Annotated in this window: 54 protein-coding genes (1 of these 54 running past the window's edge); 26 read left to right on the forward strand and 28 right to left on the reverse strand. The window is 40.6% G+C overall.

All coding sequences use genetic code 11. From position 1 onward, the window contains the following. The first annotated feature begins 163 nt into the window (after window positions 1–163). A complete protein-coding gene (locus KO530_RS11595; protein WP_216048603.1) occupies window positions 164–940 on the forward strand; it encodes a BPSS1780 family membrane protein in 777 nt (258 codons plus the stop codon). Between the two features lie 45 nt (window positions 941–985). Here the strand turns inward: KO530_RS11595 and KO530_RS11600 are convergent, their stop codons facing one another. From KO530_RS11600 to KO530_RS11620, 5 genes are all read right to left on the reverse strand, one after another. Next, window positions 986–1405, reverse strand: coding sequence for a hypothetical protein (locus tag KO530_RS11600; RefSeq protein ID WP_216048604.1), 420 nt, complete (start codon window positions 1403–1405; stop codon window positions 986–988). Between the two features lie 150 nt (window positions 1406–1555). Then, window positions 1556–1951, reverse strand: coding sequence for a DUF3718 domain-containing protein (locus KO530_RS11605; RefSeq protein ID WP_216048605.1), 396 nt, complete (start codon window positions 1949–1951; stop codon window positions 1556–1558). Between the two features lie 296 nt (window positions 1952–2247). Beyond that, a complete protein-coding gene (locus KO530_RS11610; protein ID WP_216048606.1) occupies window positions 2248–2802 on the reverse strand; it encodes a hypothetical protein in 555 nt (184 codons plus the stop codon). 10 nt (window positions 2803–2812) lie between these two features. Next, window positions 2813–3292, reverse strand: a complete 480-nt coding sequence (locus KO530_RS11615) for an RNA polymerase sigma factor (RefSeq protein ID WP_216048607.1) — start codon at window positions 3290–3292, stop codon at window positions 2813–2815. 8 nt (window positions 3293–3300) lie between these two features. Continuing rightward, window positions 3301–3999 (reverse strand): hypothetical protein, encoded by a 699-nt coding sequence (locus KO530_RS11620; RefSeq protein ID WP_216048608.1) that lies wholly within the window; start codon window positions 3997–3999, stop codon window positions 3301–3303. A 171-nt stretch (window positions 4000–4170) separates the two neighbouring features. Here KO530_RS11620 and KO530_RS11625 point away from each other — a divergent pair, with 171 nt between their 5' ends. Both KO530_RS11625 and KO530_RS11630 read left to right on the forward strand, forming a co-directional pair. Continuing rightward, window positions 4171–4656, forward strand: coding sequence for a DUF3224 domain-containing protein (locus KO530_RS11625; protein WP_216048609.1), 486 nt, complete (start codon window positions 4171–4173; stop codon window positions 4654–4656). Between the two features lie 159 nt (window positions 4657–4815). Further along, the gene (locus KO530_RS11630; protein ID WP_216048610.1) at window positions 4816–5823 is read left to right on the forward strand and encodes a bifunctional helix-turn-helix transcriptional regulator/GNAT family N-acetyltransferase; all 1008 of its coding nucleotides are present in this window, start codon (window positions 4816–4818) and stop codon (window positions 5821–5823) included. Window positions 5824–5844: 21 nt separating this feature from the next. On the opposite strand, the gene KO530_RS11635 is transcribed toward KO530_RS11630, so the two are convergent. Further along, window positions 5845–6597, reverse strand: coding sequence for a phosphatase (locus KO530_RS11635; RefSeq protein ID WP_216048611.1), 753 nt, complete (start codon window positions 6595–6597; stop codon window positions 5845–5847). Between the two features lie 312 nt (window positions 6598–6909). Here KO530_RS11635 and KO530_RS11640 point away from each other — a divergent pair, with 312 nt between their 5' ends. The 4 genes from KO530_RS11640 (at window position 6910) to speA (ending at window position 10209) form a co-directional block, all read left to right on the forward strand. Further along, the gene (locus KO530_RS11640; RefSeq protein ID WP_216048612.1) at window positions 6910–7350 is read left to right on the forward strand and encodes a nucleoside deaminase; all 441 of its coding nucleotides are present in this window, start codon (window positions 6910–6912) and stop codon (window positions 7348–7350) included. Window positions 7351–7458: 108 nt separating this feature from the next. Then, the gene (locus KO530_RS11645) at window positions 7459–7929 is read left to right on the forward strand and encodes a hypothetical protein (protein WP_216048613.1); all 471 of its coding nucleotides are present in this window, start codon (window positions 7459–7461) and stop codon (window positions 7927–7929) included. A gap of 1 nt (window position 7930) precedes the next feature. Next, complete coding sequence (locus KO530_RS22115) at window positions 7931–8146, forward strand: helix-turn-helix transcriptional regulator (RefSeq protein WP_216048614.1); 216 nt, start codon at window positions 7931–7933, stop codon at window positions 8144–8146. Window positions 8147–8286: 140 nt separating this feature from the next. After that, window positions 8287–10209, forward strand: a complete 1923-nt coding sequence (gene speA, locus KO530_RS11655; protein ID WP_216048615.1) for a biosynthetic arginine decarboxylase — start codon at window positions 8287–8289, stop codon at window positions 10207–10209. Between the two features lie 141 nt (window positions 10210–10350). On the opposite strand, the gene KO530_RS11660 is transcribed toward speA, so the two are convergent. After that, window positions 10351–11514 carry a serine hydrolase domain-containing protein gene (locus tag KO530_RS11660; protein ID WP_216048616.1) on the reverse strand — a complete coding sequence of 388 codons (1164 nt, stop codon included), beginning with the start codon at window positions 11512–11514 and terminating at the stop codon, window positions 10351–10353. 147 nt (window positions 11515–11661) lie between these two features. Here KO530_RS11660 and KO530_RS11665 point away from each other — a divergent pair, with 147 nt between their 5' ends. From KO530_RS11665 to KO530_RS11675, 3 genes are read left to right on the forward strand one after another with little or no spacing between them, the layout of a single operon-like run. Then, window positions 11662–13041, forward strand: a complete 1380-nt coding sequence (locus tag KO530_RS11665) for an AlkA N-terminal domain-containing protein (RefSeq protein ID WP_216048617.1) — start codon at window positions 11662–11664, stop codon at window positions 13039–13041. Next, window positions 13038–13511 (forward strand): methylated-DNA--[protein]-cysteine S-methyltransferase, encoded by a 474-nt coding sequence (locus KO530_RS11670; RefSeq protein ID WP_216048618.1) that lies wholly within the window; start codon window positions 13038–13040, stop codon window positions 13509–13511. The genes KO530_RS11665 and KO530_RS11670 overlap by 4 nt, the downstream gene beginning before the upstream one ends. Before the next feature lie 45 nt (window positions 13512–13556). Further along, window positions 13557–14435 (forward strand): DMT family transporter, encoded by an 879-nt coding sequence (locus KO530_RS11675; protein WP_216048619.1) that lies wholly within the window; start codon window positions 13557–13559, stop codon window positions 14433–14435. A gap of 34 nt (window positions 14436–14469) precedes the next feature. On the opposite strand, the gene KO530_RS11680 is transcribed toward KO530_RS11675, so the two are convergent. Next, a complete protein-coding gene (locus KO530_RS11680) occupies window positions 14470–15897 on the reverse strand; it encodes a sensor domain-containing diguanylate cyclase (RefSeq protein WP_216048732.1) in 1428 nt (475 codons plus the stop codon). 182 nt (window positions 15898–16079) lie between these two features. On the opposite strand from KO530_RS11680, the gene glmU reads away from it, so the two are divergent. The 4 genes from glmU (at window position 16080) to glmS (ending at window position 21465) form a co-directional block, all read left to right on the forward strand. Then, entirely contained in the window at window positions 16080–17441 is a 1362-nt protein-coding gene (gene glmU, locus KO530_RS11685) for a bifunctional UDP-N-acetylglucosamine diphosphorylase/glucosamine-1-phosphate N-acetyltransferase GlmU (RefSeq protein ID WP_216048620.1), read from the forward strand. Between the two features lie 137 nt (window positions 17442–17578). Next, entirely contained in the window at window positions 17579–18697 is a 1119-nt protein-coding gene (locus KO530_RS11690; RefSeq protein WP_216048621.1) for an HDOD domain-containing protein, read from the forward strand. Between the two features lie 149 nt (window positions 18698–18846). Then, complete coding sequence (locus KO530_RS11695) at window positions 18847–19623, forward strand: DeoR/GlpR family DNA-binding transcription regulator (protein ID WP_216048622.1); 777 nt, start codon at window positions 18847–18849, stop codon at window positions 19621–19623. A 9-nt stretch (window positions 19624–19632) separates the two neighbouring features. Further along, window positions 19633–21465: a glutamine--fructose-6-phosphate transaminase (isomerizing) gene (glmS, locus tag KO530_RS11700; protein ID WP_216048623.1), complete on the forward strand. Its 1833-nt coding sequence runs from the start codon at window positions 19633–19635 to the stop codon at window positions 21463–21465. 343 nt (window positions 21466–21808) lie between these two features. Here the strand turns inward: glmS and KO530_RS11705 are convergent, their stop codons facing one another. The 8 genes from KO530_RS11705 to KO530_RS11740 all read right to left on the reverse strand — a co-directional run bounded on the left by KO530_RS11705 (window position 21809) and on the right by KO530_RS11740 (window position 31758). Then, on the reverse strand, window positions 21809–23047 hold the full coding sequence (locus tag KO530_RS11705; protein ID WP_216048624.1) for an ATP-binding protein: 1239 nt from the start codon (window positions 23045–23047) through the stop codon (window positions 21809–21811). Between the two features lie 511 nt (window positions 23048–23558). Continuing rightward, window positions 23559–25379: a hypothetical protein gene (locus KO530_RS11710; RefSeq protein WP_216048625.1), complete on the reverse strand. Its 1821-nt coding sequence runs from the start codon at window positions 25377–25379 to the stop codon at window positions 23559–23561. After that, entirely contained in the window at window positions 25376–25831 is a 456-nt protein-coding gene (locus KO530_RS11715; protein ID WP_216048626.1) for an ABC-three component system middle component 2, read from the reverse strand. Before KO530_RS11715 ends, KO530_RS11710 begins: the two co-directional genes overlap by 4 nt. Then, complete coding sequence (locus tag KO530_RS11720) at window positions 25819–26892, reverse strand: ABC-three component system protein (protein ID WP_216048627.1); 1074 nt, start codon at window positions 26890–26892, stop codon at window positions 25819–25821. Before KO530_RS11720 ends, KO530_RS11715 begins: the two co-directional genes overlap by 13 nt. Before the next feature lie 54 nt (window positions 26893–26946). Next, a complete protein-coding gene (locus tag KO530_RS11725; RefSeq protein ID WP_216048628.1) occupies window positions 26947–27912 on the reverse strand; it encodes a nucleotidyl transferase AbiEii/AbiGii toxin family protein in 966 nt (321 codons plus the stop codon). Beyond that, window positions 27893–28297, reverse strand: a complete 405-nt coding sequence (locus tag KO530_RS11730) for a DUF6088 family protein (RefSeq protein ID WP_216048629.1) — start codon at window positions 28295–28297, stop codon at window positions 27893–27895. The genes KO530_RS11725 and KO530_RS11730 overlap by 20 nt, the downstream gene beginning before the upstream one ends. 745 nt (window positions 28298–29042) lie before the next feature. After that, the gene (gene rnr / locus KO530_RS11735; protein WP_216048630.1) at window positions 29043–31304 is read right to left on the reverse strand and encodes a ribonuclease R; all 2262 of its coding nucleotides are present in this window, start codon (window positions 31302–31304) and stop codon (window positions 29043–29045) included. A gap of 244 nt (window positions 31305–31548) precedes the next feature. Then, window positions 31549–31758, reverse strand: coding sequence for a cold-shock protein (locus tag KO530_RS11740; RefSeq protein WP_216048631.1), 210 nt, complete (start codon window positions 31756–31758; stop codon window positions 31549–31551). A 421-nt stretch (window positions 31759–32179) separates the two neighbouring features. Between KO530_RS11740 and KO530_RS11745 the strand changes: the two genes are divergently transcribed. Then, entirely contained in the window at window positions 32180–32362 is a 183-nt protein-coding gene (locus KO530_RS11745) for a hypothetical protein (protein ID WP_216048632.1), read from the forward strand. 91 nt (window positions 32363–32453) lie between these two features. Beyond that, on the forward strand, window positions 32454–34049 hold the full coding sequence (locus tag KO530_RS11750; protein WP_216048633.1) for a hypothetical protein: 1596 nt from the start codon (window positions 32454–32456) through the stop codon (window positions 34047–34049). Between the two features lie 86 nt (window positions 34050–34135). Here the strand turns inward: KO530_RS11750 and KO530_RS11755 are convergent, their stop codons facing one another. Next, window positions 34136–34327 carry a hypothetical protein gene (locus tag KO530_RS11755; RefSeq protein ID WP_216048634.1) on the reverse strand — a complete coding sequence of 64 codons (192 nt, stop codon included), beginning with the start codon at window positions 34325–34327 and terminating at the stop codon, window positions 34136–34138. A gap of 175 nt (window positions 34328–34502) precedes the next feature. Between KO530_RS11755 and KO530_RS11760 the strand changes: the two genes are divergently transcribed. The 4 genes from KO530_RS11760 (at window position 34503) to KO530_RS11775 (ending at window position 38684) form a co-directional block, all read left to right on the forward strand. After that, the gene (locus KO530_RS11760; protein WP_216048635.1) at window positions 34503–35771 is read left to right on the forward strand and encodes an alpha/beta hydrolase; all 1269 of its coding nucleotides are present in this window, start codon (window positions 34503–34505) and stop codon (window positions 35769–35771) included. Window positions 35772–36034: 263 nt separating this feature from the next. Continuing rightward, the gene (locus KO530_RS11765; RefSeq protein ID WP_216048636.1) at window positions 36035–37327 is read left to right on the forward strand and encodes a Xaa-Pro dipeptidase; all 1293 of its coding nucleotides are present in this window, start codon (window positions 36035–36037) and stop codon (window positions 37325–37327) included. Window positions 37328–37924: 597 nt separating this feature from the next. Then, window positions 37925–38176 carry a YdcH family protein gene (locus KO530_RS11770; RefSeq protein ID WP_216048637.1) on the forward strand — a complete coding sequence of 84 codons (252 nt, stop codon included), beginning with the start codon at window positions 37925–37927 and terminating at the stop codon, window positions 38174–38176. A gap of 40 nt (window positions 38177–38216) precedes the next feature. Beyond that, the gene (locus tag KO530_RS11775; protein WP_216048638.1) at window positions 38217–38684 is read left to right on the forward strand and encodes a hypothetical protein; all 468 of its coding nucleotides are present in this window, start codon (window positions 38217–38219) and stop codon (window positions 38682–38684) included. A 55-nt stretch (window positions 38685–38739) separates the two neighbouring features. Here KO530_RS11775 and KO530_RS11780 read toward each other — a convergent pair whose 3' ends face one another. Genes KO530_RS11780 through KO530_RS11790 form a run of 3 tightly spaced genes read right to left on the reverse strand, consistent with a single transcriptional unit; the run spans window position 38740 to window position 40850 of the window. Continuing rightward, window positions 38740–39411 (reverse strand): SCO family protein, encoded by a 672-nt coding sequence (locus KO530_RS11780; RefSeq protein WP_216048639.1) that lies wholly within the window; start codon window positions 39409–39411, stop codon window positions 38740–38742. After that, window positions 39359–39997, reverse strand: a complete 639-nt coding sequence (locus tag KO530_RS11785; RefSeq protein WP_303500688.1) for a toxin-antitoxin system YwqK family antitoxin — start codon at window positions 39995–39997, stop codon at window positions 39359–39361. The genes KO530_RS11780 and KO530_RS11785 overlap by 53 nt, the downstream gene beginning before the upstream one ends. Continuing rightward, entirely contained in the window at window positions 39984–40850 is an 867-nt protein-coding gene (locus tag KO530_RS11790) for a YHYH protein (protein WP_216048640.1), read from the reverse strand. The genes KO530_RS11785 and KO530_RS11790 overlap by 14 nt, the downstream gene beginning before the upstream one ends. Before the next feature lie 265 nt (window positions 40851–41115). Here KO530_RS11790 and KO530_RS11795 point away from each other — a divergent pair, with 265 nt between their 5' ends. The 4 genes from KO530_RS11795 (at window position 41116) to KO530_RS11810 (ending at window position 45359) form a co-directional block, all read left to right on the forward strand. Continuing rightward, a complete protein-coding gene (locus KO530_RS11795; protein ID WP_216048641.1) occupies window positions 41116–41742 on the forward strand; it encodes a LysE family translocator in 627 nt (208 codons plus the stop codon). A 251-nt stretch (window positions 41743–41993) separates the two neighbouring features. Beyond that, the gene (gene msrA, locus KO530_RS11800; RefSeq protein WP_216048642.1) at window positions 41994–42581 is read left to right on the forward strand and encodes a peptide-methionine (S)-S-oxide reductase MsrA; all 588 of its coding nucleotides are present in this window, start codon (window positions 41994–41996) and stop codon (window positions 42579–42581) included. A gap of 234 nt (window positions 42582–42815) precedes the next feature. After that, window positions 42816–44162 (forward strand): hypothetical protein, encoded by a 1347-nt coding sequence (locus tag KO530_RS11805; protein WP_252729190.1) that lies wholly within the window; start codon window positions 42816–42818, stop codon window positions 44160–44162. Between the two features lie 255 nt (window positions 44163–44417). Continuing rightward, window positions 44418–45359, forward strand: coding sequence for a LysR substrate-binding domain-containing protein (locus KO530_RS11810; RefSeq protein WP_216048643.1), 942 nt, complete (start codon window positions 44418–44420; stop codon window positions 45357–45359). Between the two features lie 42 nt (window positions 45360–45401). On the opposite strand, the gene KO530_RS11815 is transcribed toward KO530_RS11810, so the two are convergent. From KO530_RS11815 to KO530_RS11845, 7 genes are all read right to left on the reverse strand, one after another. Next, a complete protein-coding gene (locus tag KO530_RS11815; RefSeq protein WP_216048644.1) occupies window positions 45402–46859 on the reverse strand; it encodes an NAD-dependent succinate-semialdehyde dehydrogenase in 1458 nt (485 codons plus the stop codon). A gap of 94 nt (window positions 46860–46953) precedes the next feature. Then, window positions 46954–48309, reverse strand: coding sequence for a spinster family MFS transporter (locus tag KO530_RS11820; RefSeq protein WP_216048645.1), 1356 nt, complete (start codon window positions 48307–48309; stop codon window positions 46954–46956). A 30-nt stretch (window positions 48310–48339) separates the two neighbouring features. Continuing rightward, window positions 48340–49497, reverse strand: a complete 1158-nt coding sequence (locus KO530_RS11825) for an iron-containing alcohol dehydrogenase (RefSeq protein WP_216048646.1) — start codon at window positions 49495–49497, stop codon at window positions 48340–48342. A gap of 68 nt (window positions 49498–49565) precedes the next feature. Beyond that, entirely contained in the window at window positions 49566–52208 is a 2643-nt protein-coding gene (locus KO530_RS11830) for a TonB-dependent receptor plug domain-containing protein (RefSeq protein WP_216048647.1), read from the reverse strand. A gap of 74 nt (window positions 52209–52282) precedes the next feature. Beyond that, window positions 52283–53311, reverse strand: coding sequence for an alpha/beta hydrolase (locus KO530_RS11835; protein ID WP_216048648.1), 1029 nt, complete (start codon window positions 53309–53311; stop codon window positions 52283–52285). Window positions 53312–53739: 428 nt separating this feature from the next. After that, window positions 53740–54333 carry a glutathione S-transferase family protein gene (locus KO530_RS11840; protein ID WP_216048649.1) on the reverse strand — a complete coding sequence of 198 codons (594 nt, stop codon included), beginning with the start codon at window positions 54331–54333 and terminating at the stop codon, window positions 53740–53742. Continuing rightward, on the reverse strand, window positions 54320–54766 hold the full coding sequence (locus KO530_RS11845) for a VOC family protein (protein WP_216048650.1): 447 nt from the start codon (window positions 54764–54766) through the stop codon (window positions 54320–54322). Before KO530_RS11845 ends, KO530_RS11840 begins: the two co-directional genes overlap by 14 nt. A 100-nt stretch (window positions 54767–54866) precedes the next feature. Between KO530_RS11845 and KO530_RS11850 the strand changes: the two genes are divergently transcribed. Then, on the forward strand, window positions 54867–55778 hold the full coding sequence (locus tag KO530_RS11850; protein ID WP_216048651.1) for a LysR family transcriptional regulator: 912 nt from the start codon (window positions 54867–54869) through the stop codon (window positions 55776–55778). 79 nt (window positions 55779–55857) lie between these two features. Here the strand turns inward: KO530_RS11850 and KO530_RS11855 are convergent, their stop codons facing one another. Then, the gene (locus KO530_RS11855) at window positions 55858–56172 is read right to left on the reverse strand and encodes a DUF1840 domain-containing protein (RefSeq protein ID WP_216048652.1); all 315 of its coding nucleotides are present in this window, start codon (window positions 56170–56172) and stop codon (window positions 55858–55860) included. A gap of 491 nt (window positions 56173–56663) precedes the next feature. Here KO530_RS11855 and KO530_RS11860 point away from each other — a divergent pair, with 491 nt between their 5' ends. Next, window positions 56664–57671, forward strand: partial view of a serine hydrolase domain-containing protein gene (locus KO530_RS11860; RefSeq protein WP_216048653.1) — the 5' portion only. The gene runs 984 nt beyond the window's last position; the window shows 1008 of its 1992 coding nt (coding positions 1–1008); its start codon is at window positions 56664–56666; its stop codon lies off the right edge, out of view.

Here is a 57671-nt window from a genome sequence, read left to right on the forward strand (position 1 = left end):
GATCCCTCAGGCTTTAGCCCGTGGAAAATATATATCGATCACTAGGTTAGGTGCATAAAAGTTGTATTCATCAGCATTCTAATGATAATTTCACGTCTACTAAAAAAATCATTAGAAAAATTCTTAGTTCTAATGATGTTGGGAATTTACATAGGAATAAAAAATGGATAATAACGAAAATAGCCCGTATCAAGCTCCCGAGTCTGATCTTACTTCAACAGAGGCACCTACTGGATCTTGGGTTTATACCGGCCCATCAAATAAAGCTGTCGGCGATGGAATGACATGGATATCAGAAGGTTTTAGTTTATTTAAGCAAGATATTGGTATGTGGATAGTGACCATGATTGTTGGCTTCGTTGTCGCAATTGTGATCAATATTATTCCTTTCATCGGCTCAATCATTAGCATGTTTTTGACCTATATTTGGGTAGGTGGATTGATGTTAGGTTGTCAGGCTGCAGCAGAGGGTAAGCCCTTTGACATCAAATATTTGTTTGCTGGATTCTCATATCGCGCAGGCAGGCTAGTGGGCTTATCTGCAATTGGTGCTGTTATCAGTATTGTCGTTATGTTTGTAGCTATGGGTTCGGTATACATGGACATCCTCGCAGGAGAGAGCAGTCCTGAAATGATGGGTGCGCAATTTTGGTTATCATTTTTAGTCGCAATGGCGTTAATGTTGCCAATGGTAATGGCAGTATGGTTCGCTCCAGCATTAATCGTATTACAAGATATGCCGGTTTTTGCTGCGATGAAGGAGAGCTTTATCGGTTGCTTTAAAAACGTGATGCCATTCTTAATCTACGGCATAGTGATGTTGGTGCTATACATTGTAGGCGCTTTACCATTAATGTTAGGTTTGTTAGTGGTTGTACCTTTGCTGTTCACATCAATGTACGCATCTTATCGTTCAATTTATTTGACCGAAGCTGCATAAGCTAGCAACAATAGCTGGAGTCATTCGTGACTCCAGCGTTCAAATCTAGGATATGTAAGTGCCCATAAGTGCGATCAAAATGATTAGTAAATGAGGAACTAAAACAGTTGGAGTTAAAGCGTTTGTCGCATAACTCACAATCAATTTCATGCTACTAGGACGGTTAAACTCCCATTGGCTATTGTATTGCATACCAGTGTCTTGCATCGGATTTAGTAATGCTTTTTCAACTGCCAAAAGTCGCTGACTAATTCTCCCCTGAAAGGTTTTCCAAATTCCATCGAGCATCCAAAACACGATACACAGTGAAGGTACGATAAAATCAAGCTGTACATGAAACACTAAAAAGCTGCATAAGATCACACTGAAAACTTTAATCAACAATGAAAATTTCTCATAACTGTCGTATTGGTACTGTAATGTTGTCCATTCTTGTTGCAGGGAGCTAGGGTTAACTATGTCCAAAATTTATTCCTATTTATACCGGCGCTAGGTTCAAAAGTATTTGTAATTCAACCTCAGTATTACAGACAAAAAAACGGCTCGCAATGGAGCCGTCAAATTTTGTTGTTGGTATTGCTTAGCTAATATTTATCTCATCATGTTGATGAATAATTAAATACGTTCGTTCAAAACGCTGGCAATTGCAGAATCCATCAAACCTTGTTCAGAAACCCAAGCTCGCAAGGTTTTACCGTCAGATTCAGGCGCATTCAACTGACTTTTTGGCATTTTTTTAACTAACAAAGTCCCAGTTTCAATTGCGCCGGCTTTAAATGCAGTGCGAATTAGGCTTTCTCCATTACAACTTACAGAAGCGTAATAGTCTTGAAGTTTAAGTCTGTAGTCGGTTTGAACGACTTTCATTTTTTTACGTAACTCGGTTTTATCATCCGCTTGAACAATAGTGCAGATATTTTTCAATGCTTCATTCACGTCAGCTTGAGCTTGCCCAGCGAACACAAATGATAAGGCAACAATAGACAGCGAAGTTTTAACTATTTTCAACATGGTTATTTCCTCAATAAATTAAAGTTTAAATTTTAAGCGTGTTTCGATGGCGCGCATTAAACGTGAAAACCCTAGTTGCCGATAGCATTGGGAGAATACATTCGTATGTCAGTGGATACCTTAAAAATACTATCTAGTCCTTTAATCCATTTGGTATTACTGAGTATGATAGACAGCATTTTTTTAACATGTTGATTTGTATGAATATTGAACCGGTGTAAAAGGTGATGATTAGCGCATAATGGTGAAATAAAGCTCATCAGCAACCACGAGAATTAAAATTATTTCTTCTGAATTTAGGCTAAAGCATCAATTTTCGTTAAGCGTTTAGGTCGTTGTTTGTTCAAATAGATAAAGCGTCCCCATGTCCCAGCTAGCACTAGGGTTTGTAAAATTACTTGCGTCAGCCAAAGACTCTCGCCACCTTGCTTGATAAAAGATAACCCTGCAAATCCAACCAAGCCTAACCACAGAGCAGTTAAAATCACTGCGCTGACTTTCCAGTAGTACACTTGGTTGCTTAGTTTTTTACGTTTGAATTCTAATAGCTGATTGATATCCAGACTGTGCTCGAAAGGTTGCGATTGACGTAAACGAAACGCCCAAAGGCTAAATGCCAAGGGAATAGGACTTAACGCCGCGAACAATAGCTTGCCAAGAGTTGTATCAGCATAAACTAATAAAAAGTACACGCAAAAAACGCTAACGCCGCAACCTGTAATTAAATCAATCCAGGCTTTTAGCTTTTCCCGTTGGTTGTTTCTGGCAACTTGCAGAGCTAATTTGTGTACGTCTATTTTAGGCGTATTTTGTTGAAAGGCTTGCTGCCATTGTTCAAATTTCGGATCCATGATTGTTCCTCTACAACAATTGTTCTAGTTGTTGCCGAGCTCTACTGGCGCGCTTGGCAATAGCGGCTTCAGACAAACCTAAAACACTAGCAATCTCTAATTGGGTAAAACCTTCCAATTGCATAGTAATAATTTGTCGATGGCCAAGGGTTAGTTGACGCAGCGCTGACATTAGGTCTAATTGTTTATCTTGATGGGTGGCATTTGACGACATTGTTTGCAAATCATCAATATTCTCATCTGACAGGTTGTTATTGCGTCGGCTTTCGCGCAGTACATGATCAACTGAACGATTGTGAGCAACTCGTGCAATAAAGGTTTTTATGCTGCTGTCACCCCTAAAAGTCTCCAGAGCTCGCCAAACCGCCAAACTAATATCTTGAATCAAGTCTTCTCTTAGCCCCAAATCGGCTTCATAAGTTGCTGCAATACGTGCCAATAACGGCGCGTATTGCGACAAAATATCTTCAATCCTTGCAGTTTGAGTCACGCACCTTCCTATTGATCGTTGGTGAGATCTTTAAATGCCACATAGTTTATACAAAGCAACCATGGACCGAGTAATAATGCGCTAAGTAAAAACGTAAATGGCACAGCCATTATTGCCAGTAGATTGATAGCGAAAACTACTGTTAGGGGTTTCCATGCGCGAAGTGCTAAGCGAATTCCGTTGTTAATTGAAGTCGGTATATTTTTGTTTTCTAACAAAAGGTATGCAGGTACAAACATCAACAATATGCTAACCGGGGTAGCTGAGGCAAATATAATGGATAACTGCGCAGGCGTCACATCTACCATTTGAGCATAAAACAATAATTCGAGGCCACTGCTCCCCAACATAGCAACAGCTGTGAGCACTTGCGCCGCAGTCGGGAGTAACAATAACAAACTCAACAATGGTAGTTTCGACCAACCTGTATAGAGTCTTAAACTTTTGAATGTAAAAGATTTATGCAGTGATATTTGATCTAATACTGGCCACAACGAAGCGATTAGTATGGCCATCACTAATTTAGATGTGATGACACCAAAAGGAGCGGGTAATAATTGAAATAGACCTTCAATAATGATTGTTGCCAACATTAAAAAGAATATCTTAAACGGTGCTTTTAAGCATAAATTTAGCCCTTGTTTTAACCAAATAAAACTTTGTGATGGTGTGGTTTTTTCATGCATTTTTAACGTTGCAGTGTTCATATCAAATCTCTCGTTTTAGTGAATTACTTAAATAGTCGAGACAAATGAAAATAACCTGACATTTTTTTCAATTTTTTTAAAAAGTATTTTCCACGACATTAAAAACTGTTTTTATATACAGCTTGTAGATTGGTGTTATACTTATTTTTGGAATCTAAAAGAGACATGGAAATGCACAATCTTAAAACCATTTTAGTGATAGCTTGTTTCTGTATTTTAGGGTTGGTTGTTGTTCCTTATGCCCAAGTTGTTTATTCAGGAGATCCAAATTTGAATACTGAAAATGTAACAGGCGAGTTCGAAGTAATCATGCAACCGCAAACGGATGCCGAATTTTCAGTTGCAAGAATGACCTTGGATAAAACTTATCATGGTGAACTTGACGGCCAATCGAAAGGACAAATGCTAAGTCATATGACCGAGGTTAAAGGTTCTGCCGGTTATGTGGCATTAGAATCGTTCACAGGTACTTTAGACAGCAAACACGGCAGTTTTGTGTTAATCCATCAAGGCATTATGAACAAAGGCGAACCGTCTTTAGCGATTACCGTGGTACCTGATTCCGGCAGCGGCGAATTGACCGGTATTGTGGGTACTATGAACATTGAGATTAAGGACACAAAGCACTTCTATATTTTTGATTACAAGCTACCTTAGTTGATTTACTTGGTGTTGAATGAACCACCTTCAACACTTCTATCCTTAAGCTAAACGCCCTTTATATCTAATCCCTGCAAATACACCTATGTTTAATCGTCGTCTTTCTACTTGCATTTATATATAAGTGATTATATAAATGCTTATATAGAGGTGCGTATGAACAAAGATTTTCTAAATGAATTAGGTGAACTGGCGTTAGGCAGTCGCTTAAAACGAGTCAGTGAACGAATGATGGCAGATGCTGCCGCGGTGTATCAGCATTTTGATATGAACATTCAGCCCAAATGGTTTACTTTGCTGGCTTTATTAGATCGAAAAAAGCAAGTAAGCGTAGTAGAAGCTGCTAATTTGCTGGGATTAACTCAACCAGCCCTGAGTCAATTCAGTCGACAGTTAGAATCTAAAAAATTAATTGAGATTCAGTTAGACACTGAAGACTCAAGAAAAAGAGTACTGAGCTTATCAACGCTAGGGCATCAAAAAGTCGCGGAAATGCGACCTGTATGGGCGGCCGTTGATAAAGCGGCCAAAGATTTATGCAGTGAGTTTGAAAATCACTTTTACGCTTCATTGCAGACTTTCGAAAAAGCCCTTGATAAACGCTCGTTACTTGAGCGCAGCAAAGATCATTTTGAGCCATTAAATACCTCCCAAAACACCAATATCGTGGATACAACTATGTTAGAAAACAGCCTCACTTTTTTAGATTTTGAACCGGATTTAGCGCCATTTTTTGAGCAAATTAACAGCCAATGGATAAAAAGCATGTTTGTGCTTGAAGATGTCGACAAACAAGTATTGGGTCAACCTCAGGAAAACATTATCGATAAGGGAGGCAAAATTTGGTTTGCTAAGCATTCCCAATTAGGTGTCGTTGGCGCTTGCGCATTATTAAATAAAGGAGATGGCGCATTCGAACTGACTAAGATGGGCGTGTTGGAGAACGCCCGCGGTTTAAAAGTAGGTGAAAAATTGCTTCAGCATGTCATCGCCCAAGCGAAACTATTGCCTATCGACTGCCTATTTTTATTAACCAATGCCAAATGCGAAGCCGCCATTCATTTGTATGAAAAAAATGGCTTCACACATGATGCGTTGATTATGGATAAATACGGTAAGAGTTATCAAAGGTGTGATGTGGCTATGCGTTGGAGCGACGCATAGCTTAGGGATACTTGCTGCTAGTTAGAGATTTGCGCACCACTGAGACAACTCGTCGGCTACTGGGCGTTTATGTTCGGCTAAAAAAGCCAAATAGGTTTTTGCATCACGATTTACAATTCGTTCAATGGGAAAATTAATTGATTGCGCATGACCAATACTCTTTTCGTAATTACCTAAATCAAAAGCGATATGCGCATCACTTGAAAATACAACTTTCCAATCATGCTTATCTATTAGTTCCAGAATGCGAACGCAATTAGGTTCGCTGCCTTGCCGTGAATGAGTGAAGGAGCTGTTATTTATCTCCAGTACAACATTATGTTCCTTGGCCGCAATAATTACTTCTTCGTAGTTTATCGGAAAGTTTGGGTTGCCCGGATGACCGATTATCTGGCAGTCTCCACCGGCAATAGTGTTTATTAGTGCTTTGGTGTTGATGGTTTTACTCGCTGGTGCGAATACCGGTTCATGGAAACTCGCAATAACAAAGTCTAAGTAAGGTTTCATACCATTTGGCACATCTAACCCCCCTTCAGGTGGCAATATATTTGCCTCAATGCCTTTAAGACAGGCTATTCCATCGACAATTCGTGGTATCACATTACGATTTCCAAAGTGCCAAGGGTGAGGCGAGTCAGGCATTTCAGGTCCATGATCGGTTAATGAAAACATTTGTAACCCTTTCACTTTAGCTTGCACAAAATAATCATGAACGGTGCTATATGCATGTGTGCTGGCGATGGTGTGTGAGTGGGTGTCTACAAGAATTTTCATTGCTTTTGTTATCCTTTTGGCGTTTAACTGCAGATAAATAACAACATCACTTTAGATGGATCTTGTTATTGTTCAGTAATTTATATAGCGAATTTATTGCGCATCAATGACAGGGATATTGGAAACTTAAAATACATGGAAATTGAGCGTTGATACGACGTTAAATGAATGCTTCAAAACTATACACTAGCAGTGTATCAATTTATGCTAGATTGGTGAAATAAAGCAGGGAGACAGATTAATTGTAAGGCTAAACAGCTAACCTCCTTGCTAACATTAAGTGCGCGAAACTAACCATAATGGGAGAGCAAATTGGACATATTCATGCGAGCAGCCATTGATGAAGCTATCAAAGGCAAACAGGAAGGCGGTATCCCTATTGGTTCAGTTATTGTTTATCAAAACCAAATCATTGGTCGTGGACATAATCGCAGAGTGCAATCTGGTAGTCCCATTTTACACGGTGAGATGGATGCCTTCGAAAATGCTGGGCGACAACCTGCAAGTGTATACCGTGAGTGCATTTTGTATACAACATTGTCACCCTGTTCAATGTGTTCAGGGGCAATTCTGTTGTATGAAATTCCTAAAATTATCATTGGTGAAAATCAAACCTTTATTGGTGAAGAGCAATTGCTTAAACGCAGAGGTGTTGAGCTAGAAGTTCTGCAGGATCCAGAATGCATTCAACTGATGGAGCAATTTATTACTGAATCTCCCGAATTATGGAATGAAGATATTGGTACTGAATAGCTAGAAAAAGTAACTTTAGGTCTTTGAATGTTTACTCTATGTTAATAATTTTTGACATTGAGTTTGTTTAGGTATACATTTCTTCCAGCTTAGTTGGGAGGAACTTGCATGGACATGTCATTTAAAGAGAAAAGTCATTGGATTTCATTAGTCAGCACAATTTGTATATTTGGTTACTACTTTTATAGCATTGTGATGCTCACTGGTATCCCGATTGAAGAGGCTAAAGAAAGTGCCAAAGATTTACTGATTCAAGCTATTGGTCTTAGTGTATTGGTAGAAATAGTGCTGCACAGCATGTTGGCAGCCACCAATCATAAAGCAGCTGAAATGGGCGCTGACGAAAGAGACAAACTGTTTGAATATCGCGGTAATCAAGTTGGCTATACCATTTTGGTGGTCGGCGTAGTTTTTACCCTTGGACGAATAATTACAGTTGAATATAATCCTGAATTTGCCGACCACTATAGTTCTATGCAAATTCCACTGTTAACTGCGCATATATTGATGTTGAGTTTCATTTTGTCTGAAGTCGCTCGATTTTCTGTCACCTTGTTTAATTATCGTAGAGGATATTAGGGTGGCAGACATACCTATTACTAATCGCATACGTGAAAAGCGCTTTTTTGCTAACGAAATGACGCAACAAGCGCTAGCGGACAAAGTTGGGGTGACCAGACAAACCATTATGGCGATCGAAAAAGGCAAGTATTCCCCTTCTTTGGAAGTTGCCTTTAAAATGGCTGAAGTGTTTGAATGTCACCTAGATGATATTTTTCAATATCAACCCAAATAAATAGTACACTTTTAGATCATCAGCAAAGTATAATGCTGGCAATTAACAATGAATTTAAGTTGTTTGAGCAATATTAGAATGGGGCAATTCCTTTTGAATTGCCCCTTTTTACAAATATTGGCAAACCTCGGAGCAAATAAATGAGCAAACCCGATAACTGGACAATTGAAGACGCAGAGAAGTTGTACGGCGTTAAGCGCTGGAGTAGCGGCTATTTTGAGATTGGTCCTAACGGAAATTTGCATGTTACCCCTGATGTAACGAATGCTGAAATGCGCATCGATTTCAAAGATGTTATTGAAGAGATCAAAGAAGAAGGAATTCAGTTTCCTGTTGTTCTTAGATTTCACGACATTCTGCGGTCACAAGTTGCGTTGTTAAATGAAACTTTCATCAAAACCATCAAAGATTTTGGTTATCGCGGAGAGTATCGCGGTGTTTATCCTGTGAAAGTTAACCAAATGCGCGAAGTGGTGGAAGAGATTGTCGATGCGGGTAATAAATATGCTTACGGCTTAGAAGCAGGTTCTAAAGCTGAACTACTGACGGTTCTAGCCTACAACACCAACCAAGACTCACTAACCATTTTAAATGGTTATAAAGATGAGGAGTTTATGCGTTTGTCATTAATGGCGCGTAAACTTGGACGCAAAATAATTGTCGTCATTGAAAAGTATTCTGAGCTTTTGTTGTTAGTCAAACTGGCCAAAGAATTAGACATTGAGCCGATTATTGGCCTGCGCTCGAAAATGACCGTGAAAGGTCAAGGCAAGTGGGAAGGTTCTGGTGGTGATCGGGCTAAATTTGGCCTCACCAATACCGAGATTATTCAAGCGGCTCGTTATCTTGAAGCTCAAGGCATGGGGCAGTGTTTTAAACTACTGCATTTCCATATTGGTAGTCAGTTGACGGATATTCGCGCCGTTAAAGACGCCATCAGCGAAGGTGCGATGATCTACTCCGAATTACACCATATGGGCTTTCAGCTCGATTATGTTGATGTTGGTGGTGGACTTGGTATTGATTACGACGGCAGTAAATCTACCAATGATTCATCTCGCAACTACACCATTGCTGAATATGTAGCAGACGTTGTGTTTGGTATGAAGGAAGTTTGTGATCTTGAACAAGTGCCTCACCCAACTTTAGTAACCGAGAGTGGTAGAGCTATCACCGCTCATCACAGTTGTGTTGTGGCAGAAATTGTTGGTGAAATTCGCTCTAACAGTGCGGAAATGGAAACTGATTTCGAAGAGCACGAGCATATTTTAGTTACCAATATGCGAGACCAAATTCGTTTATTGTCAACCCAAGATAACTTACAAGAAATTTTCAACGATGCTTCTCAATACAAAGAGCAAGCGGTATCTGCGTTTAAACTGAGAGTTATTAGCTTTGAAGAGTTAGCGAAAATCGAAACCCTTTATTGGCAAATTATGGTTAATTTGCAAGAGCGTTTGCAAAATGCTGATTTTATTCCTGAAGAGATGCAAGAGCTTGATTACAACTTATCATCGCAATATTTGTGTAACTTCTCGGTATTCCAATCAGCTGCTGATACATGGGCGATTGATCAAGTATTACCGATTGTGCCGCTTTCTAGAATGAATGAGCGACCAAATGTAAACTGTTCGCTGGTGGATATAACCTGTGACAGTGACGGTAAAATTGACCAATTTGTATTGGGTAAAGGTATTTCAGATGTATTGCCTATGCACAAACTGAACAAAAACGAAGACTACTATTTAGGTATGTTCCTCACCGGAGCGTACCAAGATGTAATGGGTGACATGCACAATTTGTTTGGTCGTTTGAATGAAGTGCATATCTTCAGTCATGATGATGACCCTCTCGATTTTTATATCGAAGAAGTTGTCACCGGATCGTCTGTAGATAATGTGTTATCTATCATGCAATACAACCCAAGCTTTATGGCGCAATCCGTTAAAAAATTGATTGATGCTAAAATTGCCGAAGGTGAAATTAAGCCTAGAGAAGGCGTTAAGTGGACGGATTTTTACGAAAATTGTTTGAAAGGTTATACCTACCTAAAAACCTCGTAATTGAAATCTAGGTGGTGTATTTGCATCACCTAGATGATCCCATTTCTGAAATGCTTTTACTGCAGATAGTGATTTACTCAATTCACTGCATTAAAGGTTTTTGCAATTGTCAGCGCATGTCAGTAAAGCGCTAAGCTGCGGTTAGCCCCCAGTTTGTTTTGCCAATTGCAGTTTTTGAGTTTCTTCATAAGATTCAAAATAAGCCTGCCAGAATTTTGCAGTAAAACTATTGATAAGATTTGATTCGGCATTCATCAGCATCGCGTAACCTACTTTCTGATCTGGTGCAAAAGACACGTCCGCGCGATAGCCCTTCACCCAACCACCATGATAGTTTAATTTGTGGCCTTTAAAGTCGTAAATCCGCCAACCTAAGCCATAATGGGCATCTTTCAAGAACCGTCGCCAATCTCGTCTGCGTAACTCTCGTGTTGTTTTGATTTTTTCTGAGGTGACCGTATCAACTATTTCTGGGGGAATAACCTCTGGATATTCTCCTAACATTGCGCGCACCCAAATCGCCATGTCTTCAATACTGGCGTTTACTCCCGCTGCTGGACCATAACGATAATAATCATCTTGAACTTTGGTTTCTCGCCATTTCGAGCGGGTGATTGCCACATGGGGTTTTGCCCATTTTGGTGAGCTTTGTAAACCTTGTCTTCCTGTACTGGCGTGCGGCATTTTTAATGGTTTAAAAATGCTCTCGCTTAATTCTTTACCATAACTACTTTTATGGTTGATGTAATAATCTTCAAGTACGCCAAATAATGCATTTTGATAGGTGTAACATTTGCCTGGAGAACACAAGGGCTCTAATTTCGCTAACTGTCCTAGAACACGTTTTAACGAGTAATTCGCTTCAATTAAATTGTCGTAAGCATTGGGGATATATCCACTGGACTGGCTTAACAAATGTCCAAGGGTTATCGGATTGGGATCTAACCGATTAAAGCCGTATTCGGGCACAATCTCTAGTATCGGTGTTTGCCACGTAAACTGTTTTTCTGCGACTTTTTTGGCCATTAACACACCGGCGAATGTTTTCGACACAGAGGCCAATCTAAACACAGTATCGGTATCAATTTTTTGACCAAAATTTTCAGTCAAACCATAACTAATCACCTTAGCCGGTTCGCCTTTACGAATAAAAACAAGAATATAACCAGGCACATTGTGCTTCATAGCTTGTGCTTGGGTTTTGGAGGCAAAGTCGTAAAGCCAGCTATCTTCTTCAGCGAAGGCCGGCGGGCAGACAATTATTGTCAACCAGAAAAGGACAATTAACGTTAAACATCTCATCATGACAAGGATACTAGTTGAAGGTGGCTGAAACAACAGGGAAATGAATTCACTCTAATAAGGGACTAATTTCATATCACTTCCGTTTTCAGCGCGTTTTATTGATCTTTTGCGGTTAAACTTGCTCTAAGTTGGCTAAAAGTAACCTTTATGAATACCAAGCAAATATACCAACAGGCGCGCAAATCCCGTGACCCTCGATTTGACGGACAGTTTTATGTGGCAGTGAAAAGCACGGGCATATTTTGTCGGCCAATTTGTCCTGCGCCTTCACCAAAAGAACAAAATGTCGAATATTATGAACTGGCACCTTTGGCAATTCAGGCGGGCTTTCGTCCGTGTTTACGTTGCCGCCCTGATAGTGCACCGGGTTCTTTTGCTTGGAAGGGCACCACTACTACACTCGAGCGGGGCATCAAATTACTGCGTGCTCACCCCGAGTTAAATGTTGAGGATATTTGTGAAAAATTGGGTGTCAGCGATCGCTATCTGCGTGATTTGTTTCAAAAGAAGCTGGGAATATCACCTAAAAAGTTTCGTTTGTTTGACCAGCTATTGATGGCTAAAAATTTATTACACAACAGCACATTATCGATTGACGATATAGCTATCGCCAGCGGCTTCACTAGTGCCCGTCGGTTACAAGCTAACCTGCAATCCAACTTGCAACTCACGCCGACTCAGATTCGTAAGAGCGCAGCCAGAAAAATCACCTCGCCCCACGGTAGTGAGCAGGGAATGAAGTCAGCCTCATTACACATTCAGTTGGCGTATCGAGCCCCTTACAACTGGCCGCATTTACGTGACTTTTTAAAACTACGGGCGATTGCTGAGATAGAAACCGTGACTGAAAATAGTTATAGCAAAGGATTCACCTATGGCAATGCGCTAGGGCATTTTACTGCTACTTTAAACGCTACCAAGAATTGTTTTGACGTGTCGCTCAGCATCAATGATTTGAGTTGTTTTCAAGCTGTGGTAATGCAAATCCGGCGTTTATTGGATTTGGATTGCGATCCGCATATCATTCACACGAGTTTGCAGGCCACCGGGCTACCCCATGACATTATTGTTCCAGGAATTCGAATTCCTGGTGTATGGAGTGGTTTTGAGGCTGCTTGTCGAGCCATTTTAGGGCAACAAATTTCAGTTAAAGCCGCGGTCAATCTGGTTTCTCAATTAGCTCATGAACTTGGCGGAAGTTATCAGCAGCAACGACTTTTTCCTTCCCCTGAGGCTATTGCCGAGTCAGATTTGAGCTTTCTTAAAATCCCTGACAAACGCCGACAGTGTTTACGGGATCTTGCCAAGTTCCAGGTTCAAAATGGGCTGTTAAGTGACTGGCAAAGTATCAAAGGAATTGGCCCTTGGACGGTGGCTTATGCCAATATGCGCGGGCTTTCCAATCCGGATATCTGGTTAGATTCTGATTTGGTGATCAAAAAGCAAATTCAACAACACCTTTTAAATCCCGATGCAGCGGCTCCATGGAGGAGCTATCTTACTTTTCAATTGTGGAGCATGGCATGACGCATAGCAGTGATTTATTTTATAGTTATCTCGAAACGCCCATAGGGCAAATAGAAGTTTGTGCAAATAGTCAGTGTATTGTTTCTATATTTTTTTCAGAATCTCAACAAGACATTTATCAAGGCAACCCCATAACGGAAGAGGCTGTAACTCAATTGAATGCCTATTTCGAAGGTAAGTTAACCCGTTTTCAATTACCTTTGGGTGCTGTAGGTACTGACTTTCAGCGCCAAGTTTGGCAGGCATTAGCAAATATTCCTTTTGGTGCGACATGCAGTTATGCTGATATAGCCAATCAATTACACAACCCCAAAGCCGTTAGAGCTGTAGGGGCGGCAAATGGCAAAAACCCACTTTCTATCGTTGTTCCTTGTCATCGAGTGATTGGCAAAAATGGCACACTTACCGGTTACGCCGGCGGATTAGAACGTAAGTCATGGCTATTAGAATTTGAACAAAAAGGTCAATAACTCCTACTTGTTATTAAATCGGAGTGAGCAAAGGTAAATGATGTAATGAGATTAAAAGACGTATTCGAATTGGTGATGTTAGGTGCAATTTGGGGATCATCCTTTTTGTACATGCGTTCTGCCACACCAGAGTTTGGTGCTTTTGCCCTTGTCGCAGTGCGCACAGGAATTGCCGCCTTGTGTTTATTACCACTGCTATTTCTTCGTAAAAAGGTCTCAGTTGTTAGGCAGTATTGGCGTCCCATTTTATTTGTAGGATTAGTTAACACTGCCATCCCTTTTGTTATGTTTAGTTACAGTACCGTGTTATTGGGGGCTGGCATGGCCTCTATTCTGAATGCTACCGCCCCAATGTTTGGCGCTATTGTTGCCTTTTTGTGGTTGAAGGAACGACTAACAGGCTTGTCGGTTTTTGGCCTATTTATTGGCTTTAGTGGCGTGGTTGTGATCAGTTTGGTTCGTACTGGAATTGACTTACATTTGTCTGTGTTACCTATTTTGGCGGCGCTAGGCTCAACATTCGCTTACGGAATTGCTGCTTGTTACACCAAAAAACATCTTACCGGAATCAACACTCTTGCCATAGCAACTGGCAGTCAAGTCTTTGCTACGCTTGCTTTAATTCCCTTTGCCGTAATGCTTTGGCCGCAACAAATGCCATCATTTGATGCGTGGGTGCAAGTGATAGTGCTAGGTGTCGTTTGCACCGGTTTTGCCTATATTTTGTATTTCCGGTTAATTGCTAATGTGGGTGCATCCAAAGCCATTACCGTTGCGTATTTGGTGCCAGTATTTGGGGTGTTATGGGGCGTGTTATTTTTACAAGAAATGCTAACTCTAGGCATGTTGTTGGGCGCAGGATTAATTCTATTCGGAGTGAGCCTCACAACAGGTGTGATTAAGTTTAGACTCAAACTCGCCTAGCAATATACAAGCAGGTAGCAAGTGGAACTACTTACTACTCTGATTTTGATAATTGCATTCTGACAATGTTACGACCGTCTCGTTTGGCCTGATACAAAGCATCGTCTGCATAACCTAACACTTCGGTTAGAGGGCGCAGCGTGTCGGTGTGTGATACGCCAAAGCTAGCCGTTACTTGAACTGCAGCTGAGCCGGTGGAAGCGGTCATATTCGACATGCTTTCACGTAACTTTTGTGCCACTTCGTAGGCTTGCTCAGGACTTGTGTCTGGCAACAACAGTACAAACTCTTCACCACCCCAGCGACCTACAACATCACCGTGTCGTAACTGATTACTTAACATATTTGAGATTTGACGAAGTACATTGTCACCCGCGTTGTGGCCGTGGGTGTCATTTACCGCTTTGAAGTGATCAATGTCAATCAGAATCACCCCTACTTGCAGTCCTTTATCCATCATTTCAGCAAAGCGTAATTCGACTTTATTACGATTCGGCAAACGTGTAAGAGGATCGGTCTGGAAGTTTTTCTGCATGTCTTGCTTAAAATAATACAGCAGGTGATAAATCAGCATAAATAATACAAATATAATCACCAACAACGTGACAACACTAATGATAAAACTACGGCTAATTTCAGTTTGTCTTGCTTCCAAAGGCGTCAGCAAATACATAGTCCAGCCGAAAGGCTCAACTTTCACTTCCGCAATGAGCGCATCTACACCGGAGGTTTTAACTAACAAATTATTCAGTGAACCATCGGGTAATTTGCTGATGTCTAGCGTTTTATACCAATCTAAACTTTCAAGGGTTTTAAATGTGGCATTCTCAACGATTAAATTAGGATCTGAAGAAAGTGCGATATTATTGTCTTGGTCCACAAAAATAAAATCGTAGCCATATTCGCGTTTGTACTGATCAAAAATTTCCACGAAACTGTCGAGGCTTTTACTGATCCCAAAAAAGCCGAGAAAGTTATCATCACCGTCATACACTTTTAAATCGATATAAAAATGTGGATCTTGCCATTGACCAATATCAGCTATAGCGTCATTAGGAGCAGCTTTGTAGCGAAAATACCAATCCACTTTGTCTTCGACTAATGCCAGTTTTGTCTTGTCTGAGTTGTATTGCATACGGCTGCTTTCACTGGCAATAAAAAACTCCATATCAAACTCGCTTTCGAGTCTTGTGAGCATAGAAAACATTGCTTCTTCATCAATGTCTTTGTCTTTCATTAAATCTTTGAGTTCTTTGGCTTTGGCTAATGTTTCGGATACATGAAGGGGTTCAAGAAGCTGATCAATAATTAAAGTAATGGCAGGAGAAATGGATTGCTGTTGAGCTCGGCTTTGCTCAGCAACAATTTTTGACGCTGTAAAATGAACAAGGGTTACTATTGAAATAACCACTACGGCAAACAAAATTAAAATACTACGATGTAAAGTTCGAAAGGCGTTCAAAGAAATCCAATTTCCATTCATTAATTTCAAGACATCATCTTAACGATAAGCGTCCAATACTTCTACGGATAAAATCCGCACAGGTTTTAGCCAAACAAATAATATATGCTTTGTGTGATATTACTAGACCTTTTAGTGAGCTTAGTTAGAATAAATAGAATTTTATGATTTAAGGATACTCAATGACGTTTTCAGTAGTTGTACTTGCAGCGGGCAAAGGCACGCGCATGAAGTCTAAATTACCCAAAGTACTTCACCCCATTGCCGATAAACCTATGGTGCAACATATTATCGATACTGTGAACACGCTGGGCGCTGAAAGCATTCATTTAATTTATGGCCATGGTGGCGAGCAACTGCAATCGGCATTGGCGCATAATCAACTCAATTGGTGTTTACAATCAGAGCAATTGGGTACTGGCCATGCGGTTCAGCAAGCGGTTCCTCATATTAAAGATGACGAAGACGTTTTGATCTTGGTGGGTGATGCGCCTTTAATTAAAGCGCAGACATTGCAGCAACTAATTGATGTTAAACAACAATCAGATCTAGCACTGTTGACCGTTGAATTGGATGACCCCACAGGAATGGGACGTATTATTCGAGATGGTGAAAATGTGACCGCCATCGTAGAACATAAAGATGCCACAGATGCTCAACGTCAAATAAAAGAAATTAATACCGGCATGATGATCATGGGCGGCGCTGACCTGAAACGTTGGTTATCAGCGCTAAACAGTGATAACGCACAAGGTGAGTTTTATCTCACAGACGTCATCGAGATGGCTGCAAACGAAGGTAAAGTGATTAAAGCATCACACCCCACGAGTTCGGTGGAAGTTGAAGGGATTAATAATCGCAAGCAATTAGCGATGATAGAACGTGCTTATCAGCTAGAAAATGCCGAAAACTTGCTGATGGAAGGTTTGTATATTTTAGATCCTCATCGTTTTGATCTGCGTGGTAAATTATCATTTGGCATAGATTGCAGCATTGACGTTAATGTTATCGTTAAAGGCAAAGTGGAGTTAGGCAATAATGTAAAAATTGGTCCTAATTGCATTTTGATTGACTGCCAAATCGGCGATGATTCGGTAATAGAAGCGAACTCTATAATTGAGCAAGCTGAATTGCATAGTGGCTGCAGTGTTGGTCCATATGCTCGACTCAGACCAGGGGCTGTAATGCATGATAAGTCTAAGGTTGGTAATTTCGTAGAAATGAAAAAAACCGTATTAGGCAAAGGTTCTAAAGCCAACCACCTAACCTATTTAGGCGATACGCTGGTTGGAGAAGGAGCCAATATTGGTGCGGGCACCATTACTTGTAATTATGACGGTGTGAATAAATCCAAAACTATTATTGGAGACGGCGCGTTTATTGGCTCTAATAGTGCGCTAGTCGCGCCAGTGACGATCGGGAAAATGGCCACAGTAGGCGCTGGTTCAACGGTAAATACTAATGTCGATGATCACGAATTGGCGGTTGCTCGGAGCAAACAGCGAAATATACAAGGTTGGAAACGACCGACCAAAAAGACTTGAAAGAATAGGTAACAGGATTCTAGCGACAATTTTTATCTTTAAGTTTTTGCTAACTAATATTAGATAGAAATTGATTCAGGTTGTTATCGTGTATTTCAATAGGCCTTAAACAAAATTACTGGTTTGCAAATTCGAATATGTTTGAAAAATTGATCTCTCGCTTGTTTAAGCGCTCAACACCCAAACCAGCGGTTAAAACTCCGTTAATCAAGACGTCTGCGGTTATAGATTCGGCAAAAAGTGGCTTACCGGAAGTAACAAAACAAGCGAGCCCTGCTGAATCTAATTTACCTGATATTCCAGTACCTGCAAAAAGTATCACTCTTAGCGTTGCTTCATTTAACCGCTTGGAGTTTCTGTTCTACGATTATTTGTTAGGGCCATCTGAAACCAGTACCACCTTAAATCCACTAGAACAATATATCTTAACTCGGGTGAATCACGCCCTTAAAAATCCGCAAGACGTGTTAACCCATTTCCCAGTTCTGCCGCAGTCTGTGCTGACCTTAACTAATTTATTGAACGATCCCGACTTTAACTTGACTGAATTCATCAAAGTGATTGAACAAGAGCCGAGTATTGCAAGCGAGCTGATGAAAAAAGCCAACAGCCCTGCTTATAAACGTGGAAATAATGAAATCACCGATCTGCAAAAAGCGTTTATGTTGATGGGGGCAAAAGATATAAAAGAATTTGTTTTAAATGGTTTTGTAAAAAACTTATGTCATCAAAAACCGATTTATTTTAAAGCATTTGGAGAAAAAGTTTGGTTGCATAGCCAAGAGGTAGCGGTGCTTGCCAAAACCCTAGCCCAAGCGCGCAATTTGAATGCTGATGCTGCCTATATTATTGGCTTGATGCATGATTTAGGCAAAATCGTTATTTTCCAATTTATGGTTGAAGCGTTTCAAAAAAGTCATCCAGACTTCAAACAAGATTCATTGGTGTTTAAGAAATTTCTCAGTCAGCGCTCTATGTTGCTCAGTGTTGAGCTAATGAAAATATGGGAAATGCCTTCTTTAATAATCGAAGTGGTAAAAGACCAAACTATATCCATATCTAAGATCTCAGAGCTCTCGCCACTCTCGGCGACACTTTTTGAAGCTAACTTAATGAGTGAGATCAGTCTTACCTTCCAAGCAGGTGATTACGACGAGTTGGCGTTAGAAGAAATGCTTGCAGAAGCATTATTGAGTGACCAAGCCAAAGACCTGCTAAAACAAAACCTTGGAATATTGCCGCCTACCGAGAATTAATCTTGATTGGTGGCAAATTGTTTATCTCAGCTTTTCTCCTTTTGATCGAAAAATACACAGGTATGAAACTAAATACTTGCAATTCGTAAATTATTGTCTATTATTTCTTTCGTTTCGAAACTTAAGTGCTTTCATCGGTGGATACAATAGTGCAAAAACGCAATACCCAACAACGTCGTAGAGCTATCATTGAGCGTTTAAACGAACGTGGAGAAGTCGCTGTAGACGCTTTATCTAAGCTGTTTTCAACCTCTGAAGTAACGATTCGAAAAGATTTATCAGAACTCGAAAGTAACGGGTTATTGCTCAGAAAATTTGGTGGCGCTGTCTTATTGCCGTCAGAATCTTCTGAATTAACCAATGAAAAGCTTTCGAGTCGAAAGAAAGCTATTGCCATTGCCGCAGCTACTCTTATTCAAGATCATAATCGCATTATTATTGATAGTGGCAGCACTACTGCTGCATTAATACCGCATTTACCTGCCAAGCGGGGCTTAGTTATCATGACTAATTCGCTGCATGTGGCGAATGATTTATTAGAACGTGAAAACGAACCTCAAGTTTTGATGACTGGTGGAACTTGGGATCAGCAGTCCCATTCTTTCCAAGGTCAAATGGCTGAACAAATGCTCAAGGCTTACAATTTCGATCAGGCATTTTTAGGTGCTGCAGGTTTAGATACACAGCGCGGTTCTACAACTTTCAATGAGTTAACCTCATTGAGCCGCACCATGGCAGAAGTATCAAAACAAGTGATTGTGATGGCGGAATCAGAAAAATTACAGCGCAAAATACCCAATGTGGAATTGCCCTGGTCAAAAATCTCAATATTGGTGACTGATGATGGCATTGATGAACAAGCCAAACATCAAATTGAACAACACGGCGTAAATGTGATTTGCGCTCCAACCCTTGAAACACATTAGGAGAAGATTATGTGTGGGATAGTAGGCGCAATTGCCGAACGCAACGTAGTTGAAATATTGTTAGAAGGACTGAGACGACTCGAGTATCGCGGATACGATTCAGCTGGAGTGGCAGTGTTGGATGGCAACGGCAACTTGACCCGTGAACGTCAGATTGGAAAAGTAAAAGCACTAAGTGATGCGATTGAAGCGAATCCAGTGAAAGGTTCTACCGGTATAGCGCATACTCGCTGGGCCACCCATGGCGGTGTTACTCAGAAAAATGCACACCCACACTTTTCAAATGACCGGATTGCCGTGGTGCATAACGGCATCATCGAAAACTATGAAGATCTGCGTGCCGATTTACAAGCCAAAGGTTATACCTTTGGTTCAGATACCGACACTGAAACCATTGCTCACACGGTTCATGAAGAGCTTAAAAATGGCAAAGATCTGCTACAAGCAGTGCAAGATTCTGTGAGCCAATTTCATGGTGCTTACGGTACCGTGATTATGGACAAAATGGACGCAAATCGCGTTATTGTTGCTCGTTCAGGCAGTCCATTGGTAATAGGTTTAGGGATTGGCGAGAATTTTATCGCATCAGACCAAATGGCTTTATTGCCGGTTACTCGTCGTTTTATGTTCTTAGAAGAAGGCGACGTCGCAGAGATAACTCGTACAAGCATCAAAGTATACGATGCTACAGGTACGTTGGTAGAGCGCGATGTATTCGATTCAGATATTGAACATGATGCTGGCGACAAAGGCGGATATCGTCATTATATGCTCAAGGAAATCCATGAGCAGCCCATAGTTGTGCGCAATACTCTGCAAGACCGCTTAGGTGAGACTGACTTAGTTGAAGGGATATTTGGGGCAGGTTCTGAGGCCATCTTAAAAGATATTAAACATGTGCAAATCATCGCATGTGGTACTAGTTATCATGCCGGTATGACGGCGCGCTATTGGCTGGAACAATATGCCAACGTATCTTGTAACGTTGAAATTGCTTCTGAGTTTCGTTATCGCAAATCAGTGGTACACCCCAACAGCTTGTTGGTGACTATTTCTCAATCTGGTGAAACTGCCGATACCTTAGCCGCGCTAAGATTAGCCAAAAACGTCGGTTATATGTCGAGTTTGGCGATATGTAATGTGCCAGGTTCATCGTTAGTGCGCGAATCTGACATGGCGTTTATGACCTTAGCAGGTGCAGAAATAGGCGTTGCTTCTACCAAAGCGTTCACCACTCAGTTGACTGGTTTCTTGATGCTGACATTGGCCCTAGGTAAGTACAATGGCATATCTGAAATAGATAAGAAGTCGATTGTTAGCGGTTTACACAGCTTGCCAGCTAAACTTGAAGAAACCTTAAGTTTAACCGCTGGAATTGAAGATTTAGCCGAAGAGTTTGCCGATAAACAACACAGCCTTTTCTTAGGCCGTGGTGACCAATACCCGATTGCTATGGAGGGTGCGTTAAAGCTCAAAGAAATTTCATACATCCACGCTGAAGCTTACGCATCTGGAGAATTAAAACACGGACCTCTGGCGTTAATCGATGACGAAATGCCAGTAATAGTCGTTGCTCCTAATAACGAACTTTTAGAAAAGTTAAAATCCAATGTAGAAGAAGTGCGCGCCCGAGGCGGTATTATGTATGTGTTCGCCGATAGGCAAGCAAAATTCGCCAGTGACGACACCATGCGAGTTATTAATGTGCCTCATTGTGAGCCAGCTATCGCACCAATCGTGTACACACTGCCCTTACAATTACTTTCCTACTACGTAGCCGTAATTAAAGGTACAGATGTTGACCAACCGCGAAACTTGGCCAAGTCAGTTACTGTTGAATAGAAACTAAAAGGGCCGAAAGGCCCTTGTGCGAGCATATTAAAGTTTGAAACTAGACATTAAAGTTTGAAACTCGCACAGCCACGTCACTAGGTTTTGGTTGGGTTTGTGCCAATTGCCGACATTTAGGCTTAAATATTATTTGTATTGTTGAAGAAAGCGGCCGTTTCAAATCAGTCACCAGATGAAATGCAAAAGGTTGTTTACCGATAATTGATTAAACTAATTGTAGGACGGCTTAGAGCGATTAGGAGTCATTTAAAAACCTGGCTTTTGGGGTTAAATTCTAGCCCTAAACCGGTCATTTGGAACTGAAAGGCTAATTAGTTCTAGGTCAAAAGTATGTTCAACTCGCTAAAAATGCAGCATAAGGGATTGCAAATAAGCGGTCACCAAAAGAGAGTATTGTATCTCCGTCGTAAAATACAACACCATTTGCAAAACAGTCGTTAACCGCATCACGTAACTTAATGAGTCCCTTGAAATCACTTAATTGGATGGTCGCAGACGCTTTCACTTCTATACCAGTAATATACTTGCCGTCTTGTATAACGAAATCGACCTCTACTTTGTCTTTGTTCCTGAAATGGTAAATATCTATATTGTTGTCTTGCCAACTGGCATATTTTTGTAATTCTTGATACACGTAAGTTTCAAGAAGCTGTCCTAACAAACTTCTATCTTTCTCCAAGTCATCACTTTTTACGTTAAGTAAGGCACACGCTAATCCCGTGTCTGCTAAATGTATTTTGGGGGTCTTGATTAAACGACTCAAGCGGTTAGTGTGCCATGGCTGAATTTGCTCAACTAAGAATATTTGTTCAAGTAATGTAATGTATTCTTTTATAGTGGGGCGGCTTACTGAAAAGGGGGACGCTAAGTCAGATACGTTGAACAATCTAGCAGTCTGACTGGCGCAGAGCTGAAGTAATTTCGGGAGTATGCTTATATTCTGAATACTGGCAATATCCTGAATATCTCGTTGAATAATAGTGTTAGTAAAATCTCGATACCATGCCATTTTCCTGTTTTCACTAGTTCGGCTAAGTGCAGAAGGGTAGCCGCCAGCAGTGATTAACGTGTTAATCTTTTTCCCAAGTTTTACATATCCAGTTGTTTTGACATTTTGATCTAAGGTGCGTGTAAATATGCTTAGCATGACGCTGGATTGGCGACCAATAATTTCAGCTTTCGATAACGCTCTTAGATGAATAATTTCTACCCTACCCGCGAGCGAATCCGATAACTTTGGAAGGAGTAAAACGTTTGCCGAGCCAGTTAGTATAAAACGTCCAGGTTTTCTATTTTTATCAACGCTAGCCTTAATACTTGTAAATATTTCTGGAGCACGCTGGACTTCGTCGATAATGACTTTTTCTGGTAAATTATCGATAAAACCCACAGGGTCGTTTTTTGCAGAGTTGAGTTGGTTAGTATCATCAAAGGTCAGATAGTAATAGCCCTGCTTTTCACCTACAAGTTGTGCGAGCGTTGTTTTACCACATTGACGAGAACCATGAATTAGCACAACAGGTGTGTCACTAAGCGCATCTAATAAATTTTTTTTAGCGAAACGTTCAAACATTATGCGACTCAATTGGGTTAAGTATGATTCTGACTAATAGTAGAATTTATTTCGTCCAATTGAAAGTTTAATGTCGTCCAATTGAAAGTTTAATGTCGTCCAATTGAAAGTGCGCGAGTACGAATACTTATTTAATAGCTTACTCAAACCAGTTTTTGTCGGCATTATCACTGCAAATTAATGTCGTTCAATAAAATATTTTGAACGGCAGATAAGCTTATCGAGGAACGGTCATTTCATTTTCTTCTGTGCTATTTTCTAAAGCAGTCATTTAGCCTTGGGAACCTGTTCGACGCATGCACTGCTTGAACGGATAGTTTTACGTTAATTCTGACTGAGAACTTTGTGCCATTTGCAGTCACTGAGTTTGACGTAACTCACTGACTGCTGTGTACGTGAAGCGGACGGCCGCTTTCGCTTTTTAGTGGCCAAAAACGAGCTAACGTTGGAATTAGCTTTGGATCATAAAGCACCCTGTTTGTATGGATACAGCGGATTTACGATCCTTAAATTATGTTACTGGAAAGAATCCATATCGACCAATTTCCTTATTTTTTGAAAAGTGGTAGTAAGTCATTTTTGGTTTTAAAGCTTCTTCAGGCTCTTGGTTCTCAAACACGATTATTTGTTTATCATTAAATGAATCACAAAGATCGATGTAGAAAGCAAAAATCATATCTTTCTGTAGTTGAACCTCATCATCATTCTCATCATTATCACCCGCACGATAAGTGGTCAAAGGCGAGTCCAAAATTACAAACTTTGGATGGCGCTCAAACTTAGACAAATACTCCATTAAGCCTAGTGAGAAAGCTGCATACGAAATTGCTCGATATCCTTTACCAAAATGAGATCTTGGCTTACCACCAATTATCAAATCCCTAGCTTTCATATCAAAAGTAACATTTTCATGCCCGGGAAATGACCAACGCTTTAAGATTTCACTTATATTCTTGCAAAGTGTGGTTAACTCAACACTAAAATCAGGGAATACATATTTTTCAGTTCTGTCTTCAAGCTGAACCCGCAACTCACCAATTTCTTTCAATAGGCTTTCACGAGAGTCGACTTTGGCTCTTTGCTTTAAAAATTCATTCTTTTTACTATTTAATAATCGAATAGCTACGTTATAGTCTTTGAACTTCGAAGATATATTCCCTTCGATTAACTCCGATAGCTCTTTAACTGTTGCTTCTTTTTGAACTATTTCTTTTGCAAGCAATTGGTACTCTTGTTTTAGGTCTTCAATTGAATCCGTTAACCCTGTAACTTGAAATTTATTTTTATTGATTTCCGCTTCAGTGCTTTGCATTAATTGCTTTAGCTCTTCTACATCTTTTTCTTTTTCAAACTCTTGGCCGCATGTAGGACAATTTGCCATCTCGTATAGTTCTACAAAAGAAGCCGCTTCAGCTCCTGCTTCTAACCTTTCCAAATCTGAATTATATTTATCAATTAAAAGACTAAATCTTCCCTGAAGTAGAAGGTTTTCTTTTTCTGTTTCACGTAATTTGCTTAGCTCACCCCTAAATTTATTCCGTCTAGAATCAAGTTCACTATTGGCTTCAACCAGAGCACTTAGTTCGTCTTGAGCCTTAGATAGAGATTTCTCTAACTCATTCAATTCTGAGTCTAACTTTTCCGCTGTAGACTTTACTTCTTCATGGTTAGAAAATTTCTTGGCGACATACTCCTCCAAAGCTTTGACACGCGACTCTACAGCTCCTTCTGTATCTTGTTGTTGTTTTAACTCTTTCACCGCTGAGTCATCTGCGCCAGTAAGCAAAGTCTTAAGTAATGACGTTTCTTGTGTATGTTCTCGCTGACCTTCACCCAAAGGTGAAGATTCGGTAATTATTCGTCCCTCGTCGACCAAAAATAGTTTACTCAGAACGCGCAAAGTCAAAGAAGAGGTTTTTAAACTCTGTACACCATTTACTAATACCTTGTCATTTAGGCCCAATTTTCCGAGCACATGTGCCGATAGGTTATTTTTTCCTTTGTGGCTTGGGTTTAAAACAATAGTTTCTGATGCTGTACCATCTGGCTCAAGCTCAATTAGAGTAACCTTAGGCTTGGTAGCCGATATCTCCCTTCGAAGAATAAAGCTTTCTTTTTCGTCTACTTGAATCTCTGTTTCAACAGTATTATAACCTTTAGCTTCATCAATATTTTTAGGAGGTTCTTCGCCACCAAAAATGTATTGAAAACACTTAATGACATATGACTTGCCCGTATCTGATGCACCAGCGACAACATTTAATCCTTTATCAAAGCAAAGTTCAGCCTTTGGTTTTCCTTTTCCTGTTACGGATATTCTTTTGATAATCATGCCGAACTCGATACTCCTTTTCTTAACTCCATTATTGGTATCTGGATAATCCGATTGTAATGCTCAGACAACCAACTTAATCGTTCCCAAATTTTGATGAAATAATTCGAATTTAAGCAGCTAACAAAGCTATTTGTATTTTCATTCGCACAAAAAGACTTTCCATTTTCATCATAGTGAACATCAATAAGCCCTTTTTTAATAAAAAACAAAAGCGACTTAGGAAGAAGCTCTCTTCGTTGCGCAATTTCAGCCAAATGATTTGGTACAGCCGGATGCAAATTTGATGGCCCATTGAATTCACTTGAATACAATAGTGCGTAGTCTAGTAAGACCAATGCATCTATGTCGAATTTCTTACCTTCCATACTCGATAGTATTAGTGCAACTCTAGTCGCCAATTCGACATCACTATTGAATATTTGAGGGACTTTAAGTTTTACTTGTTCCATTTTAAAGCTCCTTTATTCACCAGTTGGTGGCAAGCGCCTTTCTTATCCCGAATACTCATGTATAGATTTAATGGATGCGATGAAAATGAAACTTGTGTTACGTGACTTGAGATCGCCAAATATTTATCCCAACCATTGTTGTGAACCATCAAAACAAGGCTAGACATTGCTTCATAACAATCTTCAAGCAAATTTTCGTATGTATCAGGAGGCATTGAGTCTCTGGAAAATTTCTCTAAACTTTCTGCTGAATAGAAGTTTTTACGCGCACTTTTTAGTTCCATCAAAAACTCAGGAAATGCTTTCAAATCATCAACAGAACTCACCTGAGATTCTATAGACTCTATTGCCTTTAATAACTCTGCAATATATTTCAATTCATTATTTTGAATATCGCTTGGAGGTGTTGCAGGGGCTGGTCGATCAAACTCTAATGCTCCAAATCTTCTTATGTAATAAGGAGTATGATTTTTATGTAATTCGATAAGCTTCAACTGTGGGATTTGATCAAATATTGTAAAATCAACATCATGCTCAACAAATTTAAGAAAATCACCTTCTAGGCTTACACTCTTTTTCTTGGTGATTTTGTCTTTGCACTTTTTATCCCAACCAGAAATGAGTTCTGCTTTCAGCTTATTAGAATCTTTAAGGGCATTAAGGCTAACGCCATTTAAGCCACTCTTAGCAACAAAGTAGTATTTTGCAGGCATAGAAAAATGCCCTTGATGTGAGTGATAACAAAGCTTACCAATTTCTAAAAGAATATCTGTCAAATTCAATGGTGAGCTATAATATTTACACTGAAAGTTTTCCCAACTCTCATCTGGGGTGTAAGCAATAACATCACGCCCCATATCACCAGCGCCACCAACTCTGTTTACTCTTAAATATTGCGTCTTCCAGCAAGTCGCTAATTCGGCGGTAAAGTCTTCCCAGTCACCCTCATTCATCTGCTGTAGTCGCTTTAAGGGCGGAATAATTTCTCCAGCCAATGCTGATACAGCTGATAGAGGAGCACTATCTGCTTTCGGGGAAGGCATTTCACTTTCTAATTCCATCTACTTCATCTGTTCCATATTATTATTTTTACTAAATAATTTTCATATAGCAGGCTAACGTTTTTGCTCTATGTAATCCAACACTTCATTAGCCAACTTTAGAAAAACAGCTAGTGCATCGAACCATTGAGTGGGATCGTCGGCATACACCATAGGGCTGACATAGCTATTGTAGCGTTCGATAAACTTTTCCTCTTCCACCAATAGTTTCAGTCCATAGCGGAGTTCATCAATAGGAGAGTCAACCATCTGTGGGTGCTGGTTACCGTAACGTCCGACATCAGATTGAATGGCTTTCGCGACTAATGGGCCAAGTATTTCAATTTTGGAAGGTTGAGCAAGTTGAATGTGGTAAGTATCATAGATATGCCTGATGAGCGTTTCATCATCACCCCGCTCAGCGTTTCTTGCAGCACTGGCTGTTCTGCGCATCATCGAAAGTAATTTCTCTGCTTGGGTATCTATGATTGCCGCACATCCCAACTTTTCCACTTCGATGTTAGTTTTTACAACCTCAGAATAAATCGACTGGATACTTCTTGTTTGTGGCTCACTTAAAAGGTCTGACTCAATGAACTCCAATTTTATAAACGGCCTCAAGCAAGGCGCTTGTTGGTGCTCTTGTGGATAACGAATGTTAAAAACGAAATAACGGTACTCATCCCTAACTATCGCCTTTTCCTCAATGACGAAAAGCGAATGTTGTTCGAGCAATGATGCAATAAATTGCTTCACAGCCTTTCTAACTTGCTTCCTGCTATTTCGTGAGGTCAACTCAGAATAGTTTTCCTTAGGAATGAGCTTAATATCAATGTCTTCTGACATTCGGTACGTTTTGATTGCAGACTTAGCAAGTGCGGTTCCACCAGAAAACACGATCTGGTGATATTCGAGGTCAAGAGATGAGATAAGCTGAAGCAGTTGAACAACGTAATAGTCCTTCTCAACAATTGCCGGGTTGCCTAAGCCTATGGCATCGGCAACATCGACAAATAAGGAACTATCGAGCTTCGTTGACACACTGTTTCCCTACAGCAATTTTACGGGTAAAGCGCGGATCTTTTGGAATGATCTTCACGTTTGCAGGAATTTGCGTGCTCTCGCCTGAAAAGTTCATACTCGACAAGTCATCGAACTTGTAATCAACACCTAGCCTTTCCATCGCCTCTATAAGCACGCCATCAGCACCAGCAGTATTATCAGGCATCAACTTACCCGTAATACGATTCACCCTAGCTCGCGCATAAAGACCATAACCAATTTTAATCAGCAAGCCCTCACGAACAAGGCTTCTAATCCCTCGCCCTACTTGGTCATAGTCAGCGATATCTTTAAAATCAGAACGCAAGAAAACAGAACGCTTACAGCGTTTCACTCGTTTCTGTATTCTATCTTGTATCGTCATCTGAGACCCCCTATACATACTGTATATATAATACGCAAAAATACGACATTTATCAATCTCTAAAATACGACAATAGAAAGCTACAAAAATACGACATAATATATATTGCAAAAATGACATAATTTTTTGAATTTAAATCATATTTTATCTTATTCTAGCAGCAGGGTGCGACTTCTCGTAAGCGCGTTCAAGCTCAGGGTTGGTTACGTGGGTATAGACCATTGTGGTCAATACTCCTTATTAACTCATTCTGGGGCAATGATGAGTTAGCGGCAAGGTCAGCTTTTTGTCTTAAGCAGACCACCACCATCGCGGTGGTCACGGTCCGCTTTTCGCTCAAACCCGCCTGTCAGTTTATTTAGTAAGTCTGAGTTTCAAACATTAATCAGTCGAATTTTTATAAAGTTTTAGCTTTGGTTTTTCCTAGTTACAAACATTGGGTAATTTAGGCAAAATCTAAGTACACAAAATTGCGGGTTTGAAACTGACTCAAGTTTTTGATGTGTGGTTGCATTGACAAAAGATGGGTATTTTCATGCCTATCGAGACGTCCTACAGGGCGCACCAACAAACAAGAATTAGCTGTGCTTATAGAGAAGTCGTCGGCATTTACATGGACAGCCACAAACTTGATTCTTAAGAAAAGCGAAGCAACTAAGTTTGTGTCATCTTTTCAAAGTGTGAATCTGGCCGCTTGAGGCTATCGAGTTCAATCAGGTTTAAACTCATCGTAAATCTTATGCATTTAAACGACTGCAGAGGAATCTAAAGGGAGTTCGAAATTCATTTTACGGTTAAGTGAGTCAACGTCTTTTAAAACAACCGTGACTTCATTCCCTATTTCAAATTCATGATGGTTGTTGGTTAATTTTTGCTTATTTGCGTCAAAGTTAAATCCTTGACCGGGCAAACTTGCAATGTGCACTAGGCCTTCGGCACCAGATTGCGCTAACGTAACAAATAAACCTGAGCTGTTCATTCCCGATATACATGCTTCAAAAGAATTGCCGATAAAAGGTTGCATATACTTGCACATCATTGCGTTTTCAACTTCGCGACTAACGATGTCTGCTAAGCGCGATTGGTTAGAGCAATGCACTGATAAAAGCTCAATCTCTTCGGGGTTATAGGGATATGCCGTTTTAGGCAGTGTCTTATTTTGCAATTTATCCAACTTCAATTGGCGTAATACCCATTGCAACCCCGTTCTTTTTTGTTGTTTTCGAATCTTTGCGCGAATTGCTCGGTGAGTTAATAAATCAGGGTAGCGCCTAATTGGCGAAGTGAAATGGGCATAGGCGTCGTAAGCTAAACCAAAGTGTCCTTGATTATTTGGCGAATATTCCGCCTGACTTTGTGAGCGAAGTAACAAGGTTTGAATCACCTTTGCATCCGCTCTTTTACTCACCTTTTTTAATAAATTATTATAGTGATGAGGTGTTGGCTTATCTCCGCCGCCGAGGTGTAAACCTTTGTCTGACAAAAATGCGCGAAGTGCCGTTAACTTTTTCTGTTGCGGACCGGCATGTACTCTAAATAAACTCGGAATTTTGTTACGTTCTAAAAACTGCGCAGTGGCGACATTGGCGCAAAGCATGAACTCTTCTATCATTCGATGCGCGTCGTTGCGCTTCAGCGGTGATATGTTGGCGATGTTTTTATTTTTGTTGAGTTTAAGCGCGAGTTCTTGTGTTTCGAATTCAATTGCACCTCGTTGTTTGCGTTGTTTGCCTAAAACTCTATACAAAGAGTGTAAGTTTGCAACATGTGGCACTATTTCTGGATTGGAATCGGAAATTGTCTTACCCAGCTTACTACCTGGTTTAGTAACAAGTGCATTAGCTTGATTGTATGTTAATCGAGCATGAGACTTAATCAAGCCCTCAGAAAACTGAGCGTTGCTAACTAGCCCTTTTTGATTAATTGTCATTTCGCAAACCATCACTAAGCGATCTTCATCTGGGTTTAGCGAGCAAAGTCCGTTGGACAAGGCTTCAGGTAACATAGGAACAACCTGATCTGGAAGATAAATTGATGTCGCTCGTTGTTGCGCCTCAATATCTAAATCATCGTTTGGCAGAACGTAGTGAGAAACATCTGCTATTGCAACCAATAGACGCCATTCGCCAGTTTCTAACTTTTCACAATAAACCGCATCATCAAAGTCTTTCGCATCGGCACCATCAATGGTCACAAATGGCAGAGAGCGATAATCTACGCGCTGGGTTTTATCTTTTTCAGACACTTGCGTACCCAAAGCGCTTGCTGCTTCAAGTAGGGTGTTATCCCATTGAGCTGAAATACCGTGTCGATAAAGGGCAAGTTTGCTGTCTATTCCGGCATCGCTAACGTTACCTAGTACGTCAGTAATTTCAACTTGTGTGTGTTGGCGAAAATTAGGGTAATTTAGGATTTTTGCATTCACATACTGACCGACGCGTGCTTGATTGAGTTTACTCTTATCAACCTGGATAATGTGTGAAATCTTGCTGTTATCTGACTGCAAGACGTAACCTTTACTCTCACGTTGGAGCAAACCAACAATGTGAGTGGTGTTGCGTTCGAGCACTTTAATCAGCGTATTGAAAGCACGTTTTGCGTTTTTTGTGGGTTCAATAAGTACCTGAACAATATCACCGTCAAATACGTGATTTAATTGGTTTTTGGGTAGAAATAAGTCTTTTTCAGACTCGCTATAAGTGACGAATCCGAAGCCATCCGGGTGAATATTGATGACGCCACTTACCAGTGATTCTGGATCGATGAGTTGATAGCCCTTGCGCTGAAATGATAGCTGACCATCACGTTCCATGGCGCGCAAACGTCTTCTTAGTGCTTCTTTATCTTGTGAGGAGTGCAATGCCAATGCATCGGCGATTTGTTCGCGGTTTAGGTGTTTTTTGACGTTGCTAAACAGGCTTAATATAAATTCACGACCAGGAATAGGGTTGTCATAGGTTCTAACATTTGCAGGGTGAGTTGCTGAAATTGATGCGGTTTGATTCAAATTAATAAAATTCTCTTTGAGCCGCCTTGCGTTTTACGTGTTTTTTCAAAAATGGGGATGTAAACCAGTATGTTGGAAATAGAACTTATGAAAAACAGGGCGGTGTGACTCTGAAAATGAGTCGAAATAATAAAACGAGTAAAAGTATTGATAACTCGTTGGACTTAATTGTATGTCAGTCTTCTGCTCACATTTACATATGAGCAAAATCTGACATTAGCTTTATCTGTTTAGTTAAAGCGGTTTAGATACAAACAATGTTTTCTGCTTGTGGGCCTTTTTGACCTTGAGTAACAGAGAATTGTACGCGCTGTCCTTCAGCTAACGTTTTAAAGCCATCGCTAACGATTGCGCTGAAGTGAGCGAAAACGTCAGGGCCAGATTCTTGTTCGATAAAACCAAAACCTTTACCTTCGTTAAACCATTTTACTGAACCAGTAGTTGTATTAGACATAATAGATATCCTAGAAATAATTAAAATTGTGCCAAAAAAATTGGCAATTTAGCGTGAAAAATGGAGATTGTACTGAGGATAACGCGAAGTATTACAAATAAACTATTATGACTAGATTACTACAAATGGAAAACAACGAGGGATTCACAAAAACAGGCCTTTTCTCAAACCTTGGGACTAAAGTACTCTCAATATGCAGGGTAGTCAAGGTGTATTTTTATACCGAACACCAACAAAATTCCTAAGGTCGAATAAGTTTGTTATATTTTGCTCCCTTGGTTATTACCTTTGTATCGGCCTTGTAAATTCCCGAACAAGCGAAAAAAGGAATAAATATGGTGTTTCACGTAGAGGACAATGTGCCGTTTTTATTTCGCTGTTAGTGCTTTTGCTATCTGCTTGTTCTTCCAGTCCCAAATTAATGCCGACACCGAATGGTTTTATCAATACGCCTTTTTTAGAAAGCGATATTCCCGAAGCACTGCGTGAAACCAGTATGGAACTGATATATGTGACAGACCGAGGTAGCTCTGAGCAAAAAGGGGTTATATACGATGCGAGTCGTTTGCCATCAATTGCTTATGGTTTACTCATTGTCATTTGAAGCGTGATCCGTAAGCGGCTAGACCAATCAGGGATTTTCTGCTATTCCTTAAATACCAATTGAAGTCTTTATTCTTCATGGAGGCTAACCCATGACAAGGTCACAAAAAAGTCTACAAAAGTATGCTCTGGGAAGACATAGCGTTTTCAGGAATCTAAAGTTCATTATGGCCTCGGTCATTTCACTTTTTTTGCTGTCATCTCCTTCATTCGTTGCTGCCCAGAGCAAAGCTATTGAACACATTCTGCTTCAGACTGATAAATTAAAACTTATGCCTTACGATAATGGTTCGTTGTCTGGTTGGTGTAAGTTGGAATATAAAAGAAGTTTTCCCAAAACGATCCCTGTGCGGGTAGAGCATAAGCTCAGCCCCCAACAACGAACACAGTTGTTCAAACCAAATCTCGAACAATTTGTGCTTCAACAGGTTATCCCTGCTATCGAAAAAACCTGCTCTGGAGCGGAAGGTTTTCGGACAAACTATAACATTCGCCTGTCTATGCAAGATTGGTCAGATTCTTATGGATATTACGACTTTGATAACTTTGTATTTCGCTATCGTGATGGCATCGTCACTCGCACTCAGTATAACCCATCAAGTGCAGCTCGTACCGCGCTCGGGGAGGACGGTATAAACGCATTAACACCCCCAAAACAGCTAGACCGCGTAGATAAAGTCATTGGCCAAATCGGTCCTTTCTTGCTCTATCCTCGCAATGATCCGTTTTGTTACGGCTCTATAGCTCACGTCGATGCAGAGTTCGATAGCACCATAGATGAGCGTGATGAATGGGTTAAGGCCAATTATAAAGGGAATGATAAAATCGGATTTGAGGGATTTGTTAGTGAAGAGGTGTTGCCAAGGGTGCGTGAGCACTGCAAACGTTTTATGGCTATAGAGCTACATTTTTATGAACGAGGTTCAGTTAACCGGTGGGAGTCCATGAGGTTTAATCTTAGTTATCAAGGTTCAGTATCCATCGCCCAACATAATATGAGCGAAAAAGCTAAATCATTTGCACGCATGAAGATTAATCAGCGAGTATTTGGCACCTGTGATTCCTCCCCTTATTGTTCAATGCTCGGTGGTGTGTATCTAGATGCTATCTACCGCTACGACACTCAAAAGATTGCTCAAATAAATCAACAATTGGAAGCTGAGTATGCCAAACAGGCGGGAACTGCCGATCTTCAACGATTTTTTAACCTAGCCGCTGAAGCAGGACTTAATGGTGCCCAAAATGTTGATGTAAAGATGAAGTTCCCAACACTTTTGATCAGCAAATACATTTATGACTTTAGTCGCTTCGCGGTAAGTAAGGCTAAACTCACAGGCAATCGTCAGGATGCTTGTTTTCGTGAAGGAACTAAAGTAGTCGATACCCGCACCACCACTCGCGTGATCGACTATCAAGACCAAATGGGCAACTACGCGGGTAGTGCTGGCGGCATTAAAATAGGCAAGGTGTATCGTGTAAACCCTGAATTTGTTGAACTATGTGAAAGGTTCTGCGGCCCCGCGAGCGGCGAATTTGCCGACTTTTTAGATAGCTTCTTCACACTGGAAAAAAGCGGGCATATCCTTGCTGGTCTTGACCAGTCAATTAAAACCATGGACTGCAAAAGCAAAGAAGTTTTGCAATTCGAAAAGAACTTAATAAGGCTTACAAATAGCGTAATTCAGTAATGTATTACTTTATTAATCGGCCAATTCGAGTCCACAGTATAAGAAGGCGGGTAAAGTAAGATGGAAAGTAAGATAGACAGGCATTGTTATGAATTCTTTTGTCGACGTTTTTGTCTTTGCTTTTTCCGCAATTCGCGTTTTTTCTGTTGTTTTATTTTGTCTCGCCATACCGAGATAATGATTGCTGCTATTATGCTGATAAATAAAACCGCGATGCCCACGCCAGACCAGAAACATAGCTGTTCATACACGCAAGGTAAACCAATTCTAATTTCCATATTGTTCACGCTGCCTCTTTATCTGTAAGTGATATATAAGACCTGAATCTCCAACAAAAAATTTCCGACAAACCTGTTGGGGCACAGATTTGAAATCTGTTATATTTTGCTCCCTTGGTTATTACTTTTTGTATTGGCCTCCTAAACTCCCGAATAAGTGTAAAAAGGAATAACTATGTTTTACCACAGAGCTCAACGCTCAGTTTTTATTTCCTTTTTCGTTCTGCTGATATCTGCCTGTGCTTCCGCTCCAAAATTAATGCCCACACCGAATGTGTTTATCAATACGCCTTATTCAGAAAGTGATGTCCCCGAAGATCTGCGTGAAACCAGTATGGAGCTGATATATGTCACGGACCGTGGTACTTCTGTCAATAAAGAGGTTATTTACGATGCGAGTCGTTCGCCATCCATTGCCTATGGTGTTGCCAAAGTAAATTTTGGAGATAAGTTATTACCCTGGGATGAATTATTGGCGCAAAGTAATATACAAAAGCGGTCGGCTGATTTAACTTATGTGCTAGAAAATGTAGATGAACAGGGGCGCTTTCCTTTATCACCGTATAAATTTAGACGAGTAGGCGATCGACTTCAAATTGATGAGGAAATCCTAGAGCAAAAGTCTTTTCATGAAAACCAACTCAACAACCACATCAACCAGCGTTTAAAACAAAGTAAAAATAAAGACGTTATTTTATTTGTTCACGGGTTTAATAATACCTTTAACGAGTCTGTCTTCACCCTAGCGGGTATTTGGCATTTTCTGAAACGACAAGGTGTACCTATTGTGTATTCTTGGCCAGCGGCAGCAAAAGGGGTAACTGCCTATTTTGCAGATAAAGAGTCGGGTCAATTTACGATATTCCATTTAAAAGAAACCTTACGGCTACTGTTTAAAAACCCTGAAATCGAAAATATTCATATTGTTGCCCACAGTCGAGGCACCGATGTGGTCACCACAACTCTGCGGGAATTGATCATCGAAAACAGAGCCAGTGGTGGCAACCCAAGGAAAGACTTACGTATTGAAAACCTCATTCTAGCTGCGCCAGATCTGGATTTTGGGATTATTAAACAACGCTTAATGGCTGAACAATTTGGGCCAGCCTTTGGGAAAATTACTATTTACACATCTCAAGAAGATAGCGCCTTGGGTATCTCTCAATGGTTAACAAACAGCTTGAGTTTTGGTCGATTAAATACCAAAGATGTGAATATAAATGAGCGTAATATCTTTAATTCCGTGGGAAATGTGAGCTTAATCAAAGTACCTAAGTCAGTAAACTTTATAGGGCATGATTACTTTCATAGCAATCCTGCAGTAAGTTCAGACCTTATCAATCTGATTTTATTCAATGCCGAACCTGGTTCGAAAGAACGACCATTGAAAAGACTTGAAAACAACTTTTGGTCACTGGATTCTGATTATCTAATTGGAAAATAAGTCTTTTAACTACAAATGATTCTAAGCAGAATCTTTTCGTTAGTCTTAACGCCTAGCTTTCAATAGACCTGATAATCTCAGGTATCTAGGCTAGTGCTCAATACATATCGACTTCATACTTTCAAACTAATGTGACCGGATTTATCATAATCTGTATCGTTTTTTTCACGCTATTTTGTCTTATCGTTACTATCAATTCGTATTATTTCCATGAAAAGTTGTATAGTAAAAATACAATAACATTAATAAAAGGTATCTAAACTATGAAAGGATTTCAGCTTATTCGCTGCATGTTATTTTCTGTTTTTGGCGTATTCACGGTAAATACTCTGGCTATAGCAGACACTCAGTTCGTTTATGCAGATGCCTTTGTGAATGTTAAAAACGGTAAATTAATAACACGTCCCTTATTAGAAATTCAAGACGGTAAAATTGTCAAGATTACCGCCAATAATCGTGCACCATTACCTCAAAATACCGTCGATTTGAGCGGTCATACACTTTTACCCGGTCTGACCGATATGCACGTTCATCTTACTGCCGATTCACAACAACATGGTTATAGTGGCTTAGCTGACTCTTTACCTAGAGTGACATTAACGGGCGCAAAACATGCGAAAGTAACTTTAATGGCTGGCTTTACTACCGTGCGGGATGTAGGCGCTCCAGGTTTTTCCGATGTGGCACTACGTGATGCGATTAACGATGGTGACATTGAAGGGCCACGAATGTTTGTATCTGGTCACGCTTTAGGGGTGACAGGTGGGCACTGTGATAACAATCTGTTGCCTGCTGAATATAAAGTGACAGCCGATGGCGTAGCAGATGGTCCTTGGGGAGTGCGCAAAAAAGTACGTGAGAATATTAAATATGGTGCAACGGTGATTAAGTTTTGCGCTACAGGTGGTGTGTTATCTAAAGGCACCAAAGTAGGCGTTCAGCAATATACGCTAGAAGAAATGCAAGCCATAGTCGACGAAGCTCATATGCGCGGATTAATAGTGGCGGCTCACGCACACGGAACCGACGGCATTGTCAGTGCGATAAAGGCGGGTGTAGATTCAATAGAACATGCTTCATTTCTTAATGACGAGGCGATTTCTTTAGCTAAGAAAAACGGAACTTACTTTTCTATGGATGTTTACGTGACAGAATTTATTCTAAGTGAGGGTGAAAACGCCGGCATTTTAGAAGAGAGTTTAGCTAAAGAACGTACGGTAGGTAAAAAGCAGCGTGATAACTTTAGAAAAGCCGTAAAAGCTGGAGTGAATATGGTATTTGGCAGCGACGCAGGGGTTTACCCCCATGGTGACAACGCCAAACAGTTTTCGCGAATGGTAGAGTTTGGTATGACACCACTGCAAGCCCTACAAGCAGCTACTATCAACTCGGCGAAGCTTCTCCAGCAAGAACAGCTATTTGGCAGCATTGAAGAAGGGAAAATGGCCGACATAGTCGCGATCAAAGGCAACCCATTAGATGACATCAGTTTACTTGAGAACGTTGTTTTTGTGATGAAAGAAGGTACTGTGTATTTACAACCAGCGCTTAAGTAACCTGAAAAACCGCGGCACAAAACTCGTTGATCAGAAAAACGCACTGTTAACTATTGCAACTTGCTTTTTCGTTGCCTTAGCCGCTTTTCGCGCTTTTTCCGCTGTTTTATTTTGTCTCGCCAAACAGAAACAACGATTGCCGCTAGTATGCCAACAAATAAGGCAGCGATTCCTACTCCAGACCAAAAACACAATTGCTCATATACGCATGGTATGCCAATTTGAATCTCCGTATTGTTCACAATATTTGGTTACTCCATGCATATAGGACAGTGTCAATTGGTTAGCTATGAGTGAGTTGTCACCCTAATAGCTTTTGTACTATCGATATATTAGACCTGTTGTTTGTAGATAAAATTTCCGGCACTGCGCAGTGGCGGTCAAATTCAGTTGTAACCAGCACTATTCTATAATTCGACTACAATTAATTAAATCAAATGCCATTGCCACAAACAGGTTGCATACTTAGGAAATTAGCAGCGCTATAAGTTCAGCGTTTTATCACCCTAAACCTGACCTAGATCAATATGTAAGACTACCTAATCAGTACACTGAAGTTAATCCAATTAGAGCGATAAACATAAGGTAAATTTCAGCATGCAAATAGAAAAACATACACTAACTAATGACTTTCCAGAACATCATCATACTATTCGTCATCTTAAAATGAACGATAGACATTTTGCTAAACAATTTGATCAGTATCATGATGTAAATAAAGAAATTCATCATATTGAAGAACAGAATGAAGCTGTTTCAGACGATTATTTAGAGTCGTTAAAAAAACAACGTGTGGTACTTAAAGATCAATTATTCGCGCAAATAACCGAGACTGAGAAAGCGCTGTAATTTTTCGCTAACTTTTTGATAATGATAAGGCGGCTATAAGATGAAAATGCACAAAAGTTTATTTGTATTCTCCGTTTCCCTGCTGTTTTTCAGTATTACGTTAATTCAGGGATGCTCAAGTCAGATGGCCGCTAATCTCAGAAAAGTAACCTACCCACCTGATTTCAAATACGTGGAGCCGTCACAGCTACGTTCGGATATGGATCGTCTCGCGCAACAAATGCGGGTATTGGAGTTTGCGTTAAGCCAGCAACATGAGCCGCAAAGTGTCGGTTTTGCTAAGCAACAACAGCAAGTATTATCTACTTTGCAGAATATTGAAAAGATAGCTTCTGGATTGCGCGCAGGAGATGCGGGGGCCAGTCACCCTTTTCTTCAAGACTATATGCGTGACTTTGTAAGTAAAGTAGACAATGCACGCATTGCCGCGTCTTTGGAAAAACCGAGTTATTACTTGGCTGGGAAAGTGTCTGGTGCCTGTACTAACTGTCATAGCGTAAATCGCTAAGCTCGTTCAAAAATAGCAAAAACCTGCGGGGCAGATCCCGCAGGTTTTGTTGGTCTTATTGTTTTGCAGTGTTTGTCTTTTTTAAGCTTTCAATGTCGGCTATTAGATAGGCCACAGAGGCTTTGTTAAGACCATTGTATATGCCACGAACATGTCGGTTTTGATCAATCAATAACAGACTTTCGGTATGTAAAAAATCATCTGTGTTTTGAATGTTACCCAAATCTTCACTGGCAAAATAGGCCGACTTGGCAAGTGAATATATCGCGTCCCTATCTCCGGTGGCTAAATGCCATTTGCCACTAACGATGCCATTGGTATCCGCATAATCTTTCAACAAAGCAACTGAATCAGAGGTTGGTCTAATAGAGTGTTGAAGAATTTTCACTTCAGGATCATCAATGAACCTTTCTTGAACCGCAATCAATTTCGATCTAATCGATGGGCAAATTCCTGGGCAAGTACTAAAGAAGAATCCGGCAACATAGATTTTATTTTCAAAGGTTTTTTCGCTTACTTCTTTGCCATCTTGATCAATAAAACTAAACGGCGGAATTTGATGAAAGTTTTCAAGCTCTTTACTATCTGGCTCTAGCCAGATAGGCGTAAATTCTTCACTATTATAGTAAGGTAAAGTATCGGATGCGTGAGCAAACGCACTTAATACTAATCCGCTAAAGAGAATTGTTTGCTTGATTTTGGTAGTAATCTGGTGAAACGACTTCATCTTCAACCCCAACACAGTTATTTGCTTTTCTAAGACCATAAATCCGTCCATTTTTGTATTCAAAATTGGAAAATAGTTTTCCGTTTAATCGCCAGGCTTGTTGTAACCCTATGGGTTTGCCCGCGAGATAGTTAAATTTCTTAAACTTGGCACCGTTCCTATACCAGCGCCAAGCGGTGCCTTCTGCTTTGCCATTGACATACACAAAGTGAGACCGTGGATTACCATTGATCCACCATGTTTTGGTGTCACCGTCACGTTTACCTGAAACATAGTGGGACTCATAACCTAAAGTCCCATTTTCAAACCATTTCCTTGCATGGCCCTGACGCCTACCATTCACGAATTGGTCGCTGGTCGCGATACTTCCCGATGGGTGATAACTCACCATGTCACCATTAAAGGGTTCGTCTTGGTATACCCGCTGCCCTTGGCTGTTTATCGAAATTTCTGATTTTTCAATAACAAGCGGCGTAACAGGTGCTAATGTCGTAGCCGCCGTTATAGCGCCCACCATCAGCACTGCCAGTACACATATTGAGCGCAGGCCTAAGCAAAAAAACCTTTGCTTATCAGTTGATATCACTCGGTGTACCCTGAAAGTTACCTGGGAAGATTAAATAGTAGTCACCGTTCAAGTATTGTTCGGTTGAAACATGATAATGATATTCAGCATCTTCTTCTGATCCGCCAGTGTACAGAGTGACCGACGTATGGCCATTGGACTCATCTAGATCCGTTGGGTAGCCAGCTGTTGAATAGCAGCGTCTTCCAAATATAAAAAATCCATCGGCCATAATCCCAACCAGTGAATCATCATCATATGAAACTGCCCTAGGCTCTAAATGATAATGGTAGGTTTCGGGCCCTGTGTGAGCACCATTGCGGTCGAATCCTTGAATAACTCCTAAAGATACGTCACCGTTACCTTCTGAATCATTGAATATGGGAGCGCCGCTTATGGCAATACCAATAGCGCCAAGAGGTGTGGCAGACGAAGTTGCGGCAAGCTCAGGATTTACCGGAACGGTTAAATCATAGTCGTTAATATAATCTTCAATATCACCCGGTGAGCGTTGCTGATCAAATAATTCAGCATCTTCAGGTTCAACATATAAACCACTTTCGTTGCCTGAATCCCAATAGGACGATGTGTGGTCGGGTTTACCTGCTGATTCAAGCGCGACTGTGCAGCCATCTTCAGACAGCACAACGGTAACATTTGGTGCAGCTACGAATTCAAGAAAAGCGCTGGATAGCTCTGTCATCGGAGTGTCGCAGGTGCTGGTATCTGAACCTGTATCTGTTCCTGAACCTGTATCAGTGTCACTATCATCTTGGGCAAGCGCAGTATCTGATGAACTGCCTCCGCAAGCGACCAACAATGACAAAACACTGGCAATGCATAGTTCTCTTATTCGATATTTTTTTTCAAACATAATTCACTCACTTTTCTTCACAAAGCTACTTGTTATTCGCATTCATGCGTTTAATTCGTGTGCAATTTAGCATTAAATAAAACGCGGAAATGTGCATTTTTGGAGGAGATTTAGCGCACAATGCTGCAAACTTTATTCGACTATCCCTATATTTTGACTCATAAGAATTCTGGCTATACCGGTTTACAGGGCGTTGTATGCTGGGTAATCTTGAAAGGGTGAGAAACGAGTTTTTATACAGTTGGCAACAAAAGAGAGTGAATAGATGATACCCATTGAGACCTTATTCATGTTTTTGGCAGCTTCGGCGGCACTTTCTGTTGCACCTGGACCGGATAATATCTTTGTTTTAACCCAGTCGGCATTGAATGGTCGTAAAGCTGGGATTTTAGTGACACTAGGACTCTGCACTGGGCTCTTAGTGCATACTGCTGCTGTGTCACTAGGTGTCGCTGTCATTTTTCAAACCTCCGAACTGGCGTTCAATATTCTTAAAGTCGTGGGCGCAGTGTATTTGCTTTACTTAGCTTTTCAGGCTTTTCGCGCAGGTGCCACTCGATTAGAAGCAGCAGGAAACGCAAAGTTAGCTTGGCAGCAGCTCTATTCACGGGGCATTATTATGAATATTACCAATCCTAAGGTAGCGATATTTTTCCTTGCTTTTCTTCCTCAATTTGCCGATCCCAGTAAAGGCTCAGTTACCCTACAAATGTTAGTTTTTGGCGCTGTTTTTATTATTACCGCGCTTGTTATCTTTAGCTTGATTGCATGGTTTGCGGGCTATCTAGGAGATTGGTTAAAAGGATCGACAAAAGCACAGGTGATTATGAATAGAATTGCTGGAACCGTGTTTACCGCGCTCGCATTGAGACTTGTTTTAAGCGAACGTTGATCAGTTCCATTCGACGACTCATGGGGTAAAGTTACCCCATGCAACCCATAGCAACTGATAATTCCCGCAAACGCAATACCCAAAACATCGTTTAACGATTTTATATAAATAATGGCGTGCAAAATTCTTGTTGGTTTTCCGAAACAAAATATTCGCAGCACACATTAATGAAAGCAGAAAGCGACTTTCCTGTTCTTTATCTTAGAGTGCCACATTTTGGTGGGTCTACGATTGTTGTTTGAAGGATGTTTATGAAAACTATTTTGTCTGCGCTGATATTCAGTGTGTCGATTTTTACGGCGAATGTGCAAGCTGATGAGACTATCCTAGCGGGTGGTTGTTTTTGGTGTATGGAGTCTGATTTTGAGAAATTAAATGGCGTATCTGATGTGGTATCAGGTTTTACCGGTGGTGATACGCCTAATCCCACATACAACGGCAATCATCGTGGACATTATGAAGCGGTTAAAATTACTTATGATGCTAATGTGGTGAGTTATCAGCAAATTTTAGATCACTACTGGGTTAATATTGACCCTTTCGATGCTAAAGGACAATTTTGCGATAAAGGTCACAGCTACTTAAGTGCAATTTTTGTTGCTAATGATGAAGAGAGAGCGATTGCTGAAAAATCAAAAGCTGCTGTACAGACTCAATTTCCCGCACAAAAACTGGTAACTCCTGTATTAGTGGCAAGCCGTTTTTACCCAATTAAAGGCGAAGAGATTGGCCATCAAGATTTTTATAAAAAAAGCCCCGTTCGCTACAAAATATACCGTTGGAACTGTGGTCGTGATCAGCGTTTAGAAGAAATTTGGGGCGAAAATGCTAGCCATTAAAAAACACAAAAATCGCCACCTTTGTGTCATGCAGTGAAAACAATAGACGCCAGGAAACCGCAAAACTTAGCTATTTATGTGGCAAGGTTTTGCTTTACTCGTTGTTTGTTGTTTAAAATCACCGAGGTTGCGGGCTAGGTTCACTTTCCCTTATCATTCATCAAATGGCACTTGTCGGCATTTTAAATCCTTGAAATTTGTGCTGACCCCTTCACTGATATTAAGGAATATAGATTGAAAAAATCACCGATTCTGGTCGTTCTCATCGCCAGTTTATTTGGCTGCAATACTACCACTGAAAGTAACCAAGCCGTCGCCAATCAAGATGTTAAAAGTAAGATTGTGCAACGGGATTTAAATAGTATCGCCACAGACTATGTAAAACTGGTATTACAGGTAGGGCAGTTTGACGGTGATATTGTTGATGCCTATTACGGACCAGAGGAGCTCAAGCCGGATGACTTAGAGCAGGGGGCTGCTTTTCCTGCCGATGAGTTAAGCGCAACTGTCGAAATATTAATTCGTGAGATTAAAGAGCTGGCAGACGATGCTATTCCAACAGACCAGCAAGCCCGGCGAGAAATGCTAGAAAAACAGCTAATTGCGATCAAAACAAAAGTAAATATGTTAGCTGGGAAAGAGTATAGCTTTGACCAAGAAGCGAACTTGTTATATGACGCCGCACCACCCAAATTTGAGCTTGAATACTTTGACGCTCTGCTTGCTCAGCTAAACGGCTTATTGCCAGGAGAAGGGGCTTTATCGCAACGCTATGTTGATTTTACCAGCCAATTTGAAATTCCAAAAGATAAGATAGATATAGTATTTAAAACCGCAATTGCAGAGGCGCGCAAACGCACCTTAGCTAAAATTTCTCTGCCTGAAAACGAAAACTTTTTATTGGAATATGTTACCGATAAGGCGTGGAGCGGATATAACTATTATCAAGGTAACGCGCAAAGTCTTATTCAAATTAATATTGATTTTCCTATTTATATCACCCGCGCAATAGACCTTGCTGCCCACGAAGGATACCCAGGACATCACGTATACAATGCTTTGTTAGAACAGAAATTGGTGAAGGAAAATCAATGGATAGAATTTTCCGTTTATCAATTATTTTCGCCCCAGTCTTTAATTGCTGAAGGCAGTGCTAATTACGGGATCGACGTTGCCTTCCCTGGCGAATCACGACTTAACTATGAAAAAGAAGTATTGTTTCCCTTAGCTGGTTTAGATGTAAGTAAGGCCGATTTGTATTACCAAGTACATGAGCTAATCGGAAAATTAACTTATGCTGGAAATGAAGCTGCAAGACAATATTTGAACGGGATGATCACAAGAGATGAAGCGGCTGAAATAATGCAAAAATACCAGCTGTATAGCCAAGAAAAAGCTTATCAAAGAACACGTTTTATCGATAAATATCGCAGTTATGTTATCAATTACAATCTTGGCAAAGACTTGGTAGCCGAGTATGTAACATCAAATGGAGGCACTGCAAATAACGTCGATACACGTTGGCAAGTATTTGAAGAGTTATTAAGTAACCCCAAAACCGCTAGTATGATCGCGAAATAAACTGATTTGACCCTGCAGGTTTCAACGGCTTTGACCCTGCAGTTTTCAACGGCTGACTTATGGGGGACCCCGCAGGTTATCACCAGCATTTAGCTGGGCTAATTTGCTGATCTGATAGGGTTAAGATATATTGTCTTGCATATCAAATATATTGAAAAGTGACTTCCTGTAGTATTGAATTTTGGAGGAGTTTTCCTCTAAGGCTCGTTCAAGTATAGCAGTTTTAAGCTAACCAATTGGTTTTAAAGGGCTTTTATGTCTAAACGTTTGCCACCGCTAAACACTCTTTGGGTATTCCTCACCGCATCTCGTTTATTAAGTTTTACCAAAGCCGCCGATGAACTCTTCATTACTCGATCTGCAGTAAGTCGGCAGATTAAAAATTTGGAAGAGTATTTTGGATTTAAATTATTTGAACGCCATAAAGTGGGCTTAGAGTTGACTGAGCAAGGAGTCATTTACGCGAACTCCATATCGAATGTTTTTGCAGATTTAAAGGTTGCCACCGATACAGTGCATCATGGTAGCGAAAACCGAAAACTAAAGTTGGGGATCTCGGCTACTGTTAATTCAACGTGGTTAATGAGTCGGCTTTGTAGGCTTGAGCAACACCACCCTGAACTTACTTTGTCATTTTTTACCAACAGTTTCGATACCGGTAAAGATTCAATTGATTTTTCTGGTGAAAATATGAATGCGGCTATTCGTCTTGGAACAGAAGATCAATGGCAAGGTTGTCACTACGACAAGCTAATCGACGTATATGTGCAACCTGTGTGCTCCCCATCTTTGCTCGACGAATCTCATGATCCTGAAGATATCACCGCGTTAGCTAACTACAATTGGTTGCACTATGGTCATTTGTCGAAGTTATGGGCTCAATGGTTGTCAATGAGTCGCTATCCCGCGCTACAAACGGATAAAAAAAATATTGTCTTAGATAATGTTGCTGTGGCTACTCAAGCCGCTGTTGATGGTTTAGGGATTATCCCCATGTATCGACCACTAGCTGATCCTCTTTTAAAAGAAGGCAAATTAGTGGTCGCCCATAATTATATGATGCTGAAAAAAGAGTCTTACTATTTTGTTTGCCCTGAAAATTATGAAAATAATCAGACCCTCAAGATTTTTCGAGACTGGTTAGTTAACGAGTCTCAGCAAGCACAACAACAGTGGGATAAAGACTTTTTAGACTAATGCTAATGGTAGTTGTGGTAGGTTAACTACCGTCAACCTAATTTATATGCCACCCATACAGAGATATTTTATCTCGATGTAATCGTCGATACCGTATTTAGAACCTTCTCTACCGTTACCCGATTGTTTTATTCCACCAAAAGGTGCTACTTCTGAAGAAATAATGCCTTCGTTTATACCGACTATGCCATTTTCTAAGTTTTCAGAAAATCGCCAAATTCTTGCATAATTTTGGGTGTATACATAAGAAGCCAATCCTGCTTCAGTGGCATTGGCTAATTCAAGGGCCTGTTCTTCAGTATCAAATGGAATTATAGGGGCAACAGGGCCAAAAATTTCTTCTTTGAATATGCGCATTTGAGGGGTGACATTGGTTAAAATTGTTGGCAGATAATAATTAGCACCCAAGTGGGTTGCTGCTCCGCCTAGTACCTTAGTTGCGCCATTTTTTTCAGCATCTGTCACCAATGCGTGTACATTTTGTGCCGCCGCAGCATTAATCAATGGCCCGATAGTAATACCCTCATCATTGCCATTTCCCACTTTTAGTTTCTTGGCTTCGGCAACAAACTTATCGGTAAATTCTTGATAAATACTCCTTTGCACAAGAAACCGGTTTGCGCAGACGCAAGTTTGACCTGCATTGCGAAATTTGGAAGCGATAGCACCTTGCACTGCTTTATCAATATCTGCATCTTCGAACACCACAAAAGGAGCATTACCGCCCAGTTCCATTGAGGTTTTTTTAACCGTATCGGCACATTGTTTAATTAACAGCTTTCCTACCTTAGTAGAGCCAGTAAAGGATAGTTTTCTGACCAGTGAACTATCGGTTAACGCCTTGCCTATTTCTATGGCATCAGCACCCACAACAATGGAAAGTAACCCTTTGGGTAAACCGGCCCTTTTTGCTAATTCGGCCAGCGCCAGAGCACTTAACGGCGTGGCTTCTGCTGGCTTCAGTACAACCGCGCAACCAGCTGCCAATGCTGGTGCTACTTTGCGTGTGATCATCGCATTTGGGAAATTCCAAGGAGTTATAGCTGCAACCACACCAATGGCTTGTTTGATGGTTAATAGTCTTTGGCTAGCGTTATTACTTGGAATAACATCGCCGTAAATACGTTTGGCTTCCTCTGCAAACCATTCGATATAAGCAGCGCCATAGAGTATCTCGCCTTTGGCTTCTGCTAAGGGCTTTCCTTGCTCTGCACAAAGAATTGATGCCAAATCGTCTATGTTTTCTATAATCAGGGCATGCCACTTTTGCAATATTTTTGCTCTATGTTTTGCTGTGGTTTGACGCCATTTTTGCATGGCACTTTGAGCGCCCTGTATAGCAATATTGGTATCATTTTTATTGCCGCTAGCCAGCTTACATATTTCTGCACCAGTGGCTGGATTGAGTATTGGAAAGGTGCTTCCTGAGTCACTTTTCACCCATTCTCCATTAATAAAAAGTTGTGTTTTTAACAACAACGGATCGTTTAGCGATAGCATTTTAACCCCATTTGATATTGGCAAAGAACATCGATGATTAACCTTTATGGGTTAACCGCGATGAACAAATAAACGTTTATTTGGTTGACGATTGTTACTTAGTTGACGACTCTTCTAGCGAAACTAAAGTTGCGCGATAATGAGGTAAACATTTTCCTAGCAATAGAGCTGAGCCTGCCATGGCAAAAAATGAGACTAACAACAACGAATATCCCACCATCTCCGGTGAACCGAAAATGTAATCTGTAGATAAAGCAACCAAAGTTGGACCTAGCCCTAAGCCGATTAAATTTACGATGAATAGATACAAAGCACTAAATTGTCCTCGCATATTACTCGGAACAACTTCTTGAATTGCTGCAGGCCCTAATCCCATCATGAAGTTTGCGAAAAACGTTGAAATTGCCAGGATGAGCAGAACCACTGTGAGATCAGAAATAAGGGGGTAAATTAAGGTTGGAACAATACCAATGATCATTGCCCACATCGCCACTCTTATTTTTGCATCACTTTGGCCTTTCTTGAAACGTCTATCAGCGGCTATTCCGCCAGCAATGACACCGCCAGCACCACAAATTAAAACGATTAAACCAAAAGCTAAACCAACTTCACCACTTTCCATTCCATGTACCCGAATTAAGTAGCTGGGTACCCAAGCCAACGCACCATAACCGGCAACCGAAGCTAGGGCTGCGCCAAAATTATGTAATAAAATTGTCTTTTTATTATTTTTAAAAAACTGAACAACTTCGGCTACTGGTACCGCCTTTTCTTGTTTTTCACTTCGTGCAGGTTCTTTTAGGGTAAACAGAAAGGGTACTAGCAGCAGCCCTGGCAGACCGACGGCTAAAAATACCGCTTGCCATGCATAAACTTCACCTATAATCGGTAAGGAGATGGACGAAAATGTAGAAGCCCATTGGATAACCATGCCGCCAACAATTAACGCCATACCACCACCAAGATAGATACCCATGGTGTAAACTCCAATGGCTTTGGCTAAGTGTTTTTTCGGTACGCTATCGGCGATAAGTGAATACGCTGCTGGAGATAGTCCGGCTTCACCAACACCTACTCCCATGCGTGCAAAAAACAACGACCAATAACTTTTTGCTAAACCACAAGCTGCGGTCATTAAACTCCAGATGAAAATGGACCAAGCAATTATGCCTCTGCGACTTTTACTATCAGCGAGGCGACCTAAAGGCAGTCCCATGAGAGTGTAAAATAACGCAAACGACAAGCCTTGTAACAAACTCATTTGCGTATCGCTTATGTCCAAATCGCGCTTCATAGGTTCAACTAATAAGCTTAAAATTTGTCTATCGATAAACGAAAATGTATAGGCTAATAATAAAATAAAAATTAAATAGGCAGCATAAATACTCTGCTTCGGAGATTCGCTTAGTATTGCACTTGATTCTACTTTGCTCAGTGTTTTTTCAGTCATTTCACTATCTCATCTAACAATTAGAAGGAACTAATAAGCGGCTTGATAAATGGCTAGAATATCTGCTTCATTCATCGGTCTGGGGTTATTAATCAACAATCGTTCTTGTTTCATTGCATCTTTGGCCAGTGTGACTAAAGAGTCTTGGGTAACCGCCACACTCTCCAAGCGAGTGGGAAGTCCTATATCTGTAATTAGGTATTCTAAATGTTGGATAAAGGCTTCTGCTTTTTCGGTATCTGAATCAAGCGTGGAGCAGGTATCAGGAATGATGGCTTCGGCTAACTCAGCATACAAGTGCGCTGCAGAGGGCATATTAAACTTCAGTACGTGGGGTAATACTAGGGAATTACTCAAACCGTGGGGAATATGGTAATGACCACCTAATGGATAAGCCAGAGCATGAACAGCGGCTACGGGCGCATTGGCAAATGCCTGACCAGCCAAAGTTGCACCTAGCATCATATTAGAGCGTGCAGCTAAATTCTCTCCTTGATGCACAGCAGTTTGAATATTTTTCGACATCAACGTTAAGGCTTGCAGCGCGAGCATATCTGAATAAATGTTTTTCTTAATCTTACTGGTGTACGCTTCAATGGCATGCACCATGGCATCGATGCCTGTGGCAGCAGTGATATGCGGAGGGAGTTTGATTGTCAGAGTGGCATCCAGCAGCGCTATATCGGGTAGTAGTACACTCGACACTATTCCCATTTTCATTGCTTCACCTGTGGTGACAATAGAAATTGGCGTCACTTCAGATCCTGTGCCAGCAGTGGTTGGAATTTGAATTAATGGCAGTCTTGAGTTTTCAAGTTTGTCGATACCAAAGACGTCGTTTAGGGATTGCTTAGAATCAGTAAGTGCCGCGATTAATTTTGCCGTATCTAATGAGCTACCTCCACCTAGACCAATTACGCCATCGATATTGTTGTTTCTGGCAAATGATATTGCGTTTTCAATGACTTCTGTTGGAGGATCTACCTCGACCTCACTGAACACCACAAAGTTTATTGCGTTGTCTTGTAAACTGGTCGTTATTTTTTGATGTAGCCCAAGGCTGACAATACCTGGATCTGTCACTAGCAAGACATTTTTAATGTTGAGCTTGTAACAATATTCAGCTATCTCGGATGCAGCGTTAGGTGCATTAACAATTGATTTGGTGGTATTGAAAACAAATGACATATTTTTTAACTTATTGTTGGAAAGAGGGGGAAGCCCCCTCTTTGATTTCTGCAACCATGGGATCGAATTTAGAATGCTAATTTCACTTTCGCATAGAGTACACGGCCTAGTGGGTTATGTTGTTTAGGATCATAACTTAAGCTGCCTTCAGCAATATAAGCACGTGGTGGCATTTTATTGAGTAGGTTTTTAATACCTAAGGTTAATACAGCTTCACTGTCATCGGTAATATAAAAATTAGCCGAATATTGCATATCTACAGTTGTAAATGCGTCTACTGTTGAACTTTCGTTTGGTAAAGCGGACACATCTACTCCAGTGTCATAGCTTGATACATAGTTAACATTAATTGAAGCTCTTTGGCTTTCACCCAACCAATTAAAGTTTACAGAGCCTTTGGTTTCAGGCATTGAGCGAGCAAAGTTATCAATATTAAACGAGCCAGCTGCTTCAACTACTTCACCGTTATCTTTAGTCAGTTCGTACGAATTAAAATGCGATGCATTTAAACTAATATTAAACTGATCTGATAAAGTCCATGTCGATTCGAAGTCAATACCTTCAACACTTACCGACGATGAATTAAAGTAGTTAACTTTGACAGAAGATAAGAAACCAGCATCAGTACGAATAATATCTACACCATTTGGATCATCAATCAACTTCCCCTGAGCATTTTCAACAGTGATCAAATTGGTATAATCAACACGCCAGAAGTCTACTTTAAAATCCAAGTTATCAGTTGGTTTAAAAATCAAACCTATATTGTAGTTGTCAGATTCTTCAGGCTTTAAATCCTCGTTACCAGTAGCGATAACACCAACAAAGGCACTGGATTTTGCGGTACCGTCATCATTGTAATCGGTAATACTGGTAATAACTGCCGAAGAAGCATTTTTCTGTGATAACGATGCGTCTCTAAAGGCGGTACTTGCAGATGCGCGCATAATCCATTGATCAGATATTTGCCAGCGAACGGCTATTTTCGGATCGACACTTGAATCATTTTCTAATTTTTCGTAACGCAGTGCCGCTTTTATTTCAATGTCTTCTGTAACAGGGATAACACTTTCAGCAAACAGGGCAAAGGTGTTTTTATCAGCATCAACTTCTGACAAACCTTGTAGAAAGATTAAATCAACTGGGATAGGGTTGCCTTGGTCATCAAATTTGATTTCATTGACATCATCGGTTTCAACTTTAAAGCTTTCAGTTCGCGCTTGAATACCAGCCGCAAAACCAATTGTTCCGGCTGAAACTTCATATAAATCACCGCTAACAACCGCATCGAGTACCAACAAATCGGTGGTTTTCTCTGATTCTGTCATATAGGTAAAGTCATCGATAACTGATTGGCTAAGGCTAGAGCGATCAAAAGGGTTAAACAGCTCATCGTTATTCGGACCACCAACCCCTGCTAATGCTGCTACTAGTCTTGATTTCAATTGGTCTTGCTGATACTGCTTATAGTTATTTTTACTGTAAGTTAATGCTGTGTCCCAACTCCAACCATTATCAAAGTCACCTACTAAACTTAACGAGGTGCGGAAGGTATCATTTTCACGGGGTGATAAAGCGGGTTCATAATCAGCTCCTAATGGTCGACCTAACCAAACGACACCGACACCAAATGGGTTACCTGAGTCTGTAGGACCAATGTATGGAAACGTTAAGTCTGGGTAACTGGGTGATTGAGGGTTATCTTTTACCTCATTTGAGCTCCAACTAAGATCCGCAGATAAGGCAATTCCGTTGTCAAAATCATGAGATATATTGCTATACAGTTGTGCACGGGTTTCAGTATTCACTAAGTTATATAAAGGCCCATAGTTAAAACCGCAGCGTGAACCATATGCTTGGGGAATGATCATGCCTAAGGTATCATCTAAGCAGGTGGGGTCAGGTACGTTTTCATAGGCACCATAGCTCCCAGCGTAGGGTCCATCGGCTACCTCAGCATCAGCCAAAAGTAAGAATGAATTACCCAAAGAGCTAAATGCTACATCACCCAACTCAGGTCTATCAGCAATGGTTAGCGGTGTTCTGTCTAAGTAATGACCCGATACTACAATCGAGGTGTTGTCAAATTCAGCTCCCCATAAAAAGCCTATGTCAGTGTCTTTTTGACTACTATCGTCGGCTTTGCTGATTGAAGCGTTAATTTCAAACCCTTCAAAATCTTTACGTAATATAAAGTTAACTACACCGGCAATGGCATCCGAACCATAAGTAGAAGCGGCACCTTCTTTTAACACTTCAACTTGCTCAATAGCATCAATAGGAATATGACTGGTATCCACAAATACACTGCCATCATTGGTCAGTGCTCCTGAAATTGTTTGACGACGACCATTGATGAGCACCAATGTTGAACTTAAGCCTAAGCCGCGTAAATTCACATTACCTGTTCCTTGGCTAGCGGCTTGTGAAAAAGAGTCAGCTTGGTTTTCAGCACCAGAAGAAATCGCTAATTTTCCGATCAGCTCTGAAACCGTGGTGGCACCGGTAGATTGAATGTAATTGTAATCTAGTACTTGTACTGGCTCGGCGGCATCCACTGAGGTACGTTTAATGTATGAACCTGTAACTTGAATTTTTTCAGGTTCGTCTTCACTACTTGTGTTTTGTTGAGCACTTGCTGAGAAAGCTAGTGCAGCCGTGATAGAAATAGCGAGTAACTTTTTTGTAGTTAATATTTTAGTTGTTTTCATAAATTGTGTCCCGAAAGTGTGTGTCCTGAAAATTCGTTTTAAAACAAAACGCGTCTTACTAATTTTTTGGCCTATTAGCTCTGGTACATCACTGAATTGAGCACCATCGCGCACTCAGTGACAGCGTCTTTTGATTGTTGCAATACGCCAAAGTTGATAAACCCATGAAACATGTCGGTATAACAAGAGTGTTTCACTGCTACACCATTTTCGGTGAGTTTATCTACAAACATTTGCCCTTCATCCCTAAGGGGATCAAAGCCACAAGTTAAAATAAATGCAGGAGGAAGGTGTGCAAACTCCTCGGCATTTAATACGTTAAAACGGGGATCGTTTTCATCTTCTTTACTGATGTAATGTTGGTGAAACCATTTTAATAAATTTTCAGTTAACAGAAGATCTTTAGAGAATGCCTCTCGACTTGGAGTGGAATTGTTACCGACAATACTGGGATAGATTAATAACTGAAAATAAGGTTTAAATTTGTTTTTATTGAGTAAGCAATAAACGATAGCTAAATTAGCACCTGCACTATCCCCCCCTAACCCAATGCGTGTTGAATCAAGCTTTAGAGATAGTGCATTTTCCACAATCCAATCTGTAGATTCTTGGGTGTCTTCAATGGCTCCAGGAAAGACCGTTTCTGGAGCGAGTCGATAGGCAACGGAAATAATCACAACATTTGATTGCACACATAGTTGTGCAAGGAATTTGTCATAAGAATGAATGTCACCAAGGACAAAACCTCCCCCATGAAAATAAATAAGTGTAGGGTACAGATTTTCATGTGAGGAGGCTGGCCTATAAACTCGCGCTTCTAATTCATGGTTTGCACACGGAATGCTTATATCTTCTCTGGTGATATCGGTAACATCCTCATGTTCGTAGGGATTCTTCCGAAATTGCCTAACATATTTAGGTTCGAATTCGTATGCTGGAGGTAAAGAATGAATATAGTTAAGCACTTCTTGAGCATGGTCATCAAGACCAGTACTTGATGCTTCGGCTTTGTCTGAGACATTTTCTTTTGCCGTATTTTGACTTCCAAAAAATGTTTCTTTTTCAGTCTGACCTATTTGTTTATTTGCATCTTTTGACAACATTATTCCTAGCCACTGTTATTTTTTTGTTATTTTTTTGTTTTTTGGAAGTGGTAGTTTTTACATCTTAAAAATTGCGCGCTCAAGTAACATATATGAAACACGCTGTTGACATATACTCAACAGTGATGAAAAGTGCATTTGAAACAGTGGGTTATATTATGTTTTTGTATGGTTGCAAGCTAGTTTAGGTAAATAAATTGTTTGATTTATTTTGTGGTAAGTGACAAGGCCAATAACAAATAGAGGGATTATTCTTAATGCTTGTTGAATAAAATACCCAGCAAAGCCAGTTAAATTAAATGGATGGCTAGGGTCTGTAGAAAGCCGATAAAAACAAATTAGCAAAGATAAACGCAGGTTTACCTTTGCTGTGGTATTTAATCGTGAATGGCACGCTAATTTTGTTACGTCTTAAGGTGATTATCACCCTAGTTCCCAGGCATTGAAATGTAACCTGGTAACTGTTCTATTCGATCCATCCATGCGGTGATATTGGTGTACTTAATCATTGTGATATTTCCCTCATGGGCGAGGGACACATAGGGGTATACAGCACAGTCTGCTATTGTTGGTCGACCCGCCGCCAACCAGTCATTGTTTAAAAGGTGGTTATTGATTAACTCTAGAATTCGCTCGGAGCGCTGCGCGCACAGGGCCATATCACTTTGTATGTTGAATTTCTCAATGAGTCTTGCAGTGTTGGGGCCGTGTTGAATTTCATTTGCCGCAACTGACAGCCACTGCATCACATCCGCTTTTAGGTGGGGTTCACTTGGCCACCATGCCTCACCGCCAAATTTACTGGCTAAATAGACTAGTATGGCTTGAGCATCTCGCAGAACCACTTTGCCATCCTCTAAAATTGGAATTTCCCCCCATGGATTTAAGTCAAGTATGTGTTTTTCCTTATGTTCACCTTGCATAAAATCCACAGGAACTATGGTCAGAGGTATCTCTGCTAATGAAGCAAATAACCTTACTTTGTAACAGTTTCCTGAAAGTTCTAAATCATATAGTTTCATTGTTTCCTTCCTCAGGTAGTAATTGATTAAATTCAAGAACGTTTCCATCTGGATCGCGAATAAACAGTGATATTCTCCGTGGTCCTAGTCTTTTCGGTCCTTCAGTAATCATAATTCCCTCTTTTGCTAACCATGCTTGGAATTCACTCATGTCGTTAATAATGAATGCTGGATGGGTAACACCGGGTCGTTTAATTGGTTCGTCTAATAAGACATTCTTTTGCTCTTTTGATTTTGCGCCGTTAAATATCAGATTAATTCTGACGCCAGCGGAGGTGACCATTTCATTGGCTTCACCTTCTGGGATCCGATAGGTTTCTTTAAATCCAAGGCGTTCATAAAAATGGATTGCAGTTTGTCTGTTGCTAACCCTAATTCCAACATGATCATAAGCAAGGGCTGCCTGAGGATTGATAGGAGGCACAAAGCTCATTTTTTTGTCCTTCTGTGTTTAAACTTAAACTATGACACTTTGTGATTTAAAAGATAATACGGTAAATTTGGTAAAGATATTTTCATAAAGTGAAATAATAATGGATCGATTAGAAGCGATGTCAATGTTGATAAAAATCTTGGAAGCGGGCAACTTCTCCAAAGCGAGCAAAGAGTTGAATGTGCCTTTACCAACATTAAGCCGGAAAATATCGGAACTAGAGGCTCAACTGGATGTTCGCCTGATACATCGAACCACGCGAAAACTGTCATTCACTGAGTCTGGGCTTGAATATATCAAGGCTTGTAAACGCATTCTGGAACAAGTAGAAGAAGCTGAAAGTGATTTAAAAGGCGAGTATTCAGAGCCTAAAGGGGATTTAGTGATTACGGCTCCGGTCATGTTTGGTCGCTTATATGTTTTGCCAATAGTGACGGAGTTTTTATCTTTGTATGCCAATATAAATGTGCAACTTGTGTTGGCTGATGGAAATGTCAATTTGTTTGAAGATGAGGTGGATATGGCGATTCGCATTGGTAAGTTACCGGATAGTTCCTTAATCGCAACACCAGTCGGAAAGATGCGTATCGTTACTTGCGTCAACCCTAGCCTGTTAGAGGAGTATCCGCCGTTAGCTTCCCCAGAGGATTTAGCTGGTTTTCCTTGTGTGACGTTAAAAACGAATATGACAATTCCCCATTGGAGTTTTCGACTTGCTAAGTCTACTTCCCCCGTAAGTATGAATATTGCCTCTCGTTTAACGGTTACCGACAGTGAATCAGCCGTGTATGCGGCAATAAATAAAGTGGGGGCGACACAGCAACTTCATTACCAAGTGATGCAGGGGGTGCAAGCAGGTACTCTAAAAATCGTCTTGCCTGAATTCGAACCAGAATCTGTGCCTGTGCATTTACTCCATAAAACCAGAAAATACATGCCGCAAAAAATGAAAAGCTTCCTTAATTTCGCAGCTCCCAAACTAAAAGATCGTGTTCAGGCGCTTTGTTCTTAAATGAAAGACCATTACATTTTCTACCCTTACAGGTAAAACTCTATTCGCTTCATTTTTCAATTTAACATTGGCAATGGGACTAAGTATTGTCCGTCCACTGTACGTTACTATCGTTTTTTATTGCAGCCTTTAGTAAATCGATTAAAGGTAAAGCACGGTGAGAAAGGCTAACATCAGGCGTTTCTTCGTTATCGTCAGTAAGCTCTTCTGATTCGGCGTGTTGCGTTGCTACTCCGAGCGCAGCCTCCAGGTTCGCAAGAGCTGCAGGGACATCTTTTGCTAGAATTGCACTGGGTACCGTGCCGCTATGCCCCATCATTTTTAGTAATTGCACTGCGATATCTCCGAACATAGTAATGTTGGCACCTGCTTGACTGGAAAAAATTATTAACATGATGATTTAACTCTTCGGGTTGTTCGAAAATGTAAGATAAGTGTACACCATACAACACCCTATACTTCAACTAACGAGTTTCACTGCATTGGGTTAAATACCTTCCTATCTGAAGTCTAAACATCGAGGTTATGAAAGGAATTATAAAGACACCCATGTTTAGGAGTTACCAAGACACCCAGGAGGAGATACCAAGACACCCATGTTTAGGAGATACCAAGACACCGAGATACCAAGACACCCATGTTAAGGGGGGGAGCTTCGATTAGCTTTAGTTGATAATCGCGCAGCGTGAGGCCGCAGGTTATAAGGAGTTCGTCCAAGTAGATTGAGTTATAAAAATTCGTGAGCAACCACAAAATTAAGAAGTGTGCTTTAACCTAATGGCTATGCATCTTGTATGATTGCTACCTTGTGCTATACCTTAATTTACTTTTAGTATCGGTTAACTCAAACGCTCATATAAATTTTATTCAGTAAGGGAATACATAATGAATCACTTTATCTCTTTAGCCGTTTTAGTCACTTTGTCTGCGCCATTCAATCTTAGTGCTAAAGATACGCATGTTCTACAACGACTCCAAAGCGTGAAAAAAGAATTAAAAGAAGGGGAGTCGCATAATTACTTTATCAAGGCGGCAGAAAATCACTTTATTTTTGGAGAAGTTGAGCAAGACACAATCGATGTGAAAATTCAGTTATTTGACCCTAAAGGGACAGAAATTAAGGCCTACAATAGCACTGAAATTGGTAGTGAGCCTTTTACATTAGATACTAAAAAGGCTGGCGATTATAAAGTCGTTGTCAGATCGTTTGATGAAAGTACCGCTGGCCGTTACTCAATACAATTAGTTCGTAATGAGGCCATCCCTGAGGACCCTGATAAACGCCTCGAACAATTACTCAGCCCATACGATAAGGAAGCGACTCCTGGTGGGGTCATTGGTGTGTTTGAAAAGGGGCAGACTACCCACGTTCATTCTGCAGGTATGGCAAATATTGCCCATGGCGTTGCATTTACCCCCGACATGCCAACCAATATTGGTTCTGTTTCAAAGCAGTTTACTGGGATGGCGATGCTACTACTTGAACAGCAAGGAAAGTTAAGCTTAGACGATAATCTTCGGCAGTATTTTCCGGAACTGCCAGATTTTAGCGCAGACATTACCATCAGAAACCTTCTTACACATACCTCGGGTTTACGTGAAATATTTGATTTTTTAGGGATGCGGGGGTGGACGGGCGAAGAATTCATAGACAAGCATCAAGCTATCGAAATAGTGAAAAAGCAAGCAAAGTTACAATCCGCGCCTGGCGAGAAAATGAATTATAACAACACAGGCTTTATTTTAATGGCACTGCTTGTTGAACGCGTTAGTGGACAGCCATTTTCAGACTGGATGCAGGCAAATATTTTTGAGCCACTCCACATGAAAAACACTTATGTAAGACGGGATCCTGGCCATATTATCCCAAATGGGGTTCAAGGATACGATAAT

Source organism: Aliiglaciecola lipolytica, assembly GCF_018860635.1.
GTDB classification, from domain to species: Bacteria; Pseudomonadota; Gammaproteobacteria; order Enterobacterales; family Alteromonadaceae; genus Aliiglaciecola; species Aliiglaciecola lipolytica_A.

Coding starts and splice junctions, on each gene's coding strand:
- KO530_RS11855 (WP_216048652.1), bottom strand. CDS start 56,172: ATGTTAATAATTTTTTCCAGTCAAGCAGGTGCCAACATTACTATGTTC.
- KO530_RS11795 (WP_216048641.1), top strand. CDS start 41,116: ATGATACCCATTGAGACCTTATTCATGTTTTTGGCAGCTTCGGCGGCA.
- KO530_RS11790 (WP_216048640.1), bottom strand. CDS start 40,850: ATGTTTGAAAAAAAATATCGAATAAGAGAACTATGCATTGCCAGTGTT.
- KO530_RS11825 (WP_216048646.1), bottom strand. CDS start 49,497: ATGTCATTTGTTTTCAATACCACCAAATCAATTGTTAATGCACCTAAC.
- KO530_RS11750 (WP_216048633.1), top strand. CDS start 32,454: ATGACAAGGTCACAAAAAAGTCTACAAAAGTATGCTCTGGGAAGACAT.
- KO530_RS11810 (WP_216048643.1), top strand. CDS start 44,418: ATGTCTAAACGTTTGCCACCGCTAAACACTCTTTGGGTATTCCTCACC.
- KO530_RS11710 (WP_216048625.1), bottom strand. CDS start 25,379: ATGATTATCAAAAGAATATCCGTAACAGGAAAAGGAAAACCAAAGGCT.
- glmS (WP_216048623.1), top strand. CDS start 19,633: ATGTGTGGGATAGTAGGCGCAATTGCCGAACGCAACGTAGTTGAAATA.
- KO530_RS11720 (WP_216048627.1), bottom strand. CDS start 26,892: ATGGAATTAGAAAGTGAAATGCCTTCCCCGAAAGCAGATAGTGCTCCT.
- KO530_RS11775 (WP_216048638.1), top strand. CDS start 38,217: ATGAAAATGCACAAAAGTTTATTTGTATTCTCCGTTTCCCTGCTGTTT.
- KO530_RS11620 (WP_216048608.1), bottom strand. CDS start 3,999: ATGAACACTGCAACGTTAAAAATGCATGAAAAAACCACACCATCACAA.
- KO530_RS11690 (WP_216048621.1), top strand. CDS start 17,579: ATGTTTGAAAAATTGATCTCTCGCTTGTTTAAGCGCTCAACACCCAAA.
- KO530_RS11675 (WP_216048619.1), top strand. CDS start 13,557: ATGAGATTAAAAGACGTATTCGAATTGGTGATGTTAGGTGCAATTTGG.
- KO530_RS11665 (WP_216048617.1), top strand. CDS start 11,662: ATGAATACCAAGCAAATATACCAACAGGCGCGCAAATCCCGTGACCCT.
- KO530_RS11780 (WP_216048639.1), bottom strand. CDS start 39,411: ATGAAGTCGTTTCACCAGATTACTACCAAAATCAAGCAAACAATTCTC.
- KO530_RS11770 (WP_216048637.1), top strand. CDS start 37,925: ATGCAAATAGAAAAACATACACTAACTAATGACTTTCCAGAACATCAT.
- KO530_RS11705 (WP_216048624.1), bottom strand. CDS start 23,047: ATGTTTGAACGTTTCGCTAAAAAAAATTTATTAGATGCGCTTAGTGAC.
- KO530_RS11820 (WP_216048645.1), bottom strand. CDS start 48,309: ATGACTGAAAAAACACTGAGCAAAGTAGAATCAAGTGCAATACTAAGC.
- glmU (WP_216048620.1), top strand. CDS start 16,080: ATGACGTTTTCAGTAGTTGTACTTGCAGCGGGCAAAGGCACGCGCATG.
- speA (WP_216048615.1), top strand. CDS start 8,287: ATGAGCAAACCCGATAACTGGACAATTGAAGACGCAGAGAAGTTGTAC.
- KO530_RS11850 (WP_216048651.1), top strand. CDS start 54,867: ATGGATCGATTAGAAGCGATGTCAATGTTGATAAAAATCTTGGAAGCG.
- KO530_RS11630 (WP_216048610.1), top strand. CDS start 4,816: ATGAACAAAGATTTTCTAAATGAATTAGGTGAACTGGCGTTAGGCAGT.
- KO530_RS11670 (WP_216048618.1), top strand. CDS start 13,038: ATGACGCATAGCAGTGATTTATTTTATAGTTATCTCGAAACGCCCATA.
- KO530_RS11595 (WP_216048603.1), top strand. CDS start 164: ATGGATAATAACGAAAATAGCCCGTATCAAGCTCCCGAGTCTGATCTT.
- KO530_RS11840 (WP_216048649.1), bottom strand. CDS start 54,333: ATGAAACTATATGATTTAGAACTTTCAGGAAACTGTTACAAAGTAAGG.
- KO530_RS11740 (WP_216048631.1), bottom strand. CDS start 31,758: ATGTCTAATACAACTACTGGTTCAGTAAAATGGTTTAACGAAGGTAAA.
- msrA (WP_216048642.1), top strand. CDS start 41,994: ATGAAAACTATTTTGTCTGCGCTGATATTCAGTGTGTCGATTTTTACG.
- KO530_RS11745 (WP_216048632.1), top strand. CDS start 32,180: ATGCCGACACCGAATGGTTTTATCAATACGCCTTTTTTAGAAAGCGAT.
- KO530_RS11755 (WP_216048634.1), bottom strand. CDS start 34,327: ATGGAAATTAGAATTGGTTTACCTTGCGTGTATGAACAGCTATGTTTC.
- KO530_RS11760 (WP_216048635.1), top strand. CDS start 34,503: ATGTTTTACCACAGAGCTCAACGCTCAGTTTTTATTTCCTTTTTCGTT.
- KO530_RS11845 (WP_216048650.1), bottom strand. CDS start 54,766: ATGAGCTTTGTGCCTCCTATCAATCCTCAGGCAGCCCTTGCTTATGAT.
- KO530_RS11815 (WP_216048644.1), bottom strand. CDS start 46,859: ATGCTATCGCTAAACGATCCGTTGTTGTTAAAAACACAACTTTTTATT.
- KO530_RS11765 (WP_216048636.1), top strand. CDS start 36,035: ATGAAAGGATTTCAGCTTATTCGCTGCATGTTATTTTCTGTTTTTGGC.
- KO530_RS11625 (WP_216048609.1), top strand. CDS start 4,171: ATGCACAATCTTAAAACCATTTTAGTGATAGCTTGTTTCTGTATTTTA.
- KO530_RS11830 (WP_216048647.1), bottom strand. CDS start 52,208: ATGAAAACAACTAAAATATTAACTACAAAAAAGTTACTCGCTATTTCT.
- KO530_RS11715 (WP_216048626.1), bottom strand. CDS start 25,831: ATGGAACAAGTAAAACTTAAAGTCCCTCAAATATTCAATAGTGATGTC.
- KO530_RS11660 (WP_216048616.1), bottom strand. CDS start 11,514: ATGATGAGATGTTTAACGTTAATTGTCCTTTTCTGGTTGACAATAATT.
- KO530_RS11730 (WP_216048629.1), bottom strand. CDS start 28,297: ATGACGATACAAGATAGAATACAGAAACGAGTGAAACGCTGTAAGCGT.
- KO530_RS11835 (WP_216048648.1), bottom strand. CDS start 53,311: ATGTTGTCAAAAGATGCAAATAAACAAATAGGTCAGACTGAAAAAGAA.
- KO530_RS11645 (WP_216048613.1), top strand. CDS start 7,459: ATGGACATGTCATTTAAAGAGAAAAGTCATTGGATTTCATTAGTCAGC.
- KO530_RS11610 (WP_216048606.1), bottom strand. CDS start 2,802: ATGGATCCGAAATTTGAACAATGGCAGCAAGCCTTTCAACAAAATACG.
- KO530_RS11635 (WP_216048611.1), bottom strand. CDS start 6,597: ATGAAAATTCTTGTAGACACCCACTCACACACCATCGCCAGCACACAT.
- KO530_RS11605 (WP_216048605.1), bottom strand. CDS start 1,951: ATGTTGAAAATAGTTAAAACTTCGCTGTCTATTGTTGCCTTATCATTT.